Raw genomic sequence first — 51,863 nt, forward strand, 5'->3', positions numbered from 1 at the left:
TTCCCCCGCCTGCAGGAAGTCCCCCAGGGTCAGCTCGGGGGTCAGCTCCCGCTGGCGATGCGCGGCCAGCCAGGCCCGCGCCTCCCGGTTGAAGCGCAGTATCTCGGCGACGAAGCGATAGAAGCGCGGGCTCAGCAGATTGCGGCGCCGGGCGAACAGGGTATCGAGGTTGTGGCCGTTGTACTCCATCCCCTCGGGACTCTTGACCGAGAAGCTCATCTCGGCGGGTTGGCGCCCCACCCCGATGCGCTCCAGCAATTTGAGGAAGTTGGGATAGGTACGGTCATTGAAGACGATGAAGCCGGTGTCGATGGCATAGTGGCGCCCAGCCTGTTCCACCTCCACGGTGGCGGTGTGGCCTCCCAGGGTCGGCGCCGCCTCGAACAGGGTGATGTCATGCAGCTTGTGGAGCAGAAAACCGGCGGTGAGACCGGAGATACCGGAGCCGACGATGGCGATCTTTTTCTTCATGAAGGGCGTCCTTTCGAAACGAGTGTGCGGCCAAGGCGCAGCCAGAGCCCCGTCGGCAGAGCGCCGAGCAGGCGCAGCAGCCAGATGAAGCGACGGGGAAAGTGGATCTGGTGGCGACCGGCGGCAAGCCCCGTCATGATGGCGCGGGAAGCCTCTTCCACCGTCACCAGGCAGGGCATGGGAAAATCATTCTTGTCGGTGAGCGGCGTCTGCACGAAGCCCGGGCGGATCAGGGTCACCCCGATGCCCTTGCTGGCCAGATCCAGGCGCAACGTATCCGCCAGATAATCGAGGGCCGCCTTGGAGGCGCCATAGGCCTCCGCCCGTGGCAGGGGCAGCCAGCTCACCGAGGAGCTGACGATGGCAAGCCGTCCACCCGCCCCCAGCCGCGGCAGCAAGGCGGCCAGGGCGTTGCCGGTGGCGATGAGGTTGGTCTCGATGACCCGGGCAAACAGGGCGCCGTCAAAGCCTTCTGCCGGATCCATGTATTCACAGTTGCCCGCATTGAGGATGAGCAGGTCGAGGACGGGCAGGCTTGCGGCCACCCCGGCCGTGGCGGCGCTGTCGCGCGCATCGAATCGCAAAGGGGTGATCCCCAGCTCGGCCAGTGCCTGCAAGCGCACCTCGTCCCGGCCACAACCCCACACCTGCCAGCCGGCGCGCCGATAATCCAGCGCCAGCTGGCGGCCGATGCCCGAGGTGGCCCCGGTGATCAGCACCCGGCCGCTCATGTCCCCAGCCTCCCCTTGATGGCCCGTACCACGGGCCCCAGCAGCGGCAACTGCTCGTAGAGCATGGCCCCGAGATCGAAGTAGTCCCGGTGCAGGCACACCTTGCCCCAGGAGTCGAACGTCAGCCGGGTGGCCCCCTCGACCCTGACAGCCCGGCCACCGGCAATCCTGGGGTGGGAGAAGGTCATGACCCAGGCGAGCCAGGCTTCGTTGCCCGACTGCTGCTGACTCGTTATCTCGAAACTGCACTGGGCAAGGCGCTCATAAAGGGAGGAAAAGTAACGGGTGAGCGCGGCCAGCCCCTCTATCCGGTGCGCAGGATCGATGAAGAGCACCTCATCGGCATAGACCTCCGGCAAGCGGTGCAACTGATGCTTGTCCAATTGCAGGTAGAGGATGACAAAGCGGGCCAGCGCGTCATTCATGCTAGTTTTTCTCCAGTTCGCGGAATATCTCGATGGCCCTCACCCGTGCAACGGCATGATCCACCATGGGGGCCGGATAATCCTGCCGCCCCTTGAGCCGCAACCAGCCGTGGGGCTCGTGGAGATAGGCAGCAGGCACATCCGCCAGCTCAGTGACCCAGGTACGAATGAACTCCCCTTGTGGATCAAATCGTTGCCCCTGGGTGGTGGGGTTGAAGACCCGGAAATAGGGCGCCGCATCGGCCCCGGTCCCCGCCGCCCACTGCCAGCCACCATTGTTGGCCGCCAGATCCCCGTCGATGAGCCGGCTCATGAAGTAGTCCTCCCCGAGCCGCCAGTGGATGTGGAGATCCTTGGTGAGGAAGCTCGCCACTATCATCCGCAGCCGGTTGTGCATCCAGCCCGTGGCGTTGAGGCAGCGCATGGCCGCATCGACCACGGGGTAGCCGGTGCGCCCCTCGCACCAGGCGGCGAAGGCATCCGGATCCCAGCTCCACGGCAGGGCCGCCGTCTCCGGCTTGAAGGGGCGGTTCATGGAGAGGCTCGGGATCAGCACCAGCAAGTGGCGGTAGAACTCGCGCCAGATGAGCTCGTTGAGCCAGACAAAACCGGGTTGGGCCTTCGACTGGGGCCGGTAGCCGAGACGCTGCTGCAGTGCCCCCACGCACTGGCGGGCACTGATGATGCCCGCCGCCAGATAGGGGGAGAGCACGGAGGTGCCCGCCAGCGCCGGAAAGTCCCGGGTCTCGCCGTAATCGAGTACCGCCTGATCCAGAAACGCGTGCAACCGGCGGCTCGCCTCGGCCTCCCCCACCGGCCAGCGGGTGTCCGCCGTCAGATCCCCCAGCCCGTCGTCCACCCACTCCCGCTCGGCCAGGGGCAGCCACGGCAACGGCTCGCCGCGTGGTGCGGGGGCACGGTGAATGACGAAGCCATCCTCCTCGAGAGCCTTGAGCCAGGCGCGGCTGAAGGGGGTGAAGACCTTGAACATCTCCCCCGACCCGGTCAGCACCCGACCGGGCGGCAGCACGCAGCAGCCGTTGAACCAGTGGCTGGTCAGGCCCTGCTCCCCCAGCGCGGCGCTGACGGCGTGGTCGCGGCGCAGCTCGTCAATCTCGATGGCCTGGTTGGCGTAGAGCTGGCTCACCCCGAGATCCCGGCAGAGCGCCGTCAGCGCCGTCGGCACCTCGGCAAAGGTCTCGACCCGCAGCAAATGAAGCGGAATGCCGAGGGCCGCCAGCTCTCGGCCCATGGCATCCACCTGTGCCAGCATGAAGCGCTGGCGGACCAGGGCCAGCTTGTGCGTCTGCCACTGGGTCGGCGAGACGATGAAGAGTGCGGCGACCGGTTCATCTCCGGCGCAGGCGTGGCGCAGGGCCGGGTTGTCGGCCAGACGCAGATCGTTGCGAAACCAGACCAGCCTCATGACGGTGTTCTCCCGCCCTTGCCCTTCGCCTTGGCAGTGCGGGGCGTCACACTGACCTCTGCCAGGGTGGCGTGCCAGTTGCGGGCACGCCGCCACGGCTCATCGTAGAGGCGTCCCAGCTCGCCAAAGAAGCGGGTACCCGCAGGCCATTCGGCTGCCTGGTCCTGCTTGCCGAGCCCAGCCCCCAGCAGGATCAGCCAGGGGGGAGTGGCGCGCCCCTCCAGCAGGGTGGCATGGCGGGGCTCCACCGCCCCCAGCAGTTGCACCTCATAACCCTGACCGATAAGCTCATACGCAGCCCAGACCAGATCCAGCGGCCCCACCTGCCCCCAGCTTGCCAGGGTGACGGGGACGCCCTTCTCCTGCTCGATGAGGTGGCGGGCGAAGCGGGTATGCAGCCAGCCGAGCCACACCTGTTGCAGCAGCTCGCCATCGGGGCGCTCGCGCCACAGACCCAGCAGCCGCTCCACCAGGGGCTGCAGCACCCGGCTGCGCACCAGCTCGAAGGGGTAGCTCGCCAGCAGATCGCCAAGCTCGGCCTCCGCCTTGCGCTGGTTGAAGGCAAGCAGCGCCTGGCTGAACAGCTCCAGGGTCTGCTGCCAGTGATCGCTCACTGGCGCACTCTGGGGCTCGCTCAGCAGCCCCTTCACCTGGCCTATGCTCACCCCCCGCTCCAGCCAGCTCAGGATCTCGCCTATCTGGCGGATATCCTGCTCGCTGTAGAGGCGATGACCCTTCTCGGTTCGGGCCGGTTGCACCAGCCCGTAGCGGCGCTGCCAGGCGCGCAGGGTGACGGCGTTGACGCCGGTGAGGCGGGAGACCTCGCGAATGGGGTAGACACCCTCGTCGGGGAGAGGCGCGGCGGCTTGTGATTCATCAGACATGAAAGAGTCCATCAAACGTTGGGAAGAGGCCCCGGTCATCCACCAGGGCCTGCACAGAGGGTTCAGAGCCCGTAGCGCAGCTTGAGCGTGTCGGGATGAAGGTCGAGGTAGGCCTGATCGGCCAAATCCAGCCACACCTTCACAGCCCGTAACGCAATTTCAGCGTGTCGGGATGGGGATTGAGGTACACCTGCTCGGCGAGATAGGGGTTCGGGTACTCGCGCAGGTAGTGGCGGATCAGGGTAAGGGGCACCAGCAACGGGAAGACCCCGGTGCGGTACTTGTCGATGGTGTCGCACAGCTCCTGCTTCTGGGCCGGGGTCAGCACCCGCTTGAAGTAGCCCTGCAGGTGCATCAGCACATTGGTGTGGCTGCGGCGGTTGGCCCGCAGGGTCAGCGCCGCCATCAACCCCTGGATGTAGCTGTCGGCCACCTCCTGCAGGTTGGCCTTGCCAAGGTTGGCGAGCAGGCGCCCCAGCGCCCGGTAGTGGGTGGTGGCGTGGGAGAGCACCAGGTACTTGTAGCGTGAATGGAAGCGGATCAGGGCTGAGGCGGTAATCCCCCGGGCGCAAAGCTGCTGCCAGTCGTGATAGGCGAAGACCCGCAGCACGAAGTTCTCCCGCAGGATGGGGTCGCACAGGCGGCCATCTTCCTCCACCGGCAGCAGGGGGTTGGCCTCCATCAGCGCCTTGGCGAAGAGGCCGACCCCCTCCTTGGCGCTCCCCTCGTTGTTGGCGCCATAGATGCGCACCCGCTCCATGCCGCAGCTGGGGGACTTGGCGCAGAGGATGTAGCCGGAGAGGAAGTCGAGCTGGCGTGCCTTCTGCTCGCTGAAGGCAATCAGCTTGTCGGTGACGTCGAAGCTGCCGTTGCTTGCCTCGGCCCGCACCTCGCCCTGGCGCTTCACCAGCCGGATGGCGGCGCGGGGTGCGCCCAGGCCAATGGCCATCTCGGGGCAGACGGGGTGATAGTCGAAATGGGCACCCAGATCCCGTTCGCAGAAACTGGATCGTTTGTGGCCCCCGTCGAAGCGCACTTCCTGACCGAGCAGACAGGCACTGATACCGACCTTTATCTTGTACATGATGAAGCCCCTTGTATAAGCCTTGAGTAAGTTATAGCAGTTATACAAAAGATTGGAAGCTGTATAACTATTGCGAACTGATACGGCCAGGGGGCGGCGGGCGGATCAGCCCCCATAAAAAAAACCCATGACCGAAGTCATGGGTAAAGGTGAAGACCCAGCAGGAAGGATGATCAGAAGCTGTATTTCACACCCAGGCTGGAGATGGAGCCTTTTTGCAGATCCCAGTTGCGATAGGTGTAGTCGGCGGTGAGGGCCAGGTTCTGGGTCAGCTTGTAGGCCGCCCCCGCCTTGAAGTCGTGCATGTCGTCGGTCATGTTGGCGTAGCGATAGCCGGTGGAGAGCTCGACGGCGCCGATGTCGTAGCGCAGGCCCACTTCTCCGTAGAGGCTGCCGCTCTTCTTGCGGGCCAGGGTATCCCAACCGGAGTGGTTCACGTCGGAGGCCAGCTCCCGTTCCAGGCTGTAGCCCATCAGGCCGGTTTCACCGTAGAGGTTCAGTCCGGTGCTGAGGGGGGTGTAGACACCCATCCCCAGGCTGGAGATGGCCATGCTGTCGTTGCCGCTGCTGCGGGAGGTGTATTCGCTGCCGATCCGGCCATAGACATTGCTGGTGAAGCTCTTGGAGAGATCCAGGCTCAGGCCGCCGAAGTCGCGGTTCTCCCCATCCTTGCCACCGATGTAGTCAGACTTGGTGTGGGCCCAGGTAGCAGAGCCCTTGGCATAGCTGAAGGCATCTTGCGCCAGGACGGAGGTGGAAGAGAGACCGGCCAGAACCAGAACAGACAGTGCGATCTTTTGCATTTTGTTGACTCCATGGGTTGAGTTAGGCGGACCTAACTGGAATGGAGCCATTGTGACGGGCAAAGGGGGCAACGCCGAGGAGCAAGCTGTTGCCAAACCATGTCAGATGTAAGCGGATATTGCTGGCGGTTACCGGTGCAACACTCTGCGGGGGAGCGAGGGCTCCCCCGCCGTCATCCTAGCGGAACTCCACCTCGTCGATCTGCACCCGCACCAGCGGCTTGCCGGTGAGGCCGGCGGGTCGTGCCAGCTCGATGGCCCGGGAGGCGCGTGCCTCCCCCTTGCGCAGGTAGGAGTCAGGCAGGCGGTTCTCCCCGACCCAGAAGCGCACGGGCTCGCTCGAGAGCTGCACCCCGTCGGCGCTGAACAGGGTCAGGCTGCCGTTGACGCGCACCACGTTGCGACTGCCGGTGTTGCTCACCACGAACTGCAGGCTGAGGGGATCGTCCCCCGCCACCTGGTCCAGCTTCACCGTGATGCCGTCCCGGGTCGCCTGGGAGAGCAAGTCGGGATGGGCCATGGCCTGCTCGGTCAGCACCGGGGCCGCGACACTCGCCGTCACTGCCTGACCGGCTACCGTGGCTGCCGGCTTGACCAGCAGGTATTCCCAGGTGAAATCGTCATTGAGTTGCACCTGGCGACCATCCGGCAAGGTGATCTGGTGCAGGGGAGCCGCCTCGGCCAGCAGAGGGCACAGACAGAGGGCGACCAGCAGTCGGGAGAGGGGTTTCATGGGCAGGCACTCGATAAAGGATGCGAAGGGGGCAGTATAAAGAGTCGTGCCCTCCTTGCCTATGACCCCCCTCACGTTACGCCCCGGCTCAGATGACCAGGGGGTGGGGATCCTCCAGCGTGGCCAGATCCAGGGTCACCAGATCGAACTGGGCACTCCTGAGGGCCTTCTGGATGGTGGGCTGCATGTCGAACACCAGGGCCCGCAGCCGTTCGGGCACCCGGATCCTCGCAAGGGTGGTGACCCTGTCACCCAGGGTATGGAAGAAGACCTGGGCGCCCCCCAGCCCCATGTCCACCAGCATCTGCTCGGCCATGTCGACCATCCGCAGGTGCCGCCTGTCCAGGGAGGTCATATCGACAAAGCGCCGGCTCAGGCAGGCCTCCCCCACGTCTCCCCAGAGCGCCAGTTGCCGCTGGTGAAAGCCGTAGCGAAAATCCCGGTTGGTCATCCCCTGCTCGGCAAAGATCCAGAGGGTGTTGGCGGGCAGGCTGTGAAAGCGACGCAGGTACTCCCGCTTCTCCTCCACCGAGGCCGACATCAGCAGCGGCGGGCCCTCTTCATGTTCGAGCTGCTGGCAGAGGTAGCGCACCGGGTCGGTCACCTCGGCGAGGTGGCCCAGGTGGGCGCTGAAGATCATCTCGTCGGTCTTGAGCACCTGATGGGGGATGCCGTAGTGCCGGCAGTAGCGCTGTGCCCTGGCCACCGACTGGCGGCTGAGGGTGGGGTTGTCCAGGGTGATGGCGCGAAATCGCACCCCGCTGGCCCGGCACAGATCCATGCTGTAGCAGGATTCCAGTCGGCCGGAGAAGGAGACAAGCAGTTCGCTGTAACCGGCCAGGGTGTTGATGAGCCTCTGTTCCCTGGATTGAAAGGTCTGATCGTATCCCCGATTCAGCGCAACGACATTGGCATCCATAACAACAACTCCGGATGATGAACTGGATACCATTTTGCCCGCCCCAAGCTGAATATACACTTAAAGAGTGCGGGTAAAACTGTACATTATTTGCTCCAAATCAACGCTTTCCCCACTTTTTTTTCGCTGCGAAGCGAAACTGGCTCCCCTCAGGCAGGCAGCAGCCCCTTGGCGATCAGGTGCGCCCGGCACCGGGCCGGATCGGTGAAGATCAGCCCCCGCAGACCGAGCGCCTCGGCCGCCGCCACGTTGGCCGGGCTGTCGTCGATAAAGAGGCACTCCCCAGCCTTGAGGTCGAACGACACCAGCAGATAGCGGTAGATGTCGGGCTCGGGTTTGAGCATCCGCACCCGGGCCGACACCACCTTGCCGCTGAAGAAGCGCCAGAAGGACTGATGCTGCTCCAGCCAGTCGATGCTGGCGTGCCCCATGTTGGAGAGGGCATAGAGGGGGTGGCCTGCACCGTGCAATTCTTCGATGAGCGCCACCATGGCGGGATCCGGCACAAGGGAGGACGGCACCGCCTGCAAGATGGCCAGATTCTCCGCCATCGACAGGCCGGTGCGCCCCTGCGCCTGACGAGCCATGGTGTGCAGAGAGAGGGTCCCCCTGTCCACCTCCAGCCAGTCCGGGTGGTTGAACAGCTGCTCCGCGATCGCTGTCGCCCCCTCGGGTCCGCGCACCCCACTCACTATGGCCACCGGATCCCAGCGCACCACCACCCTGCCCAGATCGAAGATCACCGCCATCGTCTCGTCCCCTCTATGTGTTGTTGCCACGGATGTGGTCACGGCGGTTGCCATAAACAGGGACTAGAACGACGCTCACTCTCCCCCGGCAACCCGAGCCACCACCCTGCCCCGTTCAACGCCCCCGGGCAAGTTTTACTTGCATCGCACCGCCAAATCCCTTAATGGTTATGGCGTTACATTCAGGACACGCCCATGAACACACCATTCTTCTTTGTTTTCTCGTTTACCCGGCCCACATGAGGGAAGGCCCGTCGTCACGTGAACCATTCGCGTAAACAGAAACCAAAGACGAATCGAGCCTCCCCAGCGGAGGCTTTTTTTTGCACCACACACCACAGAATCACTGGATAGGGAACCACCATGGCAACGCTCGACGAGATCAGACACGACATCACCCAGTTGGATCAGGAGCTGCTCGCCCTGCTGGCCAAACGCAAGACCCTCAGCATCGAGGTCGCCCGCGCCAAGCAGGCCAATCCCCGTCCCATCCGCGACCACCAGCGCGAACAGGACTTGCTGGTCGCCCTGATCCAGAAAGGGCGCGCCCTCGGACTGGATGCCCAGTACATCACCCGCATCTACCACACCATCATCGAAGACTCCGTGCTCTCCCAGCAGGCCTACCTGCAGAGCCTGCTCAACCCCCAGCAGCAGGAGCCCATGACCAGCGTTGCCTACCTGGGACCGCGCGGCTCCTACTCGAGCCTGGCCGCCCGCAAGTACCTGGCCCGCTACAAGGATCAGGTGATCGAGGTGAACTGCCAGAACTTCCGCGAGGTGCTGGACACCGTGGAGTCGGGCCGTGCCGCCTTCGGGGTGCTGCCCATCGAGAACACCAGCTCGGGATCCATCAACGAGGTGTACGACGTGATGCAGCACACCACCCTCTCCATCGTGGGTGAGCTCACCTATCCCATCGAGCACTGCATCCTCACCGCCGTGCCCACCGAGATCGAACGCATCAAGACCTTCTACGCCCATCCCCAGGTGTTCCAGCAGTGCTCCCATTACCTCAGCAAGCTGGAAGGGGCGCGCCACGAGATCTGCGACTCCTCCTCCAGCGCCATGATGAAGGTCAAGGAGCTGGCAAGCCCGGAAGCGGCGGCCATCGGCAGCGCCGCAGGCGGCGAGCTCTACGGCCTGGACGTGCTGGCCGAGCAGCTCGCCAACCAGAAGGAGAACTACAGCCGCTTCATCGTGGTGGCGCGCAAGCCCATCGACGTGGCGCCCCAGATCCCGGCCAAGACCACCCTCATCATGTCCACCTCCCAGAAGCCGGGCTCCCTGGTGGAGGCGCTGCTGGTGCTGCGCAGCCACGAGATCAACATGACCAAGCTGGAATCCCGTCCGGTGCAGGGCAACCCCTGGGAGGAGATGTTCTACCTGGATGTCTCCGCCAACCTGCAGACCCCGGCCATGCAGGCCGCCCTGCTGGAGCTGACCAAGATCACCCGCTACATCAAGGTGCTGGGCTGCTACCCGAGCGAAGACGTCAAGCCGACCGCCGTGCCGCCCGTCTTGATGGGAAGCTGATGGGGAGCAGATCCCGCCCCTGCTACACAAAGGCGAGCCCCGGCTCGCCTTTGTGCTCTCTGCGCCCTCCCCGTGAGACGCGGCCCAGTCCCGCCCTTCCCTTCCGGCGTTAAACCGCCCTCCACCCCCTTCCTCGTGGACCCGGGATCCTGGCGCGGCTGTCTTTCCACTCACCATCAGGCCATCTTCCTCCCGTTGCGGCCCCCTTTTGCCGCCTGCAGGGCCTTTCTATCGTTTGACTTTATTTAACGACATGGTGATATCGTTAGATTTTCCTAAACAAAAAAGCCGCCATTCCGGCGTCCGGGCGCCTCTTGTTCTACTTCAGCCCCCTTTTTCCTCGCCACAGGCCGGATCCCGCCCGGCCCATCAACTCCGTTTCTCCTGCCGAAGATCAGCTCCCCCCCAAGACGCCATCCCCGTTTATCCTCCCAAGACGCTATACCGCCCACGCACCAACCCCGGTTACCCTCACCGCAGGCCCTATCCCGTCCAAGGCGCCAACTCCGGTTATCCCCCGCAGATCCGAGCCCCTTCCCGACCAAACAAAAAGGCGAGCCTGCGCTCGCCTTTGTCTGTGCCGTGATGATCGCCGGGCTCATGCCGGCGCCCCCCGGACCCGCCCTAGAACTGGCCCGCCATCAGCTGGTTCAGGTGATAGAGGTTGCGGGTATCGAGCTCCAGCTCGGTGGCATAGGTGTTGCCACGGGGATAGGTCGCCACCACCCGGGCACCGCGCACCATGCCCGCCACCGACACATCCAGGGAGTTGGAGGTCTGTGTCAGGTCCTTGTAGCTGCTCTGGCCGCGCACCTGCTGGCCGTTGAGCTGCTCCGCCAGCTCCCGGTAGGCGTCCATCTTGGAGGCGCGGATCGCCTGCAACATCTTCTCGGACTGGGAGGGACCGGGCTGGATGTCGATCACCGCATACCCCACCGCCTTGAGCACCGGGAAGTCATCGGGCTTCTCGCCCACGTCATAGTTCACCACCCGGTTGCCACTGCACGCCGTCAGCAACATGGCCATCAGGCAACCCAACAAGATTTTCATCGCTGTTTCCCCGCTTTCCTGTTCACCATACACGATGTTTCACGGCTCAATGTCAGCCAGCCCGCTTCACGCTTCATGACGCGCCACCTCAAGGGGTCAGGTTGACCAGATGACCGGACGGGCTCTGGCCCCCCCGCATCAGGTAACCGCGATTGATGGAGGCCCGGCCAAAGGAGTTGCTGGCACCGGACAAATATTGTTTCGGGATCAGGCTCTGGGCCGTGGTCTCCACCATCTTGGTGCGTAGATCGATGATGCGGGCGTTGACTAGGATCCCCTGCTGATTGCGGCTGAAGGTGCCGGTCAGGATGCGGGAGATGGGCAGCCGGGACGAGAGATCCTTGTAGTTGCGGCTCATCACGAAGTCCCCCTGCGGGGTCACCTGGATGTTGCCCGTGGTCTTGAAATCCACCACCACCTCACCGCGCCGGTTCAGCTCGTAGATGAAGCTCTCCTCGATCTGCTGCCCCATCCAGTTGGTGTCCTTCAGGGTGTCGAGATCGACAAAGGAGGCGACCGCAATGGGCTCGGTCAGGGTCGTGAGAGACTTGCGCTCCATCAGCTGATCCGTCATGCGGGCCACCAGCCAGTTGAGCTCCATCCCCTTCGCCGCCTGGCGAGGGTCTCCCAGCTCCCGATTGATGGGGTCGGCCGACCCGCAACCGACCAATGCCAGCGCCACCGCCAGCACCGTGATAACTCTCTTCATGGATACCTTTCCTGTATCTGCACCTGACCTGTTATCGGTCGCAACCGCCAACACTTGAGGCGGGAATGCGCGCAGGATCCTCGATGATCCCCGGGCAAAGGCGTGTACTGTGCCACCGGAGCCCGCCGTACGGGCTCCGGCCAGGGAAGAAGGCATGGTTCTTGCTTTTATTTGGTCACCCGCTCCGGTCCAGACCGGATCTGTGTCCAGGATCCCTGACCCGCCCCACCGGCGGCAGCGGGGTCGCCCACTCAAGGTGTTTGTTATGAAAGTTTCGCTGCTGTTCACCCTGCTGCTGGCCAGCCTGTCGGCCAGGGCCGAACCTATCGAGGCCCAGGGCAGTGCCGCCATTCTGGGGGGCGACGAGGTCTACGCCCGCGAGCAGGCGACCCGGGATGCCCTGCGCCAGGCGCTGCTGGCCAGCGGTGCCTCCGTCTCCAGCATCCAGCGCCTGGAAAACGGCAGCCTGCGCTCCGAGCAGATCCAGATCCGCTCCGGCGGTGACATCCGTCAGTACCGCCTCAAGCGCGAAGAGGTGCGCAACGGCCGCATGTACATCACCCTCGTGGCCGACATCCAGGCGGAGCGGCAGATCTGCCAGACCCAGCACTACGCCAAGGATTTGACGCTGGTGCGCCTGCGCATGCGCTACCCGGACCAGGCGAGCACCGGTGCCCTGGACGACATGCCGGCGGATCTCTCCCGCCGGCTGTTTGAAACCCTGGCGACGACGCCCCAGGTGGTCGCTCGCCAGTGGCTGGACGAAAACCTGCGCATCGATCCTCTCCATCTGCAACAGGGGGATCGCAGCGCCCTCGAGGAGATCAAGGCCCTGAGCCTACGCACCGACAGCCAGTATCTGGTGCTCGGCAGCATCGACGACCTCTCCCTCGAGCCCCAGGGCAACGCCCTCACCAGCTGGTATGAGGATCCTGTGCGCAACTTCTCCATGCAGCTCTACCTGTTCGACGGCATCAACGGCAGCCTGCTCGGCCGCAAGGAGTACAAGGGCCGCGCCAACTGGACCTTCTCCAAGCGGGAGCAGGTGGGCAGCAGCGGTGGCCAGTTCTGGCAGTCGAGCTTTGGCCAGGAGGTGGGCTACCAGTTGAAGGAGGCGGCCCAGGACATTGCCGCCGAACTCGCCTGTGCCCCCGTCACCGCCCGGATCGTGGCCCAGCACGAGCGCGGCCCCCACATCAACCTGGGCCGCCGCAACGGGGTCAAGCTCGGGGACCAGTTCCGGGTCCAGCACAGCGCCGACTTCGTCGACCCCTATGGCAAGTCCAGGGTGATGCGCAACCCCGCAGACGGTCTGTTCGAGGTGGTGCAGGTGTTTGAGGATGGCGCCATCATCAGCAGTCAGAACAAATATTCGCCGTTCAATGTCCAAATCGGTGACCTGGCCGTATTGGAATAGGAATCAAGGGTTTAAAAGCACAATGCTTCTTGTATAATGCCCGCCACAAGGTTCCCGTAGCTCAGCAGGATAGAGCGGTCCCCTCCTAAGGGACAGGCCACTGGTTCGACTCCAGTCGGGAACACCATACACAGCAAGGGGCTGGCATCGTCATGATGCCAGCCCCTTGTGCGTTTCTGCGCCATTTCCCCTGCATCCATGGCGGCCAGGTCCCGCCCCCCCCTCTTCAATGTCTCACTGCCACCAACAACCCCGCGAGCCCCACCAAAGATGATCCCGGCCATCCCCCTGTAGTTGCCACTCCCGGTGGCGGCACACCGTCATCTACCCTTGAAGGGCGCCGTCCGGCAGGACGGCCCTCCATTCGCCGAGACACAGAGAAGGACATCATGGGCAGCAAACGAAAATCCAGAACGGAAGAACCGGTCGTGGCCGAGGCGCAAAAGCCCCTTGGCAACAAGGCATACGAAAAGGCGCTGCGCCTCTTGCACGTGGAGCTGGTCAGGCTGCAGCAGTGGGTGGTGCACAAGGGGCTCAAGGTCTGCATCGTCTTCGAGGGGCGTGACGGGGCCGGCAAGGGGGGCACCATCAAGGCGATCACCGAGCGGGTCAGCCCCCGGGTCTTTCGGGTCGTCGCACTGCCTGCCCCCACGGAGCGGGAGAAGAGCCAGCTCTACTTCCAGCGCTACATCCCCCATCTGCCAGCGGCGGGGGAGATCGTCATCTTCGATCGCAGCTGGTACAACCGGGCCGGGGTGGAGCGCATCATGGGTTTTTGCAGCGAGGAGGCGAGCGACAAATTCCTGGCTGGCACCCCCATGGTGGAAAAAGCCCTGGTGGACTCTGGCATCATTCTGCTGAAGTACTGGCTGGAGGTGACCCCACAAGAGCAGGAGCGGCGGCTGCGGGATCGCATCGACGATGGCCGCAAGATCTGGAAGCTCTCCCCCATGGACATCAAGTCCTTCGATCGCTGGGATGACTACACCCGGGCGCGGGATGCCATGTTCATCGCCACCGACACCGCCTGGGCCCCCTGGTTCGTGGCCCACTCCGAGGACAAGAAACGGGTGCGCCTCAACATCATCTCCCACCTGCTGGCGCACATCCCCTACGAGGCGCTGCCAGCCGAGCCGGTGAAGTTGCCCAAGCGCAAGATAGGCAAAGTCAAACCATCGGATCACCCGCTTCGCATCGTGCCAGCCCTCTTCTAGCCAGAGGGGGGTGAGCCCTGGCTCACCCCCTTTCCCTTCCAGCCTCAAGGGGCAACCGGCGCTGCCGGTATCATCCAATGGCTTGTTGTTGCTCACGTTTTCCCGTTTGCCTCCCCTATACTTCAGCGACATTCAGGTCTGGCCGAGCGAGGAGGCCCCCATGTTGCGACTGTTTGCCCTGCTGCTTGTCTGCCTGGTGCTCCCGGTGCGGGCACTGACCCTGACCCCGGTGGCGGGGGAGCTACGCCACCCCTGGGGGCTCGCCTTCCTGCCGGATGGCGGCTACCTCGTCAGCGAGCGCCCTGGGCGTCTGCTGCGCATCGATGCGGGTGGCAACCGCCATGTGGTCTCCGGCCTGCCGCCCCTCGCCGCCACGGGTCAGGGGGGCCTGCTCGATCTCGCCCTGGACGGCGATGGCTGGCTCTATCTCAGCTACAGCGAGCCGGGGGACGGGGGGGCTGGCACCGCCGTGGCCCGGGCCCGGCTGCAAAAAGAGGCCCTCGTCGACTGGCAACTGCTGTTTCGCCAAGAGCCCAAGGTGGTCGGCGGCGCCCATTTCGGCTCCCGCCTGGTGCTGACGGATGACCACCTCTTCATCACCCTGGGGGATCGCTACAGCGAGCGGGAGCGGGCCCAGACGCTGGACAACCACCTCGGCAAGACGGTGCGCCTGCACAAGGATGGCCGGGTCCCCGCCGACAACCCCTTCGTCAAGACGCCGGGGGCCCTGCCGGAGATCTGGAGCCTGGGTCATCGCAACATGCAGGGGGCCGCCCTGCGTCCGGGCAGCCAGCAGTTCTGGGCTCACGAGCACGGCCCCCAGGGCGGGGACGAGGTGAACCTCATCCTGCCAGGCCACAACTACGGCTGGCCCAGAGTGACCTTTGGCGAGGAGTACGGGGGCGGCAAGATTGGCGTGGGCCAGAGCGCGCCGGGCATGACGGCACCGCGCTGGATCTGGGTGCCCTCCATCGCACCCTCGGGCATGGCCTTTTATCAGGGGAACCTGTTCAGGGAGTGGCAGGGGGATCTGTTCGTCGGCGCCCTGCGCGGTCAGGCCTTGTTGCGCCTGCACCTCGACGGAGACAAGATAGTGTCGGCAGAGCGGCTGCTGACCGATCTGGGGGAGCGGATCCGTACCGTCAAGGAGGGCCCCGACGGCGCCCTCTACCTGTTGACGGATTCAGGCCAGGGGCGCCTGCTCAAACTGACCCCATAGCATGAAAGGAGCAAGGATGAAGACGAATCGCATGCTGCTGGTGCTGTGCACCAGCCTCTGGTTGCTGGGCTGCAACACCATCCACGGGATGGGACGGGACATCGAGAAGGCGGGGGAGGTGATCCAGGGCTCCGCCAAACTGACGGACGCACCGGCCGCAGAGGGTCGCTGATCCCGGTCAGGTGGCGCTGTGGTTCGCCCCCTGTCGCCCCTTTCCTTACCCCTGTTCGGCGCCGGCCGCCAGACTGGCCAGCGGCGCCATGGTCACCCTGACCCCGTGCTGTGCCAATGCCTCGCGGGCGCTCTGGGGCAGTTGCTCGTCGGTGATCACCTGATCGATCGCATCCCAGCTCACCACGTTGAAAGTCCCCACCTTGCCATATTTGGACGAATCGCAGATGAGGATGCGGGTCGCCGCCGACTCCACCACGGCCCGCTTCACCGGCACCTTCTGTTCGCTCGGGGTGGAGATCCCCTGACTGTCCCAGGAGGAGGCTGACAGGAAGGCGATGTCCAGATGGAGGTTGCGCAGGAAGTGGGCGGTGGCCTCCCCGGCACAGGACTGGTTCTCGCGAATGACCTGACCCCCGGTGTGATAGAGGCGGCAGCGGCCGTGCTCGATGAGGTAGGCGCAGACCATGAAGTCGTTGGTCACTATCATCAAGTCTTCCCGAAGCGCCAGCTCCCGGGCCAGCTCCAGGGAGGTGGTACCGGCATCCAGATAGACGGTGCTCCCCTCGCTCACCTGGGCGGCGGCGAGCCGGGCAATGGCCAGCTTGGCCCCCTGCATCAGGCTGCGCTTGGCGGCGTGTGAGGGCTCGCTCTTGATCCGCTGGGAGAGGCTGACCCCGCCGGAGACAGAGAGTACCCTCCCCTGCTCCTCCAGCTTCTGGATGTCGCGCCTGATGGTCATGTGGGAGACCTGCAGCCAGTCGGTCAGCTCCACTATGCTGACCACGCCGCGCTCTGCCAGCAGTTGCAGGATACGTTGCTGTCGCTCTACGGGAATCATCTTGCCTCGCGCCTCGGGAAAAGGAAGGTGCCATTCTACCCCAGCGACCTGGGAAAAAATGATAAATAACCTGAAACGGGCTCACAAATCACATTTATTCACAATAAAAACGCCAAAATTTGACTCGAAAGAATCTCAACCTTCATAAATAACAAAAATTAACACTCAATAAGTTATTTTTTGTGATGCCTGCCTGATATTTCATCGCCGCAAGCCTCTACTATCTGCTCATCAGTCGTAATCGAGGAATCACGAGATGAGCACTCCCTATCATGTTGCGGTCATCGGCCTGGGCGCCATGGGCATGGGCGCCGCCCGTTCCTGCCTGCGGGCCGGGCTCACCACCTATGGCATCGACCTCAGCGAACAGGCCCGCGGCCAGTTGCAGCAGGCCGGTGCCGCCGCCGTCATGGCCGATGCCAGGCCCCTGGCCGAGACGCTCGATGCCGTACTGTTGCTGGTGGTCAACGCCACCCAGGTGCGCCGCATCCTGCTCGGCGAAGCGGGGCTGGCTCGCCACCTGAAGCCGGGCACCGCCATCATGGTCTCCTCCACCATAGCCGCCGAAGAGGCGAGCGCCCTGGCCGCCGAGCTGGCGCTGATGGGGTTGCCGATGCTGGATGCGCCGGTTTCCGGTGGTGCCATCAAGGCCGATGCCGGCGAGATGACGGTGATGGCCGCAGGCTCAGACGCAGCCTTCGACAAGCTGGCCCCGGTGCTGGATGCGGTGGCCGGCAAGGTCTACCGGGTCGGCAGCGAGCCGGGTCAGGGCAGCACGGTCAAGATCATCCACCAGCTGCTGGCCGGGGTGCACATCGCGGTGGCCGCCGAAGCCATGGCCCTGGCCAGCCGGGCAGGCGTGTCCCTGGATCTCATGTATGACGTGGTGACCCATGCCGCCGGCAACTCCTGGATGTTTGAAAACCGCATGCCCCGGGTGCTGGCCGGTGACTACCAGGCCCGCTCCGCAGTGGACATCTTCGTCAAGGATCTCACCCTGGTGGCCGACACCGCCAAGGCGCTGCGCTTCCCGCTGCCGCTCGCGAGCACGGCGCTGAACATGTTCCTCGGTGCCAGCAACGCGGGCCACGGTCTGGAAGATGACAGCGCCGTCATCAAGATCTTCTCAGGCATCACCCTGCCGGGTCAGGAGGAGCAAGCATGAAACTCGGAGTCATCGCAGACGACTTCACCGGCGCCACCGACATCGCCGGTTTCCTGGTGGAGAACGGCCTCTCCACCATCCAGTTTGCCGGCATCCCGGCAGAGGCGGATCTGACCGGGGTCGACGCCGTGGTGATCAGCCTCAAGAGCCGCTCCTGCCCGGCCGATGAGGCAGTGCGCGACTCCCTGGCGGCCCTCGACTGGCTCAAGGCCCGCGGCTGCCCGCGCATCTACCAGAAATACTGCTCCACCTTCGACAGCACGGCAGCGGGCAACATCGGCCCCGTCACCGACGCCCTGCTGGCGGCGCTTGGCCAGAGCTTTACCCTGATCTGTCCGGCCCTGCCGGTGAACGGTCGCACCGTCTATCAGGGCAACCTCTTCGTCGGCACCCAGCCGCTGGCCGAGTCCGGCATGCGCCATCACCCCATCACCCCCATGACCGACAGCAACCTGCTGCGGCTGATGGAGGGGCAGGCCCAGGGCCGCGCCGGTCTGGTGCCGTTCAATACCATCTCACAGGGTCCCGGCGCCATTGCCGACGCCTTTGAGCAGCTAACGCAAGCTGGTGTGCGCTACGCCGTGGTCGACACCCTGACCGAGCAGCACCTGCTGGACATCGCCACCGCCGCCCTCGACATGCCCCTGGTGACCGGCGGATCCGGCCTCGCCATCGGCCTGGCCCGTCAGCTTGGCAGCGGCGATCTGCAGGGTGCCCGCGAGGCGGGCTGGCCCAGAGGCACCCGCGCCGCGGTGCTGTCAGGCTCCTGCTCCGAGATGACCAACCGTCAGGTGGCCCGCTATCGCCAGCACGCTCCTGCCCTGGCGCTGGATGTGGTGCGCTGCCTCGAGGATGCCGACTACCCGGCCGAGCTGGCGCGCTGGGTACTGGACCAGCCCCGGACACCGGCGCCGCTGGTCTACGCCACCACCAGCCCGGTTGAGCTGGCCCGCATTCAGGAAACCCACGGCCAGCAGACGGCCAGCGACGCGGTGGAACACTGCTTTGCCCGCCTCGCCCAACTGCTGCAAGGCGCCGGCGTGGACCGCTTCATCATCGCCGGTGGCGAGACCTCGAGCCGGGTCACCCAGGCCCTCGGCGTCAAGGCGTTCCACATAGGCCCGCAGATCGCCCCCGGTGTGCCCTGGGTGCGGGCCATCGACGCCCCCCTCTCGCTGGCCCTCAAGTCCGGCAATTTCGGGAGCGACGACTTCTTCGACAAGGCTCAGGAGTACTTCCATGACTGAACAGGCACTGCGCGACACCATGGTGATGCTGGGGGCCTCCCTCTTCCAGCGCGGTTATGCCACCGGGGGCGCCGGCAACCTCTCCGCCCTGCTGCCGGACGGTACCCTGATCGCCACCCCGACCGGCTCCTGCCTGGGACGGCTCAGCGCCGACAGGCTCTCTCACGTCAACCTGCAGGGGGAACACCTGGGAGGTGATCGCCCCTCCAAGGAGGTGGCCTTCCACCTCGCCATCTACCACAACAATCCGGACTGCCGGGCCGTGGTGCACCTGCACTGCACCCACCTGACCGCCCTCTCCTGTCTGGAGGGGCTGGATCCGGCCAACGTCATCCGCCCCTTCACCCCCTACTACGTGATGCGGGTCGGCCAGTTGCCGCTCATCCCCTACTACAAACCGGGGGATGCCCGCATCGCCGAGGAGCTGGGGCGCCGCGCCCCCGAAGGCAACGCCTTCCTGCTTGCCAACCACGGCCCCGTGGTGACGGGCAAGGATCTGGTGGATGCGGTCAACAACATGGAAGAGCTGGAGGAGACGGCGCGCCTGGCACTGATGCTTCATGGCCACTCCATCCGCTACCTGAGCGAACCCGAAATTGATGAATTGAGGAGGATGAAACCATGAGCAAGTTTGCCGCCAATCTCACCATGCTGTTTACCGAGGTGCCGTTCCTGGAGCGCTTCGCCGCCGCCCGCGACGCAGGCTTCGAGGCGGTGGAGTTCCTCTTCCCCTACGAGTGGCCGGCCGCAGAGCTGGGCCGCCGCTTGCGCGAGCAGGGGCTCTCCCAGGCCCTGTTCAACATGCCGCCGGGCAACTGGGGCGCGGGGGAGCGCGGCATGGCCGCCATCCCAGGGCGGGAAGCGGAGTTTCGCGCCCACCTGCCAAGCGTGCGTGACTATGCCCTGGCGCTCGGCTGCACCAAGGTACACGCCATGAGCGGCATCGTGGACCCTGCTCATAGCCTCTCGGCCCACCGCCAGACCCTGATCGACAACATCCGCTTCGCCGCCGACTTCCTGGCCGAAGACGGCATCAAGGTACTGCTCGAGCCGCTCAACGATAGGGATGTGCCCGGTTACTTCCTGGCCCACCAGCTCGACGCCCTGGCCCTGGTGCAGGAGATAGACAGACCCAACGTGGGGGTGCAGCTCGACCTCTATCACGCCCAGATCATGGACGGGGATCTCACCCGTCTCATCGGCAAGCTGGGCCCGGCCATCGGCCACGTCCAGATCGCCTCGGTGCCCGCTCGCCACGAGCCGGACGAGGGGGAGATCGCCTACCCCCACCTGTTCAAGGTGCTGGCGCAGGCTGGCTACCACGACTGGATAGGCTGCGAATACAACCCCAGAGCCGGCACCCGGGAAGGGCTGGGCTGGCTGACACAACAATAACGACCCTGAACATGAACGAGTCTGAGGATAACAAAATGCAGATCATCATCACCGGCGGCGGTGGCTTCCTGGGCCAGAAACTGGCCCGGGCCCTGCTGCAAGGCCCCCACCCCTTCACCGAGCTGCTGCTGGTGGACATCCAGCAGCCGCAATCCCCCCTACCGGACCCCAGGGTTCGCTGTTTGCGGGCCGACCTCACCGAACCCGGTGTCGCCGAGTCCCTCATCAGCGAGCGGACCGCCGTGGTCTACCACCTGGCCGCCATCGTCAGCAGCCACGCGGAGCAGGACTTCGATCTGGGCTGGCAGGTCAACCTGGACACCACCCGCACCCTGCTGGAGGCGTGCCGCCATGCCCGGCCCGGCATCCGCTTCATCTTCACCAGCTCGCTCGCCGTCTATGGCGGCCCGCTGCCGGAGCTGGTGAATGACGGTACCGCCCTGACCCCCACCTCCTCCTACGGCGCCCAGAAGGCCATGGGGGAACTGCTGGTCAACGACTACAGCCGCAAGGGCTTCGTCGACGGTCTGGTATTGCGCCTGCCCACCATCTGCGTGCGGCCGGGCAAGCCGAACCGCGCCGCCTCCTCCTTTGTCAGCAGCATCATCCGCGAGCCGCTGCAAGGGGAGAGCGCCATCTGCCCGGTGAGCCCGGATCTGCGCCTCTGGCTCTCCAGCCCCGCCACCGTGGTCGCGAACTTCCTGCTGGCGGCCAGGCTCCCCGCCATCGGTGACGCCCGCAGCATCAACCTGCCCGGCATCAGCGTGACCGTCGGCGAAATGCTGGAGGCCCTCGCCCGGGCCGGTGGCCAGGCGGCCCGGGATCGGGTGCAGTTTGCCGCCGATCCGGCCATCGAGCGCATCGTGGCGAGCTGGCCGGGACGCATCGACAACCAGCGGGCCAGCACCCTCGGCTTCGCGGCAGACAGGACGTTTGCCGACATCATCGACAGTTTCATCACCCATGACATGCAGGAGGCATCATGAGCGACATCCCAACCCCCATCATCGGTCTCATCATCGCGGTCTTCGTGCTGGTGTTCCTGGTCATCCGTACCCGGGTGCACGCCCTGATCGCCATGCTGGCAGCGGCCTGCATCGCCGGGATCACCGGCGGCATGAGCATCGACAAGACCCTCACCGTGATCACCCAGGGCTTTGGCTCCACCCTCGGCAGCATCGGCATCGTCATTGGCCTCGGGGTCATGATGGGTCGCCTGCTTGAGGTCTCCGGCGCCGCCGAACAGATCGCCTACAGCTTCATCAAGTGGCTCGGCAAGCGCCGCGAGGAGTGGGCACTGGCCATCACGGGCTACATCGTCAGCATCCCCATCTTCGTGGACTCCGCCTTCGTCATCCTCTATCCGGTGGCCAAGGCGCTGGCGAAAAGCGGCAAGCGCTCCCTGCTCACCCTGGGGGTGGCGCTCGCGGGCGGCCTGGTGGTAACCCACCATACCGTGCCGCCGACCCCGGGCCCGCTGGGGGTTGCCGGCCTGTTTGGCGTGGACATCGGCGCCATGCTGCTGACCGGCATGGCCCTGGCCATCCCCTGCGTGCTCGGCATCGTCTTCTACGCCCAGTGGCTCGACAAGAAGTACCCCGAGTTCGGTGCCCAGGCCGCCCAGACCCCGGACGAGCTGCAAGCCACCTATGAGCAGTACCTCAAGGAGAAGGAGGGCAAGACCCTGCCGAGCCTGACCCTGTCGCTGCTGCCGATCCTGGTGCCCATCGTGCTCATCTTCGTCAAGGCCATCTTCACCACCCTGGCCACCCTGGAGGGCATGGACGGCCTGATGGCGAACCCCCTGGTGCAGGGCATCAACTTCATCGGCACCCCCATCATCGCGCTGGCCATCAGCGTGCTGCTGGCGGTCTATACCCTGGTCCCGCACATGGACAGGCACGCCACCGCCGCCCGCCTGGAAGAGGGGCTGCAATCCGCCGGCATCATCCTGCTGGTGACCGGTGCCGGCGGGGCGCTGGGGGCCGTGCTGCGCGACAGTGGCGCGGGTCAGCAACTGGCCGAGCAGATCGCCCAATTGCCCATCTCCCCCATCCTGATCCCCTTCATCGTGGCGACCCTGGTGCGCCTCATCCAGGGATCCGGCACCGTGGCCATGGTGACGGCGGCCTCCATCTCCGCCCCCATCCTGGCGCAGATCCCCGGGGTCAACATGCTGCTGGCCGCCCAGGCCGCCACCATGGGGTCGCTCTTCTTCGGCTACTTCAACGACAGCCTGTTCTGGGTGGTCAACCGCATGATGGGGATCTCCGACGTCAAGCAGCAGATGATCGTCTGGTCCATCCCGACCACCATCGCCTGGGCCATCGGCGGCACCGGCGTCGCCCTGCTGAACCTGCTGTTCGGCTCCGGCGGCACCTGGTTCGACCCCGTGCTGCCGCTGCTGGTGCTGGCCCTCATCGTCTGGTACGTCAAGGGGCAGTCCCTGGCTCCGTCGGCAGGGGCCGTCCCGAGCCGGGAGTCATAACCCGCACCGTCACGGCAACGCTGTGTGACGAGGGCCAGTCTGCTAGACTGGCCCTCTTTTTCGTTCATTCATCTTGCAAAGGAGTGTTGGATGCCTGCGTCTTCCTGGTGGGACAAGTCCACCGGTTTTGCCCTGCTCACCATCTTGTTGTGGGCCTCCCTCGCCGCGCTCACCTCCCGGATCACCAGCGTCTCGCCGCTGGTGCTGGTGGGGCTGGTGCTGCTGTTCTGCGGGGCGGGCACCCTGCCATTCTGGCGCCAGTGGCGCGCCAGCCCCCTCACCTGGCTGGTGACCATCACCGCCCTGCTGCTCTATCACCTGCTGCTGTTCACAAGCTTTCGCCACGCCCCCGTGCTGGAGGCAAACCTCATCAACTACCTCTGGCCGCTGTGCATCATCCTGTTCACCCCCTTGCTGCTGCCGGGTCATCCCCTGAGCCTGCACCATCTGCTGGCCGGGGCCCTGGGTCTCGCGGGATCGGTACTGGTGATGGTCGATGGTCACCTGCAGTTGCAACAGGCCCATCTGCCCGGCTACCTGCTGGCCCTCGGCGCCGCCATCGTCTGGGGCGCCTATTCCGTGCTCTCCCGCCGCCTACCTCCCGCTCCTGCCGTGGTCACGGCCGCCGCCTGCCTGCCCGCAGGGCTCCTGGCCCTGCTGCTGGCATGGATGCTGGAGGGACCGCTGCCGGTGGCCCGCATCCCGGCAGGTGACTGGGGCCTCATCATCGGGCTGGCCCTCGGCCCCATGGGGGCGGCCTTCGTCACCTGGTATCTGGCGCTGCGGGACGGGGATCCGCGCCGCATCGGCGCGCTCGCCTACCTCACTCCCTTGCTGAGCACCCTGCTGCTGGTCTGGCTCAACGGCGAGGCGCTCACCCCGCGCCATCTGCTGGCGGGGGGGCTCATCATGGGCGGCGCCCTGCTCGGCCTGCTGGTGAAGAGCCCAAGTCAACGGGAGCTGGCACGGCCACTGTCATAAAAACGCCATCAGACCTGATTAAGCTCGCGCCCATTGCGTGATTCAAGCAGGAATCTGATGTGAAAATTGCCCATTTTGCCTCCCTCTCTTCCCTCGTCTTGCTGCTGGTGGCCGGTGTTCAGGCCACCGCGCTCTATCATGGCTGGCAACAATTCAACCACTCGGCCCAGGCCCAGCGTTTGCAGGAGCGCCTGCAACAGCAACTGAGCGGTCCGCTGCAGGGGGCGCTTCGCGACTATCTCGGCAGCGGGGATCCCCTGTTGCTGGCCCAGGCCCAGGGAGTGCGTCAGCAGGCGCTGGCCCTGCTGTCCCGCCTGGAGGATCCCCAGACCCAGCCGCTAAACGCCCGGCTTGAGCAGATGAAAACCCGCATTGACGGCGACTATCTGGCGGCGGGCAAGCTCTCCGGCAACAGCCAGTGGTTGCTGCAAAATGCCGAGAACGAGTTGACCACCCAGGCCAAAGCCTTGCTCCGTTACGGCCAGCAGGGGGCTGCCGCCGGGCGGGATCCGGCCCTTGCCGAGCAGTATCGCCAGGGGGCGGCCGACATCCTGACCGCCCTCCCCTCCCTCGCCCACCAGCGCCAGAACTACATGGAGCAGGCGAGCGCCAAGCGCCTCGAAGGGCTGCAATTCGAGCTGGCTGCCCTGCAAAAACAGGCAGACTCCCTGGCCGCCCTGCCGAGCCTGGCACTTTTCGAGGAGGCACCGGCCGACGAATTCACCCTGGGAGAGCCGATACGCAAGGAGCTCGGGGATCAGCCCAAAGCCGAGCTGACCTCCCTGCTCAAGCGCTATCCCCAGGAGCTGGAAAACAGCCGCAAGGCGCTGCAACAGCAGCAGGCCGCTCGTCAGATGGTGCAGCAGGACATCACCCAGCTGCTGCAAGCGGGGGAGCAATTGGGCGAACAACTCGCCGCCGCCCGTCAGACCATGAACCGGGAGCTGGCCACCGTACTCGGCGTGCTGGCGCTCTGCCTGGTCGTGGTGGCCCTGCTGTTCGCCCTGGTGCAGCGTCGCTGGCTGGTCAGGCCCCTGCTGCAACTGCGGGCAGCCTTCCTGCAGCTCGACGCCACGGGTCAGGCCCAGCTGCTGACCCCGGGGCGCGAGCGCAACGAGCTGGCGGACATCGTCGCGAGCTACAACCGCCTGATACAGCGCCTGCAACAGGATCAGCAGCAGAAAGAGGGCCAGCTATCGGCGGTGTCGCAAAGTCTGCAAGGGATGGTCAACCAGGTGCAGGAGATCCATCACAGCACCCGCACCACGGAGCAGGCGGTGGACGAGAGCGACACCATGATGCAGGAGCTCAACCAGCTCGCCAGCGAGGTGCACCAGGTCGCCGCCGAAATCGCCCAGCACGCCCAGCACAATGAACACTCCATGAGCCAGAGCGAGCGGCTGGTCGGGGGCATGCTGACGGCTACCGCCCAGACCGGGCTCGCCATCGACGAGAGCAGCGGCGCCCTGGCCCAGCTGACCCGCTCGGTGGAGGACGTGACCGCCATCGTCGACGTCATCGGCCATATCTCCCAGCAGACCAACCTGCTGGCCCTCAACGCCGCCATCGAGGCGGCCAGGGCCGGGGAGCAGGGACGCGGCTTCGCGGTGGTAGCCGACGAGGTGCGCCACCTCTCCGCCGACACCCAGCGCTCCCTCGGCCAGATCACCGAGATCCTGGCGAGCCTCACCCAGGCGGGGGATCAGCTCGCCACCGTGCTGGCCCGCATCACCGCAGAGGCCGCCGAGCAGCGCCAGCAGGCGGAGCAACTGCGCCAGACCACCCTGACGGTGCGGGAGATGGCGCGCAGCACCGCCGTCATCGCCCTGCAGGGCGCCGACAATGCCAAGAGCCAGGAACACAGGCTGGCGAGCTTCGCCGCCCTCATCGGTCGCATCAGCCAGCACGCCCGCCAGGGCAGTCGTCTCTCGGTACAGGTCTCGGAGCACATACACCACCAGGCCCAGCAGATCCCCCGGATCCTGAGCCAGGCCTGATAACCCCCGGGTCTGGCTCGCACCAGACCCGGGGCGCGCTCCCTGTCTACCTGCCCGCGGTACGGCCTTGCCGCAATCCTTCTCTTGATGCTCCCGTCATGTCCTCACGGCCAATGACGGGTTGCCTCATCCATTCAGTCACAGGCTCCCTCACCCCTTTCACATCTCTGGTCCCCCTGTCTGTCGGGGCAACGGCTCACGCTCACGACAGTGGGCATCCCGCCGGGCCCATCTTTTTTTGTGATACAAAATTATATGTTGCCACCGGGTTAACAAAGAAAGTTCTGCCTTGACGGCAAGATCTGCGCAGGAGAACGGTGAAATCACCATGAAAGCGCTGTCATTGCCGACATGAGTGGCCTGGGAGTGCCCACACCAAGAATCATGATTATTTGCACTCGGTCATATTTTTGAAACTTGCCGGGAACTTTACATTGATATTTCGCACCGCGAACGTACTCTTGGTGATGTCAGATCGCCAAGGATCGACAGCCAAAAAATAACGACTGTAACGATGCAGATAGCCCCGACCGATGCGCCAAGGCATCAGGCACAAGGGCACGACAGAGAACCATTTTTTTGCCCTTAGGGGTGTTGATTGCAATGCCAATACCGAGCGGCAGGTGCCTACCCGGCTGCCGGATAAAAAAGCTAAGTCCATAAAATCAGGAGCAATAACAAATGGAAAAAGTGATCTTCAAGCGCGCCGCGTTGAGTGCTGCCGTGGTCGCGGCACTGGTCGCACCCGGCATGGCGTTCGCCGCTCAAGACATGATGAGCCCGGAATACGGCAAGTCCTACAGCGCCTTCATCGACGAAGGCAAGCTCACCGGTGGCCTGTTCTACTTCCAGCGTGAGCGTGATCGCGTCCAGGCCGGTCCGGGTCAGGATGGCAAATACCACTCCAACCTGAGCCATGCCACCACCCAGGCAGCCCTGAACTTCAACTCCGGCTATGCATGGGGTGTGGTCGGCGTCGACGTGGGCGGCTTCGGTGCCTACGACCTGGCCGTTGACGAGAGCAATGGCGTCAACGAAGAGAACGAGTTCTCCTTCTGGGGCGACAAGTGGGGTTCAGGTGGTGACGGCGTTCCCGAGAACGGCTTCAGCCTCTCCAACGCCGCCCTGAAATTCAAGTTCGGTGACGCCGTCACCGCCAAGGGTGGTTACACCCAGCTCTATGTACCCGGCATCCTCGGTGTCAACTGGTCCTATCAACCCGGTACCTACCGTGGTGGCCAGATCGAAGGCACCTTTGGCGGCCTCTACCTGACCTACGCCATCGCCGACGAGTACAAGGCTCCCTGGTTCAAGAACACCACCGGCTTCTCCAAGAGCAGCCCCTATGCCAGCGATCCCTTCACCGATGCGAACAAGATCGACTACATCCACGGTCTGGCCGCTCGCTACACCTTCGAGAACGGCACTGCCGTCACAGCCGGCTTCGGTCAGTCCGAAGGCTACATGGACAGCTACCACTTCAAGCTGGCCCACAAGTTCGACGTACTGGGTGGCCTAAACACCAGCTACCAGTTCTACGGTTCCGACACCGAGAACAGCGACTATGACGGCCTGGCCTGGCAACAAGCCCTGACCGCCAGCTGGGCAGCCGGCCCCTATGGCTTCCGTCTGGAAGGCCTGTGGACCAAGGCTGAAGGGGATCTGGGCAACTACCTGCCCCGTCTGACCCGCGGCTACGGCAACTCCCAGGGCGCGAACGAAATCTGGTGGGATTCCCGCTCCGACTGGAACCACAACGACGAGAAAGCCCTGTTCTTCGGCGTGACTCGTTCCCTGGATGATCTGGTGGGTGCACCGGGCTGGGGCGTGGGTGTCTCCGGTGCCTACGGCTGGGATGCCAACAACGGCGACAAGTCCCTGGAAGGCGGCAAAGAGTGGGCAGCCAACTTCGACGTCATGTACACAGTGCAGGATGGCAAGCTGAAGGGCACCCTGTTCAAGCTGCACTACACCGACTACAACAACGAACAGGACGACAAGGGCAGCTGGTACTACCCGAACATGTTCAGCTCCGAGCATGACGTCAAGTTCCACATCATCATGCCGTTCACCATCATGTAATCAGGCATCTGACGTGACCGAAAACCGGGCCTCTGGCCCGGTTTTGTTTTTGGTGGCACCACGCTACCATGCCAACTTCGGGCCACCTGCCGGCCGTCAACCAGGACCATGCTCATGCCCCATCCCTTCGTGCTCGTCACCGGCTGCTCCAGCGGCATCGGCCTCACCGCCGCAAGAACGCTCGGCGCCCGGGGCTTCACCGTCATCGCTTCCGCCCGCAAGGCCGAGGATGTGGCCCTGCTGCAGCAGCAGGGTCTGTTGGCGGTGCAACTGGATCTGGCGGACAGCACCAGCATAGAGCGAGGGGCGGCAGAGGCGCTGGCCCTGGCAGAAGGGCGCCTCTACGGCCTCTTCAACAACGGCGCCTACGGCCAGCCCGGTGCGCTGGAAGATCTACCCACCGAGGCGCTGCGCGAGCAGTTCGAGACCAACCTCTTTGGCTGGCATCACCTCATTCGCCAGATATTGCCCCCCATGCTGGCGGCAGGCGAGGGGCGCATCGTGCAGAACAGCTCGGTGCTTGGCCTGGTGGCCATGAAGTATCGTGGCGCCTACAACGCCAGCAAGTTCGCGCTGGAAGGCTATACCGACACCCTGCGCCTGGAACTCGCGGGCAGCGGCGTGCACATCAGCCTGATCGAACCCGGCCCCATCGACACCCGGTTTCGCGCCAATGCCCGGGAGGCCTTCCTGCGCCACATAGACCCGAGCGCGAGCCGCCATCAAGACGCCTATGCCCAGACGCTGGCCAGGCTGGAGCGTGAAGGGGGTGCCCGGGGCTTTACCCTGCCAAGCGAGGCCTGCATCCCGCCGTTAGTGCATGCGCTCACGAGCAAGCGTCCCAGGCACCGCTACCCGGTCACCTTCCCGACCAAATTGTTTACCGTGCTGCGCCGCCTGCTGCCAAGCCGCTGGCTTGACAAGCTGCTGATCAAATCCGCCTGATAAAGGGGCCCTCGGTGGCCCTCCTCTTGACATGCACCGGTCTCAGCAACGATACCCGCTCAATAGTGCTGGCCGTTGCTGTAGTAGTGACTCTTGACGATGGGCAGCACCTGCACCACCACATAGGTCTGCTCCCCCAGCACCCCTTTCAGGTGGCGGGTGATGAGGGCGGCAGCGGCATCCTGCATCTCCTGCGGTCGTTCGAACCAGACCAGCTCCACGAAGGGAAAACCGGCTTCGGGCTGGCCATCTCGTACCCACTGGCTCGGCACGCACTCCAGGGTGATGAACTCCGGCTTGCCACCGGTCAGGGCGCAGAGCTCCGCCATCAGGGGGGCGCTTATCCGCTGCAGGGTGTCGACAGAAACTGCCCAAAAACGAAGGTGGGGCATGGGAAACCTCTTGGCTGTGACAAATGAGGACTTATCATAGAGCACTCATCCCGCTCACATAAGGTGCCTCATGAGATTCCATCCCACGCTGCTCTCCTTCCTGCTCTGCCTGCTGCTGCCGCTCCATGCCATGGCCGATCCGGCCTTTTACCGCATCAACAAGGGCAACGAACAGCACTGGCTGCTGGGGTCCATCCATGCGGGCAAACCCTCTCTCTATCCCCTGCCGGACCCGGTGGAGCGCGCCTGGCAGCAGAGCCGCGCCCTGGTGATGGAGGTGGACATGACCCACATCAGCCAGGAGCAGTGGCAGGAGATGGGCGCCATCACCCGGCTCGTCGACGGCAAGACCCTCAAGGATCACCTGCCCATCGACCTCTACCGTCGCACCCTCATCGCCGCGGGCCAGAACGGTCTGAACGAGAGCATGCTGGCCCCGCTGCGTCCCTGGTTTGCGGCCATTACCCTGACCCAGGCGGCCCTGGAGCGCACCGGCTATCGCGGTGAATACGGTGTCGACCAGCACTTCGCCAAGCGGGCGAACGACGGCGGCAAGCCCATCGTCGGGCTGGAGACCCTGCTGGAGCAGCTCGGCTATCTCGCGAGCGTCGGCGACAACCAGACCTTGATGCTGGAGAGCACCCTGGACGAGCTGCCCGACATCCAGCAGGGGTTCGACGCCGTGATGACCGCCTGGCAGAACGGGGACGAGGCCACCCTCATCAATCTGCTCAGGGAGGAGATGGCGCCGCCCAAGCTACAAGCCTGGCTGGAACAGACCCTGCTGGCAGAGCGCAACCGCAACTGGGTCAAGAAGTGGCCCAGCTTGCCGAACGAGAGCTTTATCGTGGTAGGGGCCCTGCATCTTTACGGCGAGCACGGGCTGCTCGCCCTGCTGGAGCAGCAGGGCTGGCGCATCACGCCCCTCACCGAACCGACCCTGGAGAAAGCAAAATAGCGTCCAGTCCGGCGACCTGACGCGCCGGATGCGCGTCGGCTCACAGAATTTGCTGCCGATTAAATAACCAGATAGGGAGTTGATCGAGATCATCCCCTCCCTCCTGAAGAGGTATCTATCATGCCTGTCACCGCCCAGTGACAGGAGTGAACGAGATGGAATTCTGGATGAACCTGATGTTCGGCAACAGCGTGGGGCTGATGTCCATGCTGGTGATTTTCGGCACCTTCCTGCTCATCAGCGCCTATGCGGTCTATTTCATCTACAAGGTGATGCACGCAGAGCCGCCCAAAGAGGGGCAATAACCAGGCTCGCTCAGACCGCCCTCCCCGGCAGGGCCGGGGCCTGCGAGCGTTGCCATTCTAAGGCCCACCAAGGCCCGCTATACTGGCTCCCTCATTTTCATGCGGGGAGCCTGCCGTGTCTCATAACGACGAACTCTCACTGTTCCTGCTTGAAGTGGCCGACGTGCGGCCCCTTCGCAGCGACCATATCGCCCCTGTTGCGGGCAACAGCAAGCCCACCGAGGCGCAACTCGCGCGCCGGGAAGCCGCCACCGCCGAACAACTCACCCTGGATCACCTTGGCACGGAAGCAGTCGAGATGCTGGACCCCCATGCCATCGTCGGCTTCAAGCGTGACGGCGTGCAGGAGGGGGTCTACAAGAAGCTGCGCCTTGGCAAATACGAGCTGCAAGGCTCCCTCGACCTGCACCACAAGACGCTCAACGAGGCCCGTATCGCCCTGGTGCAGTTCATTGCCGAATGCGAAGTGCGGGATATCCGCTGCCTGCTGATCCTGCACGGCAAGGGGGAGCGCAGCACCCCGCGTGCCCTGCTCAAGAGCCATGTCAGCGCCTGGCTGCCACAGTTGCCTTCGGTGATGGCCATGCACAGCGCCGAGCGCCGCCACGGCGGCAGCGGTGCGCTCTACGTATTGCTGCGCAAGAGCGAGCGCAAGAAGGCGGAAAACCGCGAACGGCACCAGAAGCGCCTCGGCTGACTGCCTGAGGGTGGCACCAGGGTGGATGGCAGTGCTAGCATCGGGCGGCCCCGATCATGCCAGGTACGGGGTGCATACCATCAGGGACGATAACAAGGACAATCCCATGTCATACCAGAAACTCGAACAACATCAGCAACAACTGCACCGCCTCTCCCACCTCTCCGCCATCTGCGGCTGGGATCAGGCCGCCATGATGCCGGAGGGGGGCAACGAGGCCCGCGCCGAGGCGATGGCGGAGCTTGGCGTGCTGATCCACGGCAAGCGCACCGCACCCGAGCTTGGGGAGTGGATTGCCAAGGCAGAGAGCGAACCGCTGGACGAGCACCAGCGTGCGAACCTGCGGGAGATCAAGCGCCAGTGGCAGGATGCAAGCCTGCTGCCGGGGGCGCTGGTGGAGGCGCTTTCCCTGGCCGGCAGCAAATGCGAGCATGCCTGGCGTCGCCAGCGCAAGGAGAACGACTGGGCAGGTTTTGCCCCGAACCTCGAGGAGGTGGTGCGCCTGTCGCGGGAGGTGGCTCGCCTGCGCGCCGACGCGCTCGGGGTGCGCCCCTATGACGCCATGCTGGCGCTGTACGAGCCCGGCATGACGAGCGCGCGGCTGGATCAGATCTTCGGCGATCTGACGAGCTGGCTGCCCGGCCTCATCCAGACCGTGAGCGAACGGCAGAAGAGCGACGTGATCCTGACGCCGCAAGGCCCCTTCCCGATCCCAACGCAGCAGGCGCTCGGTCAGGAGGTGATGGGGCTGCTCGGCTTTGATTTCGCGCACGGCCGGCTCGACGTGAGCAGCCACCCGTTCTGCGGCGGCGTGCCGACGGACGTGCGCATCACCACGCGCTACAACGAGCAGGAGTTCGTCTCCAGCCTGATGGGCATCATCCACGAGACGGGCCACGCACGCTACGAGCAGGGCCTGCCGCGCGCACTGCTCGGCCAGCCGGTGGCCGAGGCGCGCTCCATGGGCATTCACGAGAGCCAGAGCCTGTTCTGCGAGATGCAACTCGGCCATCACCCCGCGTTCCTCGCACAGATTGCACCGCGCATCCGCGCACACTTCGGCGAACAGGCCGCGCTCGCACCGGCGAACCTCGAGAAGCTGTACAACAGGGTCGAGCCCGGCTTTATCCGCGTCGATGCGGACGAAGTCACCTACCCGGCCCACGTCATCCTGCGCTACGAGCTGGAGCGGGACCTGATGGAAGGGCGCATCGAGGTCGCGGACATCCCCGAGCTGTGGGATGCCAAGATGCAGCAGTGGCTCGGCTTGTCCACGAAGGGCAATTACCAGAACGGCTGCATGCAGGACATCCACTGGACGGACGGCTCGTTTGGCTACTTCCCGAGCTACACGCTCGGCGCCATGTACGCGGCGCAACTGCGCTTTGCACTCGAGCGTGAGCTCGGCGACATGGGCACGCTCGTAGAGTCCGGCCGCCTGCCGGAGATCTTTGGCTGGCTCGGTCGCCATATCTGGTCACAGGGCAGCCTGCACGGCACGGACGAGCTCATTCGCCGCGCGACCGGTGAGGCGCTCAATCCCCAGTGGCTGCGCAAACACCTCGAACAGCGCTATCTGAAATAAGCGAGGTTGAACCCCCTCCCAGCCTCCCCCTTCACAAGGGGGAGGAGCTAACCCCGCCCCGTTCACAGAGGGGAGCTGTTTGTCCCCTCCCCTTACGAAGGGGAGGGTTAGGGTGGGGTCCTGCCCCCCTTACCTTACAAAGGGAGGACTGGGATTCCTCGGATCGCACTATTTTTGCTATTCCTGTCCGTTTTTGGCTAGTCACCCCTCTCGCCCCCGCTTAGTCTCTGGGACATGCCCACAGCAACCCGAGCCATGCCATGACCACAGAGCCCCCGCATTCATCCCAACGGGACGAGATCATCCCGGGTCTCACCCGGGAGCAGTGCCACGCCGCACGCCTCGCGCGAGACGCGCGTTTCGATGGTCGCTTCTTCACCGGGGTGCTCTCCACCGGCATCTATTGCCGCCCCGTGTGTCCGGCGCGGGCACCGCACGAGCACAATGTGCGCTATTTTCGCTTCGCGGCGGCGGCGGAGCAGCACGGGCTGCGCCCCTGCCTGCGCTGTCGCCCCGAGCTCGCACCGGCCCAGAGCGGCGATCTGCCACCGCTCGTCGCCCAGGTGCTGGCGCGCATCGAGCGCGGCGAGCTGGCGGAGCACAGCCTGGGCTACCTTGCAACGCAGGCCGGGATCACGGAGCGCACCCTGAGGCGCCAGTTCGAGCAACACCTCGGTGCCTCGCCGAAACAGGTGGAGCAGACGCGCCGCCTGCTGCTTGCGAAACGGCTGCTGACGGAAACGCGCCTGCCCATCACGGACGTGGCGTTTGCCGCAGGCTTTGCGAGCATTCGTCGCTTCAACGACGCCTGGCTGCAGGCGTATGGGATGACACCGGGCGCCCTGCGCAAGCAGGAAGGGGGGACTGGCGAGGCGGCGCCGCAATCGAGCCTGCAACTGCACCTGCTGTATCGCCCGCCGTTCGACGTCCAGGCCATGCTCGCGTTCTACCGGTTGCGCGCCATTCCGGGGCTGGAGCGGGTGGATGAGCACGGTTACGAACGCCGTCACCGGGTCGGCGAGCAGGAGGGGCTCATCCGCATCGAGCCCGTCGAGGGGGAGAGGCTCAGACTCACGGTGCGGGATCTGCCGCCGGGTGCGCTGCCGGACATCCTGTACCGCGTGCGCCGCATGTGGGATCTCGACGCCGACATGAGCCGCATCGGCGAACACCTGGGGCAGGATCCGCTGCTCGCCGGCATCCAGGGACGCTGGCCCGGGGTGCGGCTGCCGGGGGGGTGGGATGAATACGAGGTGATGCTGCGCGCCATCGTCGGCCAGCAGGTGTCGGTCAAGGGTGCCATCACCATCATGGGGCGCCTGGTGGCGCGCACCCTGGCGCAGTTCGGCACCGCGCAGCTGCCCACCCCGACCCAGCTGTGCGAGCTGGATCTCGACGGTATCGGCATGCCGGGCAGCCGCATCCGCACCCTGCAAGGGCTGGCCTCGGCGCTCGCAAGCGGCGCACTCACCCTCGCCACGGCAAGCGACGAGCAACTGCTCGCGCTGCCGGGCATAGGTCCCTGGACGGTCGCTTACTGGCGGCTGCGCTGCGGGCTCGACACGGATGCCTTCCCCGCCTCGGATCTCGTGCTGCAAAAGGCGCTGGGGGGCGGTGACAAGCTGCCGGTGAAAGAGGTGACAGCGCGCAGCGCCCCCTGGCAGCCGTGGCGCGCCTATGCCGCGAGCTGGCTGTGGCACGCCATGAGTGAACAACCGGCGCTGCTCACCCGGCCAACACAGACACAAGACGAGGAGAAGAGCCCATGATCCGCTATGACATGATGCCCACCGACCAGGGCGAACTGCTGGTCGCCATCGACGAACGCGGTCTGGTCCATGTGGACTTCCTGGCCGGACTGCGGCCGCTGCCCGACATGCAGGACTGGCTACAGGACGGCGAGGCGCTCGCCCCCTTCCTCGCCGAGTTTCGGGACTACTTCGCGGGCCGGTTGCAGCGCTTCACCCTGCCGCTCGCCCCCAGGGGCACGGCGTTTCAGCAAGCGGTGTGGCAGGCGCTGTGCGACATCCCCTACGGGGAGACCCGCAGCTACGGCGACATCGCCCGCACCATCGGCAAGCCAAACGCGGTGCGGGCGGTGGGTGCCGCGAACGGTCGCAATCCGCTCTCCATCATCATCCCCTGCCACCGGGTGATCGGCCAGAATGGCAGCCTCACCGGCTATGCGGGAGGCCTGCCCATCAAGCAGGCACTGCTGACGCTGGAGAGGGCCTCTCGTTGATCCGGCGCCACCCGGCCAGGGCTCACTGCCGCTGCGCCAGCCAGCCGTGAAACCCCAGCGCCTGAAAGAAGCGGTGCGCCGCCGCGAAACCGGCCCCTTGCAAGAGGCGCCGGGTCTGTCCCTCGTCCAGGGAGGTGAAATCCTCTCCGAGGCGGCGCACCATCTGCTCGCAGGCAGGAAGCGGCAGACCGGCGAGGGCGGCTTGCAACCCCATCGCCTTGCGCTCGAGCGGGTCCGTGGGCGCCATCAGATCCGCCAGCAGCAGGGGAGCACCAGGATTGAGCTGGCGATAAATATCACCCAATAGCGCAGCTTTGGCATCTTGCGCCAGAAAATGCAGAACCAGCAGACAGAGTGCACCATCGCAAGGCTTATCCACCACAGGCAATGCGCCCAGGTGCCAGCACACCCTCTCCCCCATGCCCGCCTGCTCGGCCCGCACCCTGGCATGGGCCAGCATGTCCGCCGAGATATCCTGGGCCACAAAGGTCCAGCGGGGGCAGAGACGGCCAAGTAGCAGCAACTCGCTGCCCGTGCCCACCCCTACCAGCAGCACCCGGGCCTGCTGGCCCAACGCGGCCATCAGCCGGGAGGCACAAAGCTGGTGCAGCAGCTCGTAGCCTGGCACCAGCAGGGGGATGCGGCTGTCATAGGCCTTCGCCCCTTCTCCTTCGAATCGCTCCGTCATCTTTTGCTCCTTTGGTGTGAGCCCCTTGATAGGGGCTGCCGCCGGGAGAAGGTCAAGAGCCACAGGGACGAGCCAGTTGCCAGCCCAGCCCTTCCCATGAAGGGAGGGCCCTAGCCCCCCTTGCCCAGCGCCGCTTTCAGAGCCGGATTGAAGACGCGCTGGAGGGAGGCGGGGTTGTTCACCAGCTTGGCCGCCGGGCGGCGCGGGCGCCTGACCAGCTCGCCGCCACAGTTGGGGCAGGTCAGGTGCAGATACTGATCGTTGCACTCGGCGCAGAAGGTGCACTCGAAGGAGCAGATGTAGGCCGTCGCCGTGTCGGCGGGCAGATCCCGGTCACAGCACTCGCAGTTGGGTCTGAGTTCAAGCATGGCAAGTTCCTGAAGCGCAAGGGGAAAGAGGGCAGCTCAGTCGACGATAAAGAGGCGAGCGCCCAGTTCGGTATAGGAGCGATGGGGTTCGGCGTTGTCCGCCACCTGGTAGCTCATGCCCGGCGTCAGGGTGAAGACGCGGCCATCCTGCAACTCGGTGTGCAGCTCCCCTTCGAGGCAGAGCAGCACATGGCCCTTGCTGCACCAGTGATCCGCCAGATACCCGGGGGAGTACTCCACCATTCGCACCCGCAGCTCCCCGAACTGCCGGGTGTGCCAGCGTGCGACGCCGCGCTCTCCCTTGTGTTCGGTCGGCGGGACCTCGGCCCAGTTCGTGGTGCAAAACGGCAGTGCATGGATGTTCATGACGGATCCTTTGTCAGAAGAAGGCTGGGGGAAGGCGCCTCACCACGGGATATCCGTGACAAGGCCGCACCCCATACTGCCATCAAATCCGCTCCAGCCCCATGCCCACTCGGGCAATCATCCTCTCTTCAGGCTGCCCATCACCTGCATCTCGCAGCGATGGCAGTCAAAGCGCAGGCGGAAACTCTCCTTGCCCATCTTGAGCTCCAGGGGCTCGGCCTTGAGACCGGGCACCTCCTTGGGGCAGAGCTGCTGGCTGTAGCGGATGCAGTGCTTCGTTGTCATCAGCACCACTTCCCGCTCCTCCTTGTTCGCCTCATACGCGGGGGCGATGCTCCCCACCCCGTGTTCGCGAAAGAACTGCTCCGCCGCGCTGTTCAGCACGTTGCCGAGGTAGGAGAGCCGATGCTGGGGATAAACGGCGCCTCGCAGGGGAATGCGCCGCTCGGGTCGCCGATAGGCAGCCAGACGGGCCGCCTCCAGGGCGGCGATCCCCTCCCGGCGCAAGCCGTTAAGCTGTGAAGCCGCAATAAACAGCGGGCGAGTGAATGCCAACTCAATCTGGCGCGCCACAAACAGGGTGTTGCCGAGTTTGCCGAGCTGATCCCTGGCCTGCTGCAGCGCCCTTTCCGGGTTGTCCGCCGGCTGCTGGTCGCAGGGGAGCGTGACGGCGGCGCCAATGCCCTGCTCGTCCACAAGTTCGAGCCGCAGTCCCTCGTCGCACTCCGATAGCCGCATATCGACCCGGATGCGGCGATCCGCGCTCCCCTTTTCGAGCTGCTTGCTGAAGGCCTGATCGTGGTTGCGAAAGATCTCGGTGCCTACCTTGAGACCGGGCATGGGTTCCGACAGGAGTAACCGCTTGCTCTGTGCCTTCTCTTCCACTTTATTGAGGCGCATCCCCACCAGCTCGCCCCCCGGCTTGAAGAAGCCGAGGCCATCGCCGTTGTTGAGGGCAACGGCCTGGCCGTCGATCTCGATGCCATCGCGGGTCACGCTGGTGACGCGCCCGAGCGGCTCCCCGACGTATTTCGGGCTGCGCGGCGAGTCGATGCCTGGCTGTCGGCCATGGAGGAAGTAGTCGGTGCTGCCCCGGTTGAAACTCTTCTTGGGATCCGGCGTAAAGGTGTAGCTGCAACGACCGGCGGAAGCGGCCACCAGATCGGGGCGGCTCGCCAGGATGGTGTCCAGCTTCTGGCGATACCAGGCGGTGACGTTCTTGACGTAGTCGAGCCCCTTGAGGCGCCCTTCAATCTTGAAGGAGCGGATCCCTGCGGCGATCAGCGCCTCCAGGTTGTCGGTCTGATCCATGTCTTTCAAGGAGAGCAGGTGGCTGTTTTCCACCAGCACCTCCCCCCCTGGCGTTTGCAGGGAACAGGGCAGTCGACAGAGCTGGGCGCACTCGCCGCGATTCGCGCTGCGCCCGGTGCGGGCGTGGCTGATGTTGCACTGGCCGCTGTAGGAGACGCACAGGGCGCCGTGGATGAAGAACTCCAGCTGTACGCTGGTAGCGGCGCTTATCTCGCGGATCTGCGCAAGGGAGAGCTCGCGGGCCAGCACCACCTGGGAGAAGCCCACGTCCTGCAGAAACTTCACCTTTTCCGGGGTGCGGTTGTCGGTCTGGGTGCTGGCGTGCAGCGCGATGGGGGGTAAATCGAGCGCCAGCAGCCCCATGTCCTGCACGATCAGCGCATCGGCGCCCGCCTCGTAGATCTGATGGGTCAGGCGCCGGGCCTGCTCCAGCTCGTGGTCGTACAGCAGGGTATTGAAGGCGACGAAGACCTGGGCGCCGAAGCGGTGAGCATGGCGGGCCAGGGACTCGATGTCCTCGAGGCTGTTGCCCGCTGCGCTGCGGGCACCGAAGGCGGGGCCCCCCATGTAGACGGCATCGGCGCCGTGGTTGATGGCCTCGATGCCATAGGCGAGGTTCTTGGCCGGGGCCAGCAACTCCAGGCGGTTGTGATGGTTCTGATCGCGCATAACGTCCGGTTCGAAGGGCTGCAAATGGCCGCCACTCTAGCCAGACTCCCCGCCCCCCGCCTTGATCCCGCTTAAGATCACCGCAGAATGCAGGATTGACCCGGTACAAGGACATCTGGCGGCCCCCTTATTCCCCGGCCCTGACAGAATGCCGACTACGCAGGCACCCGACGCGGAGCTAGATCACGACCTTGAGGGCCAGCCCCAGCAGCACCAGGCCGCTCACCTTGTCTATCACGGTGGATTTGGCCTTGAGCCAGGCGAGTACGGGCCCGCGAGAGAGCACCAGGGCCACCAGCACATACCAGAGCGCATCGATGCCGCCTGCGGTCAGCATCATGATGCCCCCCTCACGCCAGCCGGTGTCGGCATGCACGAACTGGCTGAACAGGGCGATAAAGAAGATGGCGAGCTGGGGGTTCAAGAAGGCCACCATAAAGCCCTCGAACGCCCCTTGACGTCCCCGTGGCGGGTGCCCATCCTCCTTGCCTGCCTCCCCCCCTGCGGGCCTGGCCAGCAACGCCTTGATCCCGAGCCAGGCGAGGAACGCCGCGCCGCCGTAGCGGATGAGATCGAACAGCAGCGGGGTCTGAGTGATCAGGATGGCGAGGCCGAGGGCCGTGATCAGCGCATAGATGCCGACTCCCAGGCCGTGTCCCAGCGCCGTGGCGACCCCGTGGCCCTGCCCTCCCTGCACCGTATTGCGGATGATCAGTGCCAGGCTCGGCCCCGGGCTGATGGCCCCCATCACGCAAATGGCGGCCAGCGCCAGCCAACTCGTCAGCTCCATACCTTCTCTTCCTTCGTGTCGATTGTTGTCACCCGGGATCAGGGTAGGGGGTGGCTCGCTATGCCAGAAGTGAAAGTTATGAATAGAGTCCATAGCCAGTGGCTATAGAGTGGCACAACCCGCTGCCATCAGCGGCTCACCTGCGGCCCTCGGGCCAACTGCTTGCGACTCTCCCCCAGGGTGAATTGCAGGTGATCCCGCAGGAAGGGATAGGCCAGCTCGCGGAACCAGCGGTGAGCCGGATCCAGGTGGTGGCGCTGGTGCCACAGCAGATGATACTGCTGGACCCGGGTGGCGAAGGGGAGATCGCAAAAACTCAGGGCATGTTCCCGGGAGAGCTGCCAGGCGATATGGGCCGGGGTGGTCATCAGACAGTCTGTGCGCAGCAGCACCTCCACCGCGGCCTGGAAGAAGGGCACCCGGGCAAACCAGCGGCGGGAGAGCCCGCGGGGGGCCAGCACCTGCTCCACCGGGCTGTCCTTGTCCCCGCCCCCGCTCACCTGCAGGTGGGGCCATGCAAGGTAATCCTCCAGGCTGAGCGCCATGCCAGAGAGCGGGTGATGGCGCCCCATCAGCACCACCAGCCTGTCCTCCCCCTGATGCAGGCCGCGGATCTGGTCCGGCACCAGCTCCGTGATGGTGGAGACCATGTCCAGCTCCGATTGCCAGAGCTGGGGCAACTGGCGCTTGTCCCACAGGCTGTACTCCAGCGCCGCCCGGGGGGCGGCCCTCGCCAGGGCCGCACAGATGTCCGGCAGGATGTGCTGGGCCACGTAGTCGGAGGAGGCGAGCCGAAACACCCGCTCGCAGCGCTCGGGGGCAAATTCCGGCGCCTCGTAGAGCCGCTCCAGGGCCCCGAGGGAATCGGCAAGCTGGGCCGCCAGGGCCTCGGCCCGCGGGGTCAGCAGCCAGCGCTGCCCTTCCCGCACCAGCAGCTCGTCGCCAAACTCGCTGCGAAGCTGGCCGAGCTGCTTGCTGATGGAGGGCTGGCTCAGGTTCAGCAGCTCCGCCGCCCGGCTGATATTGCGGGTCTCCAGCAGCACCTTGAGGGTGGGCAAGAGATTGAGATTCGCTTTGTGCACAGGAGTCACCTCGGGAAGGGGCCGCCGGGATCGGGCCTTCATCTTACGGCAAGGAGAAGCGGAAATTTAAGCAAAATCACGGTCTTGCTCCCCCCACTCCCCTTACACTGGAGGGGCCGCAGGATGACAGTGAACGCCCCGTGCGGCATAATTTCGCCACTTTCCGCCCCAGGGCGGCCATCACGACAAGCGACGACAAGATGACATACGCCACTATCACCGGGTGGGGAAAATGCCTGCCCCCCGCCTCGCTGACCAACGATGACCTCGGCACCATCATGGATACCTCAGACGAGTGGATCTACCCGCGCACCGGCATCAAGGCCCGCCGTGTCTCCCATGTCAGCACCCAGGCGCTCGCCACCCTGGCCGCCCGTCGCGCCCTGGCGTGCGCAGGCCTGGACGCCGCCGCCCTCGATGGCATCATCCTCGCGACCGCCACCCCGGGCACGCTGGTCCCCAATGGTGCCTCCGCCGTGCAGCAGGCCCTCGGCGCCCACAAGGCGGCGGTGTTCGACCTCAACGCCGCCTGCACCGGCTTCGTCTATGCCCTCTCGGTCGCCACCTCCCTGGTGCAGACCGGCATGATGCAAAGGGTGCTGGTGATCGGTGCCGAGCGATTGACCCAGTTGCTGGACTGGGCCAAGCGCGACACCGCCGTGCTGTTCGGGGATGGCGCCGGCGCCGTCATCATCGAGGCGAGCAAGCAGGAGAGCGGCCTGATTGCCAGCAAGCTCGGTTGTGACAGCGAAGCGCGGGAGATACTGCACGTGCCGAATTTCGGTACGGATCGGGTGCGTTTCGCCGACATTGACGGCCTCTTCACCTTCAACTTCGAGGGGCAGGAGATCTTCAAGCGCGCCGTGCGCGGCATGGGCGAAGCCACCGGCACCGTACTGGCCCAGGCGGGCATCGCCCCCGAGCAGGTCGACCTCATCGTGCCGCACCAGGCGAACGTGCGCATCATCGAGACCCTGGCCAAGCGGATGAACGCCCCCATGGAGAAGGTGATGGTCAACATAGAGCAGTACGGCAACACCTCCGCCGCCACCGTGCCCATCGCCCTGTGCGAGGCGCTGGAGCAGGGTCGGGTCAAGCCGAACAGCTACCTGCTGACCGCCGCCTTCGGGGCCGGGCTGACCTGGGGCGCCGCCCTCATCAAATGGGGAGATCGCGTCACCCCGATCGCGAATTGCGACGAGGTGCTGCCCCCCTGCGAGCAGAGCGCCCTCGAACTCATCGCCCATGCGGTGCAGGGTTGCCAGCAGGCCCGCCCCGCCGACGCCTGAGCGAGCGCCCGCTCCCCATGATCCGCCAGGAGCCCCGGGGCTCCTGGCTGCCAGCCCCCTACGCCCCCTCGCCGTTTCGGCAGCGACATAAAAGTCATTGAAAAGTGTGAATTTTGAGCGAAACATATCAAAAAATGACCACTTGACACTTTTTTGTCGTCAGAATGCGGCCAAGGGGTTCACAACCTTGCCGGATCTGGTAGTATGCGGCCTCGCACTTGGGGAGGGGTTCCCGAGCGGCCAAAGGGATCAGACTGTAAATCTGACGGCTCTGCCTTCGAAGGTTCGAATCCTTCTCCCTCCACCATTCAAGTGCGTCAAGTAAGTAAAAATCAGGAAAATACCCCGTGGAGGGGTTCCCGAGCGGCCAAAGGGATCAGACTGTAAATCTGACGGCTCTGCCTTCGAAGGTTCGAATCCTTCTCCCTCCACCATCTTCCTGAACACAATATGCAATGCCCCTGTGGAGGGGTTCCCGAGCGGCCAAAGGGATCAGACTGTAAATCTGACGGCTCTGCCTTCGAAGGTTCGAATCCTTCTCCCTCCACCATCCTTCAGACAACCCGGCCTCGCGCCGGGTTTTCGCTTTTCTGAATAGAATCCATATGGCGCTGTCAGATCTGACAATTGCCCTCCCCGCACTTTTTAGAAACAGTGGAGCCTCATGTCGCAAGGAGTGCACACAGATGTTTGAAATCTGGGATGAAACGGGTCGCGAGCACGGGCTGACACTGCCCGAGCTGCAACTGCGGCTGCGGGATTACCAGGGAGACGTGATGGTGCGCTACCTCAACCGCCTCGGCTTGCCGAGCACCCTCTTCCTGACCATCCGCCAGGGATGTGCCTATCAGCGCTTCAAGGCGGGTTCCCCCATGCTCGACTGGTCCTGGCTTGCCCAGGCCATGCACGCAGCTCCCCTGGCTGGCGCCGAACCTGCACAGGGCCATGCTCTTCCCTGACCCCCTCTCATCCTGCCCACACCCAAACAGGGCCCATTATCAGACTATTCCTACAGCCTCCGTTTAGACCCTCCCTGTATGATGCGTAACCATGTTCCCGTCAGGTGAAGGCCATGTTTGCGTTCAAAGAAGAGTATCCCGTGAGTGCCATGGTCAGCATGGCGGATATCGTCGTCCCCTTTTATCAGCCCATCATCGGCCAGGATCGTCAGGTCAAGGGGTATGAGGTGCTGGCCAGGCGTTGGGATGCCGGCAGCCAGGGTTATCAGAGCATCGATTTTGCCGCCCTCGGCGAGGATGATGCCCTGCACCTGGATATCGTCATGCTCAGGGCCATCATGCGCGATCTGCCCGTGCTCGCCCAAAAAGGCCCCTATGCACTCTCCATCAACCTCAATCCGGCGCTCTCCAGCCCCACCTACCGCAATCTGCTGTTGCTGGTGCTGCTCCAGGCCCGCAAGCTGGGGATCGACATCTGGTTCGAGGTGCTGGAGCACGTCAGGATCAAGCACCAGCACAGGGAGATGATCGAGGTGTTGCGGGCCCATGGCGCCCACATCGCCTGTGACGACTTCGGCTCCCTGGCATGCAACTTCCAGCGCCTGATGATGCTCCCCTACGAGATCGTGAAGCTGGATCGCTCCCTGCTGCTCCAGGCTGCGCGCAGCACCCATGCCCTCAACATGCTGACGGGGCTGGTGAAATACCTGCAACGACTCGGCATGGCCGTGGTGTGCGAGGGGGTGGAGACCCAGGCCCATATCGAGGTGGCGAACCGGCTGGGCTGCGACTACCAGCAGGGCTACGCCTACGCCATTCCCTCCCCTCTCTCCCGCTGGGCCTGAGCCGAGCGCTTGCGTGTCACGGGGGAAACCCGGGTACCTTTCCCATGAAATCCGGCAGGGTGCTGCCATTTTCCTGCCAAAGATGGCAGGCTGTCCCGGCCACACTGACGCCGAGGCCCGCCATGGTTCGCTTTGCCACCTTCAATCTCGCCTTCGATCGCACCGCACCCGGTATGCTGGGGAAAGAGCTCGCCCTGACCCGCACCGAGCAGGACGCCCTGCTGGCCCGCCACCGGGCGGCTGATGCCCGCCTCGACCCGGGAACGTTCACCCGGGCCAACCACGTGCAGCAGATCCGCAACATCGCCGAGATAGTGCAGCGCACCCGGCCGGACGTGTTGCTGCTGAGCGAATTCGACAATGACGGCAAGGGCAGCGACACCACGGACCTCAACGCCTTCAACGACAACTACCTGGCCCACGCCCAGCACGACGAGGTGACCGCCATCAGCTACCCGGTGCTGCAGAACTTCGCCACCAACACCGGCCTGATGAGCGGCCATGACCTCAACCTGGACGGCAAGGTCAACAACGGGCCGGACGACGCCTGGGGCTTTGGCAACTACCACGGCCAGTACGCCTTCGCCGTGATGTCCCAGTACCCCATCGATACCAAGCAGATCCGCACCTTCCAGACATTCAAGTGGAAGGAGATGCCGGGCGAAACGAACCCCGTCATCGACGACTGCAACAATGCCAAGGCGCCGATCCCGGCTGGCCGCCAGTGTGGCGATGCCTGGTATGACGACGCCGCCTGGCAGGCCTTCCCGCTCTCGTCCAAGAACCACGCCGACGTGCCGGTGCGCATCAAGCGTGGCAACAAGGAGGAGGTGATCCACTTCCTTATCTCCCACCCGACTCCGCCCATCTTCGGCAACGCGGCGCGCCACAACGTCAAACGCAACCGGGCGGAGATAGCCTTCTGGCAGGACTATGTGGCAGGGGCAGGCTACATGGTGGATGACGCCGGCAAGGCCGGTGGCTTGGCCGAGGGCGCCAGGTTCGTCATCGCCGGGGATCTCAACGCCGATCCCCAGATTGGCGATGGGGATCTCACCGCCATTCAGGCGCTGCACAACCATGTGCTGGTCAATCAGGCCGTCACCAACGGCGCCCTGATCCCGGTCAGCCAGGGCGGCCCCGAGTGCCTCGCCAGCCAGCCGGATCAGTGCAAGCGCAACAACAACCGCCCCACCCCGGAGCGCATCACCAGCAGCAGCGGCCTGCAGCTCGACCACGTGCTGCCCTCCGCCAACCTGAACGCGGTCGCCTCAGGCGTGTTCTGGCCGGCCAGCTTCGAACCTGGCTACCACCTGGTGTATGACGCCAAGCTCGGCATCGCCAAGGGAGTCAGCTCGGATCACCGCCTGGTGTGGGTCGACGTCACACTGTGACAGTGACGCAGAGCAGACAAGCAACGGGGCCCGCAGGCCCCGTTTTCATTGGTTTGTCATACCAGCTTCTCCACCCGGGCCGGCAGCCCCTGGCGGGCCGACGAGCCGATGGCCCAGTCCACCAGGGGGTAGCGGCCATGGCGGCTGGGATCCAGCACCGCCAGATCGTTGAGGTTGACCCCGGCTCCGCACAGCGGATTGGCGACCACTTTCTGGCCGTCTATCCAGTGTTCCCGCGCCCCCAGCTCCTTGTGGCCGAAACCGTGCTCGATGGCGATGGCATCGGCCTGCACCCCGGCCACGCACTCGGCCACCCCGATCACGCTGCCATCCGGGGTGCTGACCCGCACCCTGTCCCCGCTCTCGATCCCCAGCTGCGCCGCCGTCTGCGCATTGAGCCGCACCCGGTTGCTGGGGTTCACCTGGCGCAAGCGATCCGAGCCGATGCTCATGGAGCTCATGGTGTGGGACTTGTAGCTGGTGAGTAGCAGCGGCCACTGGGCCGGCTTGAACGCCTCATTGAGCGGCGTGCCGTCCGCCAGCTGGGGGCGGAAGAAGCGCGGGGTGCCGCTCAAGAACCGGCCGCTCTGGCTGTGGCGGCGGCTGCCCACCTCGGGGTTCCACACCATCAGTGGCTTGGGCCAGCGCTTGCTTGGCTGACCCGCTGCATCGCGCCCCTTGGCCGCCGGCTCGAAGCGCCCGCCACGGGCGAAGAGATAGGCGGCGCGGCCCGCCTCCTCCGCACTCAGGGTGGCATTCAGCACCGGCAGGATCCGCTCCACCCCGGACCAGGCGAGATCCTCAGGATCTATGGCGGGCACCGGCTCGCCGAGATAGGCGACGTTGGCCGCACCGTAGAGGGAGAAGTCCGCCGCCTTATGCAGGGCATGCAGCTTGCCATCCGCCCCTTTGAGCGCCCCCTCGCCAAAGCCCGGCAGCCCCAGCCGTTTGGCCACCGCGATAAAGAAGGACTCCATGCAGACCGGATCCCCCTCGGCAGTCTTGGCGACTCTTGGCTCCACGATAGGCCAGCGGCCGGTGGAGACCTTGGTCATCACCCCGTGCCAGGCGGTGGCCCAGCCCCAGGACTCGTAGGTCAGGGTGTCCGGCACTAGGTAGTCCGACAGCGCCGACGACTCGTTGATGAAGCTGTCGATGCTGACCACAAGGGGCAGCACGGCAGGGTCCTTGAGCTCTTCGCCTATGGCCTTGCTGAGCCCGGCCTGGCCGTAGAGGGGATTGCCCATGTGGTTGATCCAGGCCTTGAGCCGGTAGGGGTAACCGTTCACCGCCGCGGTCAGGTGTTCGCCGAGCAGAGGGCCGGAGATAGGGAACCAGGGCTCTTGCGCCGGATAGGGATTCTGACCCGCCTCGCGCTTGCGCCGATATTCGGAAGTTTTCTCGTAGGGGAATTTGGAGCGCGACAGGAAGACCCCTGCGGGTTTGACCATGCCGGGGAAGCTCGCCAGATCGTAGCGCGGCCCCGCCCCGAAGGGATCGAACTTGCCGCCGCTCGCCACGGCGCCGCCCCGGGCATTGAGGTTGCCGATCATGACGTTGAGCATCATGATGGCCCAGGCCGAGTAGAAGCCGTTGGCACTCATGGTGCCGCCGTGGGAGACCACCGCCGCACGGGTGCCGTGGCTGGTGAACTCCCGCGCCAGCGCCTCGATATCGCTCACCGGCACGGCGCACTCGGCGCTGTATTGCGCGAGAGAGTGCTCGCGGCACGCCTCGGCCAGCAGCTGGAAGCTGCTCTTCACCATGAACTCCCCCTTGGGGCCCTGAATGGGGCGATCCACCCAGAGGTTGGCCCGCTCACACTGGCCGGCGGGTCTCGGCTCGCCGCTGCCCGCCTCCTCTACCAACATGGCGTCCCCTTCCCCATAGGCTTCCCCCTCAAAGGGCAAGCCAAGATCGCTGGCCCGCAGCATCTGACCGAAGCGCGGGTGGGACTCGTCGCAGAGCACCAGGTGGCTGGCGTTGCAAAAACCGCGATAGCCGGCCCGCTCGGCAGCAGCGGCATGGGGTGCCGTCAGGAAGGGCTCGGCGTAGCGTTGGTTGTCGATGATCCAGCGCAGCATGGCCATGGCCAGGGCGGAATCAGTGGCAGGGCGGATGGGCAGCCAGCGGTTGGCGGGGGAGGACGGCATGTTCACCGTGTTGGGCAGGCTGGGGGCCACCACCACGTAGGAGAAGGGCTTGCCCTGCCGCGCCCGGTTCGCCGCCAGCTGACGGGACTGACGCTTGAAGGGGTTGCCCGATTGCTGGGGCGAGGTACCCATGAACAGCAGGAAGTCGCTCTCGTCCCAGTCCGGCTTGAGGTGGGCGTTCTTCTCCAGATCGTCCAGCAGGGCGCCGGCCCCGACCCGGAACGACAGGCCGCAATAAGCACCGTGGTTGGCGAAGTTGCGGGTGCCGAAGCTGTTGAAGGTGAAGCGCTTGATGAAGTGATCCCGCCCCTCGTCCGAGGCGTTGCTCACCAGCAGCTGGTTGGCCCTGGGGCCGTACTCCGGGTTGGCCGGGTCGAGCGGCTCGGCGAGGTTGCGAATGGCCCGCAGCCCCTCAACCTGGCCCTCGCCAAACAGATCGCCCCCCTCCACCACCTCGGCCACCAGCTGCTCGAAGGGGATGCTCTGCCAGCGGCCACTGCCACGGGGCCCCACCCGCTTGAGACAGCGGGTGACCCGCTGCGGACTGTCGAGCTGCTCGAGCATGGCGTTGCCCCGGGCGCAGGCGGTGGAGCGCCCGTCCAGCCCCCCTTCCTGGTAGCCACTGGTGGCGAGCAGCGCCTGTTTGACCGGGGTCTTGAAGTCGATGTGGTGCCGGGCGGAGAGGGGGTGATAGGGGTTGCCCAGGATCCGCACTATCTGGTCGCGCTCGTTGTCGATGCGGGCCCGCACTCCGCACAGGGTCCAGCAGCCGAGGCACATGGTGTTGGCAACCCGCTGGGCCGGGTTGGGATGCAGCTCCCCTCGCTCGTCAACCCGGTACTCCACGGCCAGCGAGTTGCCATGGATGGGATCCCGGGTCGGCTGGCCCGAGCTGCCGGTGGCGAGGCCGCTCGCCACCTGCTTGAGGGTGTCGCTGTAACCGGCGACGAACAATCCGGTGCCACCGGCGATGGCGGCGCCCTTGAGAAACGTGCGTTTGCTGTGATCCATCAGAGTGCCTCGCGTGCAAAAGGAGTGGGTGCCTTGATGGCAGAGGAAACAGAGGGGCGCACCAGCTCCGAGAGGGCCACCAGCAGGGCCAGCAGCAGACCGAAGGTGCCGAGAATGCCGAGCACACCGGCCGGGCCCCAGGCGATTTCATAGAGATAGACGCCGGCCCCGTACTTGGGTGCGAGCTGCCCCTGGATCAGCACCAGCCAGCGCAGGCCCCACACCAGGTGCAGCCCCAGCAGCCCCAGCCCCCAGAGTGCCAGGCGGGCAGAAAGCCTTGGCCGCACCAGCATCAGTAGGCTGGCCAGCCCCAGGGTCAGCAACAGCCAGTGGGCCGCCAGCCGCCAGCTCGGGTCGAGCCGATAGAGGGCCGCGGCCTCTGCCGCCGAGGCGCCGCCAAGCAGGGCCCAGCCCAGCAGGGAGAGCGCCAGCAGGCCTAACGTCCAGCCACTCTGGCGCAGCAGGGCCGACTCGGTCTGGGCACCCCAGCCCGTCAGCAAGCGGTTGAGCAGCAGCAGAGCACTCTGGGCCCCCAGCACCGCGCTCAGGGTCAGCAGCCAGGGCAACCAGGGGGTATGCCAGAGTGGGCGCGCCGCCACCGCCATGGTCTCGAGCCCGGTGTAGAGGGCGATGCTGAGCCCGCTCAGGGCCGCCAGCAGGGAGAGGGGCCGCAGCCAAACGTGCCCCGACCAGCGTCCCAGGCAGAGCAGCCGGGCAAGGCGGGCTATCTTGTCCCCTTCTGCACCGCGCCGGGCCAGGGCTGGCCTTAGCAGCAGCCAGCCGAACAGCATGGAGAGCAGGCTGAACAGCGGTAGCAGATAGGCGCCATACCACATGACGGAGCCAAAGCGCGCCTGGGCGTAAAAATGCCAGGCCCGGGCCGGCTGGTGCAGATCCGCGGTCAGGGCAATGGGAGCCACCAGGCCGGCCGCCACCATCAGCACCGCCGCCAGGGTCTGCAGCCGCGGGTCCGGCGCTTTGCGCCACAGCTCAAACGCGCCGAGCCAGAGGGCTCCGTAGGCGAGGCCGATGAGGAAGAAATATTGCACCGCCCAGGGCAGCCAGGTGATGGGCTGAGCCGGGGCCAGCAGTTCGTTAATGACCATGGGCTATCTCCTTGCCATCGTCGGTGAGCAGGGTGCGCAGGGCCGGGTTGCCGTCGACCTTGCTGACGAAGGCCTCGTCCATGCCGAGATAAAAGACCCGCGGCTGGGTATGGGCCTCCGGCTTGAGCACCTTGAGGGCCGGCTCGTGTTGGCGCAGCAAGCGACTAATCCGGCTCTTGGGATCGTTCAAATCGCCTATGATGCGCGCCTCGCCGACACAGCTCTCGACGCAGGCGGGCAAGAGCCCCGCCTCCAGCCGATGGGCACAGAAGGTGCACTTGTCGGCGGTGTTGGTCTCGTGGTTGATGAAGCGGGCGTCATAGGGACAGGCCTGCACGCAGTAACCGCAGCCGACGCACCAGTCGTTGTTGACCACGACGATGCCGTCATCGCGCTGGAAGGTGGCGCCGGTGGGGCAGACATCGAGGCAGGCAGGCTCGGCGCAGTGGTTGCACAGCCTCGGCAGCATCAAGAGAGAGGCGGGAGCCGCGAGGGCGGCCACGTCACTCACCTCGTACTGGCTCACCGTGGTGCGAAACTGGCCGAGTGGAGGCTGGTTTTCGATGGTGCAGGCCACGGTGCAGGCCTGACAGCCGACGCAGCGGCGCAGGTCGATCAGCATGCCGTAACGCTTGCGACCGTCCCCCCGGCTGATGGCCGCCCGCCCGTTGCGGGGAGCGGGAACGGACTGCGCCTGAACCTGGGTGACGGGGATCAGGGCCGCCCCTGCGGTGAGGGCGGCGATCCCGGATAACAATCGGCGCTTGCTGGGCTCCATGGCATCTTTCCTTCTGCTGAGCTGGCTTGAAAGGGGTTGGGCCGATTGTCCTCAACGCAGGAAGTCGCCTCTATTGTGGTTTTCCACATACCGGGAGCCGGGTTGATCCAGCGCAATAAAAAATGCCCCAGCCCTGCTGAACTGTGACCGGGGCGGCGTTTGCCGCCCCTCCCGGCCCCGTTCGCGTGCAAGCGCGCGCCCCAGTGATAGACTGCCCCCTTTGCACCGAGAGGAGAGCCCCCTGCACGCCCCACTTCCCTTGTCCCTGCTCAGCCTGCTGCTCTGGCTCGCCCTGTCAGCCCTGCCGCTGCGGGTGCAGGCCGCCCCGACTCCCTCTTCGCCAGCGCCGGCCCGGCAGCAACCCGCACCATCCCAGGCCGCGCCGGTGCAGGCCTTGGCCGAACCGATACGCATCGGCGTGCTGGCAACCCGTGGCCCGGCCCTGGCCAGAGCCCAGTGGCAACCGCTATTGCGCTGGCTGGCACAGCGCGTGCCCGACCATCGCTTCGTGCTGCATCCGCTGGGGCTCGATGAACTGGCCGAGGCCGTCGCCCGCGAGCACCTCGATTTCGTCATCACCAACCCGGGCCAGTCGGTGAGTCTGGCGCGCCAGTATCCGCTGGCCTGGCTCGCCACCCTCAAGAGTCCGGCCGGGGGGGACAACCTCGCCATCGGCGCCGCCCTGGTGGTGCCTGCCCAGACCCCCTACCGACACTGGCGTGACCTCAAGGGGCAAGCGGTCGCTGCCGTCTCGGAGAACGCCTTCGGCGGCTACCTCGCCTATCGTTTCGAGGCGGGCGAACAGGGAGTTCGGCTGGAGCACTTCTTCTCCACCGTGCAGTTCACCGGCTTTCCGCTGGACCGGCTCATCGAGCGGCTGGCGGCAGGGGAGGTGGCCGCCGCCATCGTGCCGGTGTGTCAGCTGGAGCGCATGGAGCGGGAGGGCAAGGTCGCGGAGGGGGCATTTCGGGTGCTGGACGATCAGGCGCCGGCCGACTTTGGTTGCCAGAGCTCGACCCGGCTCTACCCCAACTGGTCCTTCGCCAAGACAGAGCGGGCCTCCCCCGCGCTGGCGCTGGCGGTGACCCGCGCGCTGTACGATCTGCCCGCTGATAGCGAGGCGGCCATCGCCGCCGATTCGGCGGGCTGGACCGTGCCCACCAGCGAGCTCGCCATCGACCGTCTGCTCAAGGCGCTGGATCGTCACCCGCTGCAGGGCCCCTGGTGGCAATCGGCCTGGCACTGGCTGCGCCAGCATCAACAGTGGGGCTGGGGTGCCCTGGTGCTGGTACTGCTGCTGGGGGGCCACCACCTGCTGCTGCAATACCTGTTCAACCGCAGCCAGCGCCGGCTGCTCAAAGCCCGCCACCAGCTCGAGCAGAAGGGACGCCAGCTGGCACAGGCCAGACGGCTCGCCGAACTGGGCGAGCTGGGCGCCAACGTGGCCCACGAGGTCAATCAGCCCCTGAGCGCCATCGCCAACTACAGCCAGGGAGCCTTGTTGCGACTGGACAAATTGGCACAGGATCCGGCCCAGGCTGCCGCCCAGGCCTCCCTGCGTCAGGCCCTGGAGCAGATAGGGCGCCAGGTCCAGCGCATCACCCAGACCGTCAACCGGCTCAGAGCCAGGCTGCAGAAGCGCCCTCCCCGCTTCGCGCCTTGCGACCTGCCCAGCCTGGTGGCGGAGTTGCGCCCCCTGTTGGAGCAGATGCTGGCGCCGCTCGACGTCGCCTTCACCCTGCACTGGCGGGGCCAGCCGCGCCGACTCCCTCTGGATGGCACCGGGATGGAGCAGTTGCTGGTCAACCTCATCAAGAATGGCGCCGAGAGTGCAGCGCAGAGAGCGGCGCAGAGGGCAGCTAAGAGTGCGCGCGCCACTGTTCACTCCCCTGCTCCCCCCCCTGCGCAAGCACCGGCGCAGGCGCCTGCCCGGGTCGAGCTGCTGATCGCCTTCGAGGCACAGAGCCTGCTGCTGGAGATCCGCGACAACGGCGCCGGCCTGAGCGTCCCCGCCACCGAACTGCAGCAGGCGTTTTACAGCGACAAGCCGGACGGCATGGGGCTGGGGCTGGCCATCTGCCGGGAGGTGGTCGAGAGCCATCGCGGCCAGTTCAGCCTGGAGAACCTGAGCCCCCACGGTTGTCTGGCCCGGGTCACCCTGCCCGTGCCGCCCCCCGAAACCCTCCCTTCATC

Annotated in this window: 48 protein-coding genes, 4 tRNA genes, 1 pseudogene and 1 other annotated feature; of the genes and pseudogenes, 30 read left to right on the top strand and 23 right to left on the bottom strand. The window is 65.2% G+C overall.

Going from position 1 to position 51,863, the window contains the following annotated elements; all coding sequences use genetic code 11:
* The 10 genes from BN1120_RS20005 to BN1120_RS20050 all read right to left on the bottom strand — a co-directional run.
* Nucleotides 1-471, bottom strand: a 471-nt coding sequence (locus BN1120_RS20005; protein ID WP_042017711.1) for an NAD(P)-binding protein, incomplete at its 3' end; no start/stop codon positions are given.
* The gene (locus BN1120_RS20010) at nucleotides 468-1,202 is read right to left on the bottom strand and encodes an SDR family NAD(P)-dependent oxidoreductase (RefSeq protein WP_042017712.1); all 735 of its coding nucleotides are present in this window, start codon (nucleotides 1,200-1,202) and stop codon (nucleotides 468-470) included. The genes BN1120_RS20010 and BN1120_RS20005, both read right to left, overlap by 4 nt.
* Nucleotides 1,199-1,627 (bottom strand): nuclear transport factor 2 family protein, encoded by a 429-nt coding sequence (locus BN1120_RS20015; protein WP_010673320.1) that lies wholly within the window; start codon nucleotides 1,625-1,627, stop codon nucleotides 1,199-1,201. Before BN1120_RS20015 ends, BN1120_RS20010 begins: the two co-directional genes overlap by 4 nt.
* 1 nt (nucleotide 1,628) lies before the next feature.
* Nucleotides 1,629-3,053 (bottom strand): deoxyribodipyrimidine photo-lyase, encoded by a 1,425-nt coding sequence (phrB, locus tag BN1120_RS20020; protein ID WP_042017713.1) that lies wholly within the window; start codon nucleotides 3,051-3,053, stop codon nucleotides 1,629-1,631.
* A complete protein-coding gene (locus BN1120_RS20025) occupies nucleotides 3,050-3,937 on the bottom strand; it encodes a MerR family transcriptional regulator (RefSeq protein WP_042017714.1) in 888 nt (295 codons plus the stop codon). The genes phrB and BN1120_RS20025 overlap by 4 nt, the downstream gene beginning before the upstream one ends.
* A 139-nt stretch (nucleotides 3,938-4,076) precedes the next feature.
* Nucleotides 4,077-5,021, bottom strand: a complete 945-nt coding sequence (locus tag BN1120_RS20030; RefSeq protein WP_010673317.1) for a YbgA family protein — start codon at nucleotides 5,019-5,021, stop codon at nucleotides 4,077-4,079.
* 173 nt (nucleotides 5,022-5,194) lie between these two features.
* Entirely contained in the window at nucleotides 5,195-5,824 is a 630-nt protein-coding gene (locus tag BN1120_RS20035) for an outer membrane beta-barrel protein (RefSeq protein ID WP_039041374.1), read from the bottom strand.
* A 178-nt stretch (nucleotides 5,825-6,002) separates the two neighbouring features.
* A complete protein-coding gene (locus BN1120_RS20040) occupies nucleotides 6,003-6,557 on the bottom strand; it encodes a DUF3157 family protein (protein ID WP_039041373.1) in 555 nt (184 codons plus the stop codon).
* An 88-nt stretch (nucleotides 6,558-6,645) separates the two neighbouring features.
* Nucleotides 6,646-7,509: an adenine nucleotide alpha-hydrolase family protein gene (locus tag BN1120_RS20045; protein ID WP_162183368.1), complete on the bottom strand. Its 864-nt coding sequence runs from the start codon at nucleotides 7,507-7,509 to the stop codon at nucleotides 6,646-6,648.
* A 116-nt stretch (nucleotides 7,510-7,625) separates the two neighbouring features.
* A complete protein-coding gene (locus BN1120_RS20050) occupies nucleotides 7,626-8,225 on the bottom strand; it encodes an HAD family hydrolase (protein WP_042017716.1) in 600 nt (199 codons plus the stop codon).
* 191 nt (nucleotides 8,226-8,416) lie between these two features.
* Nucleotides 8,417-8,550: a sequence feature (Phe leader region), on the top strand.
* Between the two features lie 38 nt (nucleotides 8,551-8,588).
* Between BN1120_RS20050 and pheA the strand changes: the two genes are divergently transcribed.
* A complete protein-coding gene (gene pheA / locus BN1120_RS20055; RefSeq protein WP_010673312.1) occupies nucleotides 8,589-9,761 on the top strand; it encodes a prephenate dehydratase in 1,173 nt (390 codons plus the stop codon).
* A 624-nt stretch (nucleotides 9,762-10,385) separates the two neighbouring features.
* Here the strand turns inward: pheA and BN1120_RS20060 are convergent.
* Nucleotides 10,386-10,811, bottom strand: a complete 426-nt coding sequence (locus tag BN1120_RS20060) for an LPP20 family lipoprotein (RefSeq protein WP_010673311.1) — start codon at nucleotides 10,809-10,811, stop codon at nucleotides 10,386-10,388.
* Nucleotides 10,812-10,899: 88 nt separating this feature from the next.
* Entirely contained in the window at nucleotides 10,900-11,520 is a 621-nt protein-coding gene (locus BN1120_RS20065; protein WP_010673310.1) for a FlgO family outer membrane protein, read from the bottom strand.
* A gap of 265 nt (nucleotides 11,521-11,785) precedes the next feature.
* Here BN1120_RS20065 and BN1120_RS20070 point away from each other — a divergent pair, with 265 nt between their 5' ends.
* From BN1120_RS20070 to BN1120_RS21890, 5 genes are all read left to right on the top strand, one after another.
* A complete protein-coding gene (locus BN1120_RS20070; protein WP_042017717.1) occupies nucleotides 11,786-12,937 on the top strand; it encodes a flagellar assembly protein FlgT in 1,152 nt (383 codons plus the stop codon).
* 50 nt (nucleotides 12,938-12,987) lie between these two features.
* A tRNA-Arg gene (locus BN1120_RS20075) sits at nucleotides 12,988-13,064 on the top strand.
* Nucleotides 13,065-13,326: 262 nt separating this feature from the next.
* Nucleotides 13,327-14,151 (top strand): polyphosphate kinase 2, encoded by an 825-nt coding sequence (gene ppk2, locus BN1120_RS20080; protein ID WP_010673303.1) that lies wholly within the window; start codon nucleotides 13,327-13,329, stop codon nucleotides 14,149-14,151.
* 160 nt (nucleotides 14,152-14,311) lie between these two features.
* Nucleotides 14,312-15,370, top strand: a complete 1,059-nt coding sequence (locus BN1120_RS20085; protein WP_042017718.1) for a PQQ-dependent sugar dehydrogenase — start codon at nucleotides 14,312-14,314, stop codon at nucleotides 15,368-15,370.
* Nucleotides 15,371-15,386: 16 nt separating this feature from the next.
* Nucleotides 15,387-15,542, top strand: a complete 156-nt coding sequence (locus BN1120_RS21890; protein ID WP_010673301.1) for an entericidin A/B family lipoprotein — start codon at nucleotides 15,387-15,389, stop codon at nucleotides 15,540-15,542.
* A 45-nt stretch (nucleotides 15,543-15,587) separates the two neighbouring features.
* Here BN1120_RS21890 and BN1120_RS20090 read toward each other — a convergent pair whose 3' ends face one another.
* On the bottom strand, nucleotides 15,588-16,382 hold the full coding sequence (locus BN1120_RS20090) for a DeoR/GlpR family DNA-binding transcription regulator (protein ID WP_042017719.1): 795 nt from the start codon (nucleotides 16,380-16,382) through the stop codon (nucleotides 15,588-15,590).
* A gap of 256 nt (nucleotides 16,383-16,638) precedes the next feature.
* Between BN1120_RS20090 and ltnD the strand changes: the two genes are divergently transcribed.
* The 10 genes from ltnD to BN1120_RS20140 all read left to right on the top strand — a co-directional run bounded on the left by ltnD (nucleotide 16,639) and on the right by BN1120_RS20140 (nucleotide 28,682).
* Nucleotides 16,639-17,547: an L-threonate dehydrogenase gene (ltnD, locus tag BN1120_RS20095; RefSeq protein ID WP_042017720.1), complete on the top strand. Its 909-nt coding sequence runs from the start codon at nucleotides 16,639-16,641 to the stop codon at nucleotides 17,545-17,547.
* Entirely contained in the window at nucleotides 17,544-18,794 is a 1,251-nt protein-coding gene (gene otnK, locus BN1120_RS20100) for a 3-oxo-tetronate kinase (RefSeq protein WP_042017721.1), read from the top strand. The genes ltnD and otnK overlap by 4 nt, the downstream gene beginning before the upstream one ends.
* Complete coding sequence (otnC, locus tag BN1120_RS20105) at nucleotides 18,787-19,419, top strand: 3-oxo-tetronate 4-phosphate decarboxylase (protein WP_041214644.1); 633 nt, start codon at nucleotides 18,787-18,789, stop codon at nucleotides 19,417-19,419. The genes otnK and otnC overlap by 8 nt, the downstream gene beginning before the upstream one ends.
* Nucleotides 19,416-20,189 (top strand): 2-oxo-tetronate isomerase, encoded by a 774-nt coding sequence (gene otnI / locus BN1120_RS20110; protein ID WP_042017722.1) that lies wholly within the window; start codon nucleotides 19,416-19,418, stop codon nucleotides 20,187-20,189. The genes otnC and otnI overlap by 4 nt, the downstream gene beginning before the upstream one ends.
* 35 nt (nucleotides 20,190-20,224) lie before the next feature.
* Entirely contained in the window at nucleotides 20,225-21,175 is a 951-nt protein-coding gene (gene denD / locus BN1120_RS20115) for a D-erythronate dehydrogenase (RefSeq protein ID WP_042017723.1), read from the top strand.
* Nucleotides 21,172-22,677 carry a GntP family permease gene (locus BN1120_RS20120; RefSeq protein ID WP_042017724.1) on the top strand — a complete coding sequence of 502 codons (1,506 nt, stop codon included), beginning with the start codon at nucleotides 21,172-21,174 and terminating at the stop codon, nucleotides 22,675-22,677. Before denD ends, BN1120_RS20120 begins: the two co-directional genes overlap by 4 nt.
* A gap of 90 nt (nucleotides 22,678-22,767) precedes the next feature.
* Nucleotides 22,768-23,658, top strand: a complete 891-nt coding sequence (locus tag BN1120_RS20125) for a DMT family transporter (protein WP_042017725.1) — start codon at nucleotides 22,768-22,770, stop codon at nucleotides 23,656-23,658.
* Between the two features lie 59 nt (nucleotides 23,659-23,717).
* The gene (locus BN1120_RS20130) at nucleotides 23,718-25,655 is read left to right on the top strand and encodes a methyl-accepting chemotaxis protein (protein WP_042017726.1); all 1,938 of its coding nucleotides are present in this window, start codon (nucleotides 23,718-23,720) and stop codon (nucleotides 25,653-25,655) included.
* A gap of 681 nt (nucleotides 25,656-26,336) precedes the next feature.
* A complete protein-coding gene (locus BN1120_RS20135; RefSeq protein ID WP_010673291.1) occupies nucleotides 26,337-27,737 on the top strand; it encodes an OprD family outer membrane porin in 1,401 nt (466 codons plus the stop codon).
* A 114-nt stretch (nucleotides 27,738-27,851) separates the two neighbouring features.
* A complete protein-coding gene (locus BN1120_RS20140; RefSeq protein ID WP_042017727.1) occupies nucleotides 27,852-28,682 on the top strand; it encodes an SDR family oxidoreductase in 831 nt (276 codons plus the stop codon).
* Nucleotides 28,683-28,741: 59 nt separating this feature from the next.
* On the opposite strand, the gene BN1120_RS20145 is transcribed toward BN1120_RS20140, so the two are convergent.
* Nucleotides 28,742-29,074, bottom strand: coding sequence for a DUF1904 family protein (locus BN1120_RS20145; protein WP_042017728.1), 333 nt, complete (start codon nucleotides 29,072-29,074; stop codon nucleotides 28,742-28,744).
* A 70-nt stretch (nucleotides 29,075-29,144) separates the two neighbouring features.
* Between BN1120_RS20145 and BN1120_RS20150 the strand changes: the two genes are divergently transcribed.
* The 6 genes from BN1120_RS20150 (at nucleotide 29,145) to BN1120_RS20170 (ending at nucleotide 34,861) form a co-directional block, all read left to right on the top strand.
* Nucleotides 29,145-30,032 (top strand): TraB/GumN family protein, encoded by an 888-nt coding sequence (locus tag BN1120_RS20150; protein WP_041214639.1) that lies wholly within the window; start codon nucleotides 29,145-29,147, stop codon nucleotides 30,030-30,032.
* Nucleotides 30,033-30,187: 155 nt separating this feature from the next.
* Nucleotides 30,188-30,337, top strand: coding sequence for a DUF3149 domain-containing protein (locus BN1120_RS21135; protein WP_010673287.1), 150 nt, complete (start codon nucleotides 30,188-30,190; stop codon nucleotides 30,335-30,337).
* A gap of 115 nt (nucleotides 30,338-30,452) precedes the next feature.
* Nucleotides 30,453-31,034: a DNA endonuclease SmrA gene (gene smrA, locus BN1120_RS20155; RefSeq protein ID WP_042017729.1), complete on the top strand. Its 582-nt coding sequence runs from the start codon at nucleotides 30,453-30,455 to the stop codon at nucleotides 31,032-31,034.
* A 106-nt stretch (nucleotides 31,035-31,140) separates the two neighbouring features.
* Nucleotides 31,141-32,619 (top strand): carboxypeptidase M32, encoded by a 1,479-nt coding sequence (locus tag BN1120_RS20160; RefSeq protein WP_042017730.1) that lies wholly within the window; start codon nucleotides 31,141-31,143, stop codon nucleotides 32,617-32,619.
* Nucleotides 32,620-32,879: 260 nt separating this feature from the next.
* Nucleotides 32,880-34,388, top strand: a complete 1,509-nt coding sequence (locus tag BN1120_RS20165) for a DNA-3-methyladenine glycosylase 2 (RefSeq protein ID WP_042017731.1) — start codon at nucleotides 32,880-32,882, stop codon at nucleotides 34,386-34,388.
* Entirely contained in the window at nucleotides 34,385-34,861 is a 477-nt protein-coding gene (locus BN1120_RS20170) for a methylated-DNA--[protein]-cysteine S-methyltransferase (protein ID WP_042017732.1), read from the top strand. Before BN1120_RS20165 ends, BN1120_RS20170 begins: the two co-directional genes overlap by 4 nt.
* Before the next feature lie 22 nt (nucleotides 34,862-34,883).
* Here the strand turns inward: BN1120_RS20170 and BN1120_RS20175 are convergent, their stop codons facing one another.
* The 6 genes from BN1120_RS20175 to BN1120_RS20200 all read right to left on the bottom strand — a co-directional run bounded on the left by BN1120_RS20175 (nucleotide 34,884) and on the right by BN1120_RS20200 (nucleotide 40,135).
* The gene (locus BN1120_RS20175) at nucleotides 34,884-35,549 is read right to left on the bottom strand and encodes a class I SAM-dependent methyltransferase (RefSeq protein WP_042017733.1); all 666 of its coding nucleotides are present in this window, start codon (nucleotides 35,547-35,549) and stop codon (nucleotides 34,884-34,886) included.
* A gap of 110 nt (nucleotides 35,550-35,659) precedes the next feature.
* Nucleotides 35,660-35,917 (bottom strand): DUF1272 domain-containing protein, encoded by a 258-nt coding sequence (locus tag BN1120_RS20180; RefSeq protein ID WP_010673281.1) that lies wholly within the window; start codon nucleotides 35,915-35,917, stop codon nucleotides 35,660-35,662.
* A 36-nt stretch (nucleotides 35,918-35,953) separates the two neighbouring features.
* On the bottom strand, nucleotides 35,954-36,283 hold the full coding sequence (locus BN1120_RS20185) for a DHCW motif cupin fold protein (RefSeq protein WP_041214635.1): 330 nt from the start codon (nucleotides 36,281-36,283) through the stop codon (nucleotides 35,954-35,956).
* 117 nt (nucleotides 36,284-36,400) lie between these two features.
* Nucleotides 36,401-38,263 carry a peptidase U32 family protein gene (locus BN1120_RS20190; RefSeq protein ID WP_042017734.1) on the bottom strand — a complete coding sequence of 621 codons (1,863 nt, stop codon included), beginning with the start codon at nucleotides 38,261-38,263 and terminating at the stop codon, nucleotides 36,401-36,403.
* 178 nt (nucleotides 38,264-38,441) lie between these two features.
* Entirely contained in the window at nucleotides 38,442-39,053 is a 612-nt protein-coding gene (locus BN1120_RS20195) for a LysE family translocator (RefSeq protein WP_042017735.1), read from the bottom strand.
* 128 nt (nucleotides 39,054-39,181) lie between these two features.
* Nucleotides 39,182-40,135, bottom strand: a complete 954-nt coding sequence (locus BN1120_RS20200; protein WP_042017736.1) for a LysR family transcriptional regulator — start codon at nucleotides 40,133-40,135, stop codon at nucleotides 39,182-39,184.
* A 200-nt stretch (nucleotides 40,136-40,335) separates the two neighbouring features.
* Between BN1120_RS20200 and BN1120_RS20205 the strand changes: the two genes are divergently transcribed.
* The 7 genes and pseudogenes from BN1120_RS20205 (at nucleotide 40,336) to BN1120_RS20235 (ending at nucleotide 44,622) form a co-directional block, all read left to right on the top strand.
* Entirely contained in the window at nucleotides 40,336-41,424 is a 1,089-nt protein-coding gene (locus tag BN1120_RS20205; RefSeq protein WP_041211217.1) for a ketoacyl-ACP synthase III, read from the top strand.
* A gap of 222 nt (nucleotides 41,425-41,646) precedes the next feature.
* A tRNA-Tyr gene (locus tag BN1120_RS20210) sits at nucleotides 41,647-41,731 on the top strand.
* A gap of 42 nt (nucleotides 41,732-41,773) precedes the next feature.
* Nucleotides 41,774-41,858, top strand: a tRNA-Tyr gene (locus BN1120_RS20215).
* A gap of 31 nt (nucleotides 41,859-41,889) precedes the next feature.
* Nucleotides 41,890-41,974, top strand: a tRNA-Tyr gene (locus BN1120_RS20220).
* 136 nt (nucleotides 41,975-42,110) lie between these two features.
* Nucleotides 42,111-42,383 (top strand): hypothetical protein, encoded by a 273-nt coding sequence (locus tag BN1120_RS20225; RefSeq protein WP_042017737.1) that lies wholly within the window; start codon nucleotides 42,111-42,113, stop codon nucleotides 42,381-42,383.
* Between the two features lie 113 nt (nucleotides 42,384-42,496).
* Nucleotides 42,497-43,228 carry an EAL domain-containing protein gene (locus BN1120_RS20230; protein ID WP_042017738.1) on the top strand — a complete coding sequence of 244 codons (732 nt, stop codon included), beginning with the start codon at nucleotides 42,497-42,499 and terminating at the stop codon, nucleotides 43,226-43,228.
* 82 nt (nucleotides 43,229-43,310) lie between these two features.
* Nucleotides 43,311-44,622 (top strand): annotated as a pseudogene (locus tag BN1120_RS20235) (endonuclease/exonuclease/phosphatase family protein).
* Between the two features lie 56 nt (nucleotides 44,623-44,678).
* Here the strand turns inward: BN1120_RS20235 and BN1120_RS20240 are convergent.
* From BN1120_RS20240 to dsrO, 3 genes are read right to left on the bottom strand one after another with little or no spacing between them, the layout of a single operon-like run.
* A complete protein-coding gene (locus tag BN1120_RS20240) occupies nucleotides 44,679-47,786 on the bottom strand; it encodes a tetrathionate reductase subunit A (protein ID WP_042017740.1) in 3,108 nt (1,035 codons plus the stop codon).
* Nucleotides 47,786-48,892 (bottom strand): NrfD/PsrC family molybdoenzyme membrane anchor subunit, encoded by a 1,107-nt coding sequence (nrfD, locus tag BN1120_RS20245; RefSeq protein ID WP_042017741.1) that lies wholly within the window; start codon nucleotides 48,890-48,892, stop codon nucleotides 47,786-47,788. The genes BN1120_RS20240 and nrfD overlap by 1 nt, the downstream gene beginning before the upstream one ends.
* Nucleotides 48,882-49,670, bottom strand: coding sequence for a sulfate reduction electron transfer complex DsrMKJOP subunit DsrO (dsrO, locus tag BN1120_RS20250; RefSeq protein ID WP_042017742.1), 789 nt, complete (start codon nucleotides 49,668-49,670; stop codon nucleotides 48,882-48,884). Before dsrO ends, nrfD begins: the two co-directional genes overlap by 11 nt.
* Nucleotides 49,671-49,929: 259 nt before the next feature.
* Between dsrO and BN1120_RS20255 the strand changes: the two genes are divergently transcribed.
* The coding region (locus tag BN1120_RS20255; protein WP_042017744.1) for a sensor histidine kinase at nucleotides 49,930-51,863 on the top strand (1,934 nt) is incomplete at its 3' end.

This window comes from Aeromonas caviae, from assembly GCF_000819785.1.
Classification (GTDB): Bacteria; Pseudomonadota; Gammaproteobacteria; order Enterobacterales; family Aeromonadaceae; genus Aeromonas; species Aeromonas caviae.

What these genes read in the sequence shown, in the direction of transcription:
- phrB (WP_042017713.1), bottom strand. Translation starts at nt 3,053, where the DNA reads ATGAGGCTGGTCTGGTTTCGCAACGATCTGCGTCTGGCCGACAACCCG.
- BN1120_RS20145 (WP_042017728.1), bottom strand. Translation starts at nt 29,074, where the DNA reads ATGCCCCACCTTCGTTTTTGGGCAGTTTCTGTCGACACCCTGCAGCGG.
- BN1120_RS20070 (WP_042017717.1), top strand. Translation starts at nt 11,786, where the DNA reads ATGAAAGTTTCGCTGCTGTTCACCCTGCTGCTGGCCAGCCTGTCGGCC.
- BN1120_RS20065 (WP_010673310.1), bottom strand. Translation starts at nt 11,520, where the DNA reads ATGAAGAGAGTTATCACGGTGCTGGCGGTGGCGCTGGCATTGGTCGGT.
- BN1120_RS20025 (WP_042017714.1), bottom strand. Translation starts at nt 3,937, where the DNA reads ATGTCTGATGAATCACAAGCCGCCGCGCCTCTCCCCGACGAGGGTGTC.
- BN1120_RS20040 (WP_039041373.1), bottom strand. Translation starts at nt 6,557, where the DNA reads ATGAAACCCCTCTCCCGACTGCTGGTCGCCCTCTGTCTGTGCCCTCTG.
- BN1120_RS20015 (WP_010673320.1), bottom strand. Translation starts at nt 1,627, where the DNA reads ATGAATGACGCGCTGGCCCGCTTTGTCATCCTCTACCTGCAATTGGAC.
- dsrO (WP_042017742.1), bottom strand. Translation starts at nt 49,670, where the DNA reads ATGGAGCCCAGCAAGCGCCGATTGTTATCCGGGATCGCCGCCCTCACC.
- BN1120_RS20085 (WP_042017718.1), top strand. Translation starts at nt 14,312, where the DNA reads ATGTTGCGACTGTTTGCCCTGCTGCTTGTCTGCCTGGTGCTCCCGGTG.
- ppk2 (WP_010673303.1), top strand. Translation starts at nt 13,327, where the DNA reads ATGGGCAGCAAACGAAAATCCAGAACGGAAGAACCGGTCGTGGCCGAG.
- BN1120_RS20225 (WP_042017737.1), top strand. Translation starts at nt 42,111, where the DNA reads ATGTTTGAAATCTGGGATGAAACGGGTCGCGAGCACGGGCTGACACTG.
- BN1120_RS21890 (WP_010673301.1), top strand. Translation starts at nt 15,387, where the DNA reads ATGAAGACGAATCGCATGCTGCTGGTGCTGTGCACCAGCCTCTGGTTG.
- otnI (WP_042017722.1), top strand. Translation starts at nt 19,416, where the DNA reads ATGAGCAAGTTTGCCGCCAATCTCACCATGCTGTTTACCGAGGTGCCG.
- otnK (WP_042017721.1), top strand. Translation starts at nt 17,544, where the DNA reads ATGAAACTCGGAGTCATCGCAGACGACTTCACCGGCGCCACCGACATC.
- BN1120_RS20035 (WP_039041374.1), bottom strand. Translation starts at nt 5,824, where the DNA reads ATGCAAAAGATCGCACTGTCTGTTCTGGTTCTGGCCGGTCTCTCTTCC.
- BN1120_RS20060 (WP_010673311.1), bottom strand. Translation starts at nt 10,811, where the DNA reads ATGAAAATCTTGTTGGGTTGCCTGATGGCCATGTTGCTGACGGCGTGC.
- BN1120_RS20190 (WP_042017734.1), bottom strand. Translation starts at nt 38,263, where the DNA reads ATGCGCGATCAGAACCATCACAACCGCCTGGAGTTGCTGGCCCCGGCC.
- BN1120_RS20090 (WP_042017719.1), bottom strand. Translation starts at nt 16,382, where the DNA reads ATGATTCCCGTAGAGCGACAGCAACGTATCCTGCAACTGCTGGCAGAG.
- BN1120_RS20030 (WP_010673317.1), bottom strand. Translation starts at nt 5,021, where the DNA reads ATGTACAAGATAAAGGTCGGTATCAGTGCCTGTCTGCTCGGTCAGGAA.
- BN1120_RS20185 (WP_041214635.1), bottom strand. Translation starts at nt 36,283, where the DNA reads ATGAACATCCATGCACTGCCGTTTTGCACCACGAACTGGGCCGAGGTC.
- BN1120_RS20050 (WP_042017716.1), bottom strand. Translation starts at nt 8,225, where the DNA reads ATGGCGGTGATCTTCGATCTGGGCAGGGTGGTGGTGCGCTGGGATCCG.
- BN1120_RS20140 (WP_042017727.1), top strand. Translation starts at nt 27,852, where the DNA reads ATGCCCCATCCCTTCGTGCTCGTCACCGGCTGCTCCAGCGGCATCGGC.
- BN1120_RS20160 (WP_042017730.1), top strand. Translation starts at nt 31,141, where the DNA reads ATGTCATACCAGAAACTCGAACAACATCAGCAACAACTGCACCGCCTC.
- pheA (WP_010673312.1), top strand. Translation starts at nt 8,589, where the DNA reads ATGGCAACGCTCGACGAGATCAGACACGACATCACCCAGTTGGATCAG.
- BN1120_RS21135 (WP_010673287.1), top strand. Translation starts at nt 30,188, where the DNA reads ATGGAATTCTGGATGAACCTGATGTTCGGCAACAGCGTGGGGCTGATG.
- BN1120_RS20240 (WP_042017740.1), bottom strand. Translation starts at nt 47,786, where the DNA reads ATGGATCACAGCAAACGCACGTTTCTCAAGGGCGCCGCCATCGCCGGT.
- BN1120_RS20175 (WP_042017733.1), bottom strand. Translation starts at nt 35,549, where the DNA reads ATGACGGAGCGATTCGAAGGAGAAGGGGCGAAGGCCTATGACAGCCGC.
- BN1120_RS20135 (WP_010673291.1), top strand. Translation starts at nt 26,337, where the DNA reads ATGGAAAAAGTGATCTTCAAGCGCGCCGCGTTGAGTGCTGCCGTGGTC.
- BN1120_RS20125 (WP_042017725.1), top strand. Translation starts at nt 22,768, where the DNA reads ATGCCTGCGTCTTCCTGGTGGGACAAGTCCACCGGTTTTGCCCTGCTC.
- BN1120_RS20165 (WP_042017731.1), top strand. Translation starts at nt 32,880, where the DNA reads ATGACCACAGAGCCCCCGCATTCATCCCAACGGGACGAGATCATCCCG.
- ltnD (WP_042017720.1), top strand. Translation starts at nt 16,639, where the DNA reads ATGAGCACTCCCTATCATGTTGCGGTCATCGGCCTGGGCGCCATGGGC.
- BN1120_RS20045 (WP_162183368.1), bottom strand. Translation starts at nt 7,509, where the DNA reads ATGGTATCCAGTTCATCATCCGGAGTTGTTGTTATGGATGCCAATGTC.
- denD (WP_042017723.1), top strand. Translation starts at nt 20,225, where the DNA reads ATGCAGATCATCATCACCGGCGGCGGTGGCTTCCTGGGCCAGAAACTG.
- BN1120_RS20170 (WP_042017732.1), top strand. Translation starts at nt 34,385, where the DNA reads ATGATCCGCTATGACATGATGCCCACCGACCAGGGCGAACTGCTGGTC.
- BN1120_RS20195 (WP_042017735.1), bottom strand. Translation starts at nt 39,053, where the DNA reads ATGGAGCTGACGAGTTGGCTGGCGCTGGCCGCCATTTGCGTGATGGGG.
- BN1120_RS20010 (WP_042017712.1), bottom strand. Translation starts at nt 1,202, where the DNA reads ATGAGCGGCCGGGTGCTGATCACCGGGGCCACCTCGGGCATCGGCCGC.
- BN1120_RS20205 (WP_041211217.1), top strand. Translation starts at nt 40,336, where the DNA reads ATGACATACGCCACTATCACCGGGTGGGGAAAATGCCTGCCCCCCGCC.
- otnC (WP_041214644.1), top strand. Translation starts at nt 18,787, where the DNA reads ATGACTGAACAGGCACTGCGCGACACCATGGTGATGCTGGGGGCCTCC.
- BN1120_RS20230 (WP_042017738.1), top strand. Translation starts at nt 42,497, where the DNA reads ATGTTTGCGTTCAAAGAAGAGTATCCCGTGAGTGCCATGGTCAGCATG.
- BN1120_RS20120 (WP_042017724.1), top strand. Translation starts at nt 21,172, where the DNA reads ATGAGCGACATCCCAACCCCCATCATCGGTCTCATCATCGCGGTCTTC.
- BN1120_RS20150 (WP_041214639.1), top strand. Translation starts at nt 29,145, where the DNA reads ATGAGATTCCATCCCACGCTGCTCTCCTTCCTGCTCTGCCTGCTGCTG.
- BN1120_RS20180 (WP_010673281.1), bottom strand. Translation starts at nt 35,917, where the DNA reads ATGCTTGAACTCAGACCCAACTGCGAGTGCTGTGACCGGGATCTGCCC.
- nrfD (WP_042017741.1), bottom strand. Translation starts at nt 48,892, where the DNA reads ATGGTCATTAACGAACTGCTGGCCCCGGCTCAGCCCATCACCTGGCTG.